This window comes from Pseudarthrobacter siccitolerans (assembly GCF_001046895.1).
Classification (GTDB): Bacteria; Actinomycetota; Actinomycetes; order Actinomycetales; family Micrococcaceae; genus Arthrobacter; species Arthrobacter siccitolerans.
Window position 1 is genome coordinate 1 of sequence record NZ_CAQI01000045.1, and the last position, 55,968, is coordinate 55,968.

Here is a 55,968-nt window from a genome sequence, read left to right on the forward strand (position 1 = left end):
TCGAATATTCCCGAAACAATTCAAGTAATTGAATTTCTTTTTCGTATTTCTTCGCTGCGATGTTTCAATCTTATTTCATTCATTTTCACTTTGCAAATCCGGTTGTTTTCCCGGAATTCACTCGGTGGAACGAATCCGCCCAGAAAAAATCGAAGCAATTTCTCCAGTCCGCGCTTTGAGCGGCCAAGAATTGCTTCTTATTTGTTGGGGTTTGGCCGCCACTCGGCGGTGGCGACTCAGAAAACAATACACGCCCCTCCGCGGGCGCGCAAATCGCCTGCGGAGGAGCGTGCAAAGTGTGCCGCTATGGGCTAGGGAACCAGTACTTCCACGGTTGCCAGGTTCTTCTTGCCCCTGCGCAGGAGCAGGTACTGGCCATGCAGGAGTTCGGACTCGGAGATCACGGCTTCAGGATCCAGCACCTTCTCGTTGTTCACGTACGCACCGCCCTCGCCAACGGTGCGGCGGGCAGCAGACTTGCTGTCCGAGAGCCCGGAAGCAACCAGCAGGTCAACGATTCCCAGCGCGTCCACCTGCACAGTGGTGGAAGGGAGTTCTGAAGTAGCCGCCTGGAGCGTCTGCTTATCCAGTGCGGACAGGTCGCCGTTCCCAAACAGCGCAGCCGAAGCGGCGATGACCTTTTCGGTAGCCTCCACCCCATGGACCAGGGCCGTGACTTCGAAGGCAAGCTTCCGCTGGCCCTCACGCGCAAACGGGCGCTCGGCCACCGCAGCCGCAATGTCCTCGATCTCGGCGCGGGTCAGGAACGTGAACACCTTGAGCCGGTCCACAACGTCAGCATCGGCGGTGTTGAGCCAGAACTGGTAGAAGGCGTAGGGGCTGCACATGCCGGCGTCGAGCCAGATGGCGTTACCCTCACTCTTTCCGAACTTGGTGCCGTCAGAGTTGGTGATCAACGGCGTTCCCAGGGCGTGGACGCTCTTGCCCTCCACCTTGCGGATCAGCTCCGTGCCGCTGGTCAGATTGCCCCACTGGTCCGAACCGCCGGTCTGCAGCATGCAGCCGTAGTCCCGGAAGAGCTGAAGGTAGTCCATGCCCTGCAGGATCTGGTAACTGAACTCGGTGTAGCTGATGCCTTCATCGGAGTTCAGCCGCGAGGCCACGGCGTCCTTGCGCAGCATGGTGCCAACACGGAAGTGCTTGCCCACCTCACGCAGGAAGTCGATGGCGCTCAGCGGCGCGGTCCAGTCCAGGTTGTTGACCATGCGGGCCGCGTTGGCACCTTCGAAGCTGAGGAACCGGCTCACCTGCGCCTGCAGGTAGCCCACCCACTCGGCCACCGTGTCCTTGGTGTTCAGCGTGCGCTCGGCAGTGGGGCGGGGGTCCCCGATCAGGCCGGTGGAACCGCCTACGAGCCCGAGGGGCTTGTGGCCGGCCAGCTGCAGCCGCCGCATCACGAGCAGCTGGACCAGGTTGCCCAGGTGGAGGCTCGGCGCGGTGGGATCGAAGCCGCAATAGTACGTGACCGGGGCACCGGCGAGGAGCTTTTCCAGCTCTGCCTCGTCAGTGGAGACGTGGACCAGGCCACGCCACTTCAGTTCCTGCCAGATGTTGGCAAAAGTGGGGTCGTTCTGCTGCGTTTCGAGGCTGTTGATTTCTGGCACGCCTTCTAAGTTAGCAGTATTACCGGGCACCGGCGCCTGGGCAGAGGCGCCGGTGCCCGTCCGTCGCGCGGAACAAAAAGCGACGGGACCGAACAGGGAAGGTCAGCGCTTGATTCCGGCCGGCACGGGCTCGGCAGCGATCAGCCGCAGCCGCTGGGTGGCCCGGGTCATGGCCACGTACAGGTCCCCCACTTTGCCATGCTCGTGGTTGAGCATCGTTGCGGGCTCCAGCACCACCACGCCGTCGAACTCCAGGCCCTTGGCTTCACGGGGGCTGATCACCACGATGTCCTGTTCGTAGCTGCCCGCACCGTTACCGATGCGGCGGCCGTATTCGGCGCGCAGGGCGGCAGTGGCTTCCGGCAAAAGGGGACCGTCGGCGATGACGGCCAGCAAGCCGCCGTCGAGCGCGTCCAGCTCCTCCGGCAGGACCTCCACCAGGCGGCTGACCACCTGGCCCGGCTCCACCTCATCAATGACGGGCGACCAGCGCCCTTCCCGCACGGCCTTGGGCGCGGACACCACAAGTCCCGCCGCGTTGGCCATGCGGACCGCAGCCTCGGCAATCTGGGAGGGAGTCCGGTAGTTGACCGTCAGCTCCTCCAGCTGCCAGCGGTCCCCGAACATCGGAGCGAGGGCACCCTGCCATGAGTTGGCGCCGGCCACGGAACTGGTCTGCGCAATGTCCCCCACGATGGTGAAGGACTTCAGGGGGCAGCGGCGGACCAGCAGGCGCCACTGCATCGGCGACAGTTCCTGCGCCTCGTCCACCACAATGTGGCCAAAAGCCCAGGTGCGGTCGCTGGTGGCGCGCTCGGCAGCCGTCAACCGTGCTTCCTGTTCCTGGTTCTGCTCGGCCAGCTCCTCGGCAGACATCAGCGGGTCCACCCCTGCCGCCTCCATGTTGACCAGCGTCTGCTTGGCGTTGGCCAGGTCGCGGGCACGGTCGTGCTCCTGCTGCGCCAGGCCACGGCCGGCTGCCGGGTCCAGCTCACCCAGGAGCTCGGCGGCTTCGTCCAGGAGCGGAACATCGGACTCAGTCCACGGCGCATCGGCCGGGCGCAGCAGCAGCGCCCGCTCAGCCGGACTCATGTCCGGAGTGCAGAACTCAAGCAGCGCCGGCTTGCTGAACAGCTCGGAGATCAGCTTTTCGGGCGTCATGGGCATCCAGCACAGGTTGAGGGCAATGCGCACATCACGGGCAGTGCGGACGTCCTCGGCCAGGTAGGAGCGGTCCGCGTTGTTGCCGATGTTTCCGGCTTCCACCAGATCCGTCATCTGTTCTGTCAGTTCGCGCAGCAGGATCTTGACGAACGTGACGCGGGCCTCGTTGTGCGGCTTGCCGGTGGAACGTGCGCGTTCGCGGGCACGGCGGACCTGGCGCGGGGTCAGCACCAGCTTGCGGCCGTCCACCTCCAGGATCCGGTTCTCCGCCGGGATGCGCTGGCGGTTGGCTACTGCGTTGGCCACCACGGTTGCCATGTCCAGGCGGCCCTTGATAGCGGCCACGTCGGCGTCAGGTTCCGGGACAGCGTTAATCCCGGGCATCAGGCGGCCCAGGCTGGCCATCACCACACCGGTCTCGCCGAGGGAGGGCAGCACCCTTTCGATGTACTTCATGAACGACGACGACGGGCCCACCAGGAGCACGCCGGCAGACTTCAGGCGGTCACGGTGGGTATACAGCAGGTAGGCGGCACGGTGCAGCGCCACAGCGGTCTTGCCGGTGCCGGGGCCGCCCTGGACCACGACGGCGCCGGAGATGGAGGACCGGATGATGCGGTCCTGTTCGGACTGGATGGTGCTGACGATGTCCGACATGCGGCCGGTGCGCTTGGAGTTCAGGGCCGCGAGCAGGGCACCTTCGCCCTGCAGGGACTCGTCGTCGGAGAGCATATCGGCGTCCAGGACGTCATCTTCGATGGCTTTGACTTCGCGGCCCTGCAGGATCAGGTGCCGGCGGCGGCGGACGCCCTGCCGGTCAAAGGCCGTGGCCTGGTAGAAGTGCCCGGCTTCGGGCGCGCGCCAGTCCACCATGAGCCGCTGCAGGTCCTCGGTGGTGAGGCCGATGCGGCCGATGTACTGGGCCTCCCCGGAGTCCAGGTCAAGGCGGCCGAACACCAACCGGTCATCGACCGCATCCAGCTGCGCCAGGCGGTCCTCGTACAAAGCCGCGAACGCGTCACGCTCGGAAACGTTCTGCATGGTGCCCACAGCCCCTGCCCGCCGGACCTGCGCAAGCTGCTTGCGCTTTTCCTCGCGGAGCTCCTCCAGCCGGGCATACAGCCCGGCAACATAGTCCCGTTCGTGGGCCAAATCGGCGTCGAGCATTTAACGTTCCCCTATCGCAAAAGACAGACCGTCCATTCTACAACCATTTCCATTAACGCAGGTGTTGCCTGGCCTGCCTGGGTTTCGCTGCCTTGTACTTGGAAACGGTGGGATCGCCGCTGATCCAGAACCGCCAGGAGTAATCGTCGGAGCCGCCGGCCCCGGAGACCCCCACCCGGGGACCGGCGCTCACGTGCTCAGCGGGATGGTCCGGGAGCACCAGGCCGAACGGCGGCGCCAGTGCGTCCCGGCCGCTGTATGCCGTGGTCAGGCCCAGTGCCTTGGCGAGCCGCGCCGGCCCGCTGGCGAGGTCGGCAGGATTTTTAGAGGTGGCACGGCGCTGCCGGGCGAGTTCCATGCCCTCCACAATCTCCCCGGCGCGCAACAGCAGGGCGGAGGCCACCCCCTCCGGGCCGCACACGATGTTGGTGCAGTGGTGCATCCCATAGGTGAAGTAGACGTACAGGTGCCCGGCCGGGCCGAACATCGGTGCATTCCGGGGAGTGGGGCCGCGGTAGGTGTGCGAACCGGGATCCGGATGCAGGGAATCCTCCGGGCCAAGGTAGGCTTCCACCTCGGTGAGGCGGACGGAGACCCTGCCCTCCCTCGACTCATGGGCCAGGACGGCCCCCAGCAGCCTTGGGGCCAGCTCGCGGGCATCGCCGGAAAGGAACTCCCGGAGCGCTTCCGGATCCGGCGAGGGGCTTGTGCTCATGGCCAGACTCTATCCAAAACCAGCATTGATGCGCGGCGCAACGCAGAAAAGCGGCGTCACGGCCATGTCCGATTTCCGCTAGCTGCCGCCCCGCCAGGCTGGCAGGATGGAGGAATGGATTTCTGGCAGCGCTACCGGGCAATAGATGCCCGGGACACCCGGTTCGACGGACAGTTCTTTACTGCCGTGCGGACCACGGGCATCTATTGCCGCCCGTCGTGTCCGGCCAGGACGCCCAAGGCCGCGAACGTCACCTTCTACGAGACCTCCGCCGCTGCGCACGACGCCGGCTACCGGGCCTGCAAGCGCTGCCTCCCCGAGGCGGTCCCCGGCACCCCGGCCTGGAACGTCCGCCAGGACATCGCCGGCCGGGCCATGCGCCTGATCAACGACGGTGTGGTCAACCGCGACGGCGTGGACGGCCTGGCCGCCAGGCTTGGCTATTCATCACGGCAGCTGAACCGCATCCTCAGCCAGGAGCTCGGCGCCGGTCCCCTCTCGCTGGCCCGGGCAGGACGGGCACAGACAGCACGCACCCTGCTGGTCTCTACGTCCATGAAGTTAGCCGACGTCGCCTTCGCTGCCGGCTTCAGCAGCGTCCGGCAGTTCAACGAAACCATGCTGGAGGTCTTCGACATGACCCCCACCGCCCTCCGCGCCGCCCGGCACCCCAAGGCCGCCGGCGGTTCCACCGCCCTGACCCTCAGCCTTCCCTACCGCCAGCCCTTCGACCCCGGCATCTTTTCGTTCCTGGCTGTGCGCGCCATTCCCGGAATCGAAGCAGGAACAGCGTCCTCCTATGCGCGGACCCTCCGGCTGCCGCAGGGTGACGCCCGCTTCCGGATTGAGTTCGACGACGGCGCCCCCGGGCGGCCGCTGACCCTCACCATCGGCGCGGTAGACCTTCGCGACCTGCCGGCACTGCTCAGCCGCGTCCGGCGGCTGCTCGACCTGGACGCCGATCCGGTAGCGATCGACAGTGCCCTGGCAGCGGACTGCCGGCTCTCCGCCTCAGTGGCAGCCGCGCCGGGCGTCAGGATGCCCGGCGCGCTGGACCCGGCCGAAATGCTCGTCCGGGCGATGATCGGGCAGCAGATCACCGTCGCGGCGGCGCGGACGGCACTCACCCAACTGGCCGCCGTCGGACGTTCCAGCCAAAGCCCCGGCGACGGCTTGGAGCGTATGTTTCCCACGCCGGCTGAAATCGCAGCTGACGGCCATGCCCTCCTGCGGGGCCCCAGGAAACGCGCGGATTCCCTCCGTGCGGCCGCCGCCGCCCTCGCGGAGGGCACCCTGGATTTCGGCTATGGCGACGACGTAGCCAGCCTGGGTGCGAAGTTGCTGCCGCTGGCCGGGGTGGGACCATGGACGGTCGGGTACCTCGCGATGCGGGTCCTCGGCGCCCCGGACATCTTCCTTGCCAACGACGCTGCGGTGCGGAACGGGGTCAAGGCGCTGTACCAAATGGATGCAGCAGCCGGCGGCCGTGGCACCGACAGCCCCGACTTCCGCGAAGTCAGTCCCTGGCGCTCGTACGCCACCATGCACTTGTGGCGGGCAGCAGCCCACGCCGCAGCCGAATCCCGCCGGGGCGGCACTACGAAGTTTGCAGGTGCAGCCACCGGAACAGCAGAGAAAGCGAAACCATGAAGGCCCAGTTGCTTCAGATGTCCACACCGGACGGCCCGTTCACCATCCTGGCCCGGGACGGGGCGGTCCTTTCCAGCGGGTGGACCGACAAGCCCGGCGACCTAACCGGACAGATTCATCCGTCCCTGCGCCCGGCCACCATTGAACTGGTCACCGGCCTTGGCGATATCTCCGCAGCTGTGGAGGCGTTCTACGCGGGGGACCCAGGGCCGGCAATGCACGTGCCCGTGCTGCAGAAGTCTGGTCCGTTCCGTGCCCATGCCTGGGACGTACTGCGCCTCGTGCAGCCGGGATCTCCGGTGACGTACACCGAGTACGCCGGGCTGGCCGGCAACCCTAAAGCCGTCCGGGCGGCCGCCAGTGCTTGCGCGTTTAATGCCGCAGCGTTGTTTGTTCCCTGCCACCGCGTCATCCGGACAGACGGTTCGCTGGGCGGTTTCCGGTGGGGACTGCCCATCAAGGAGAGCCTCCTGGCCCGCGAGGCTGCCTGACTGCTACTTGGTGGGGGTTCCCGCTGGCCATGGCAGGAGTTCGGGCAGGTCCACACCGTCAGCCGCTGCGGAGGCGCGCAGGCTCCCCAAGGTAGGTTCGCGGCCGGCCAGCCAGGCTGCGATGTCCGTGATCATGCCGCTGACCACGATGGACCGGTTTCCGCTGCCGATGCTCACCGGCGGGAGGCCGAGCGGCTGCAGCACCAGCTTGTCCTCGGCCGGGACGCGGGCTGCGAGGAAGTCGAACAGGTGCTCGCAGAAAGGCCGGCTCCACGTTTCCGGCCCCCTGCCCGTCTCCAGGTCCGCGTTGTGGATGACGAGTTCGCGCCACAGCGCGAGGCCGCCGTCAAGGACCACTCCCCCGCGGTACGAGATGGGTGCCCACCAGCCCGTCCCGTGAGCGGACGAGTCCTTGACGCCGGGCAGCACATCAAATGCCCGCAGGACCCGGTCCAACGCCGCAGCAAGGTCGGCACGGTGGGTAGCGGCGTCATGGCCGGCCGCCATATCGATCGCCTTGTTCCGGCCCGCCATGCCGCCGTCGTACAGCTCAATGGTTTCGCCGCGCGCGGCGTACTCAAGCTGCCGGGCCATCGCGTTGGAGATCCCGGCCAGGTGGGCCAGGACGTGGCCTCTCGTCCACCCGGGAAGCGCGGAAGGCGACTCGATGTCCGCGTCACTGAGTTTGGCAACATCGACGGCGACATTGTCGGCAGCCTGATGGAGTGCGGCGAGCAGGAGTTCAGGTTCGGGAGCTGTCATGGCGCTCATCCTAACCGGCAAGGGCGCCGTCCGGGCCCAGGCGGTGCCGCACGTGCTGGCCGTCGTTGCTGGCCTGCCAAAACTCGATTTCCGCGGGCCGCAGGGCGTAGAGCTGCCAGTTCGGGTTTTCACTGCCGTCGGCCCGCGGCCGCTCCGCCCAGTCCCGGGCCGAGGCCTCGGCAGACAGTTCCACCACGGGCCCTGCCACCCGGACCTGCCGGCCCAGCAAGGCCCAGTAGAAGTTCATGGCGGCGCTGGATTCCGCTGCGAGCTCCCGGCCCTTCCGGGACGTGCGGGACGTGGCGAAGTGCCAGCCGTCGTCGTCGATGTTCTTCAAGATCAGCATCCGGGAGGACGGCTGGTGCGCGACGGCGGCACCAGTGCCGATGGTGGCGAGGCTGAATGCGTGCGGCTGCTGCTCCCCCGCGGCCAGCGCCTCATCCAGCCATTGTTTGAACAGTTCTGTGGGGTTCCTGCGGCGCCTTATCCGGATCGAAGCCAGGAAGCTCGGCCGGGAAGTCGGGAAGGGTGCGAAGGAACTTGCGGAACGTTTCGCTCATGAAGCCAGCCTAGCGGCGGGTCCCCGCCCCATTAACCCGCAACGCTCTCTCAGTTAATGCGCGAATTTCGGCTACGCTCTCTCACTTTCTTAGGGAAAGTGAGAGAGCGATGGCCCAAAAGGCGCATCAAGTGAGAGAGCGTTGGGTTGTTACTTTGCGTACTCCCGCACGCCGTCGAGTTCGGCTTCCAGCGCGGCCAGCTGGCGTTCGACGGCGGCCGGTGCCGTTCCGCCCTGGGAGTTGCGGCTGTTCAGCGAACCCTCCGTGGACAGGACCGTGCGGACCTCCGGCGTGAGGTGCTCCGAGATGGCGGCGTACTCCTCGTCGGTCAGGTCCCACAGCTCCACGCCGCGGGATTCGGCCTGCTTGACCGCCGCTCCGGAGAGTTCGTGCGCCTCGCGGAACGGGACGCCCTGGCGGACCAGCCACTCAGCGATGTCGGTAGCAAGGGCGAAGCCCTGCGGTGCCAGCGATTCCATCCGCTCGGTGTTGAACGTCAGGGTAGCGATCATGCCGGAGACCGCCGGGAGCAGGAGCTCGAGGGTGTCGGCGGCGTCGAACACCGGCTCCTTGTCCTCCTGCAGGTCGCGGTTGTATGCCAGCGGCAGGCCCTTGAGCGTGGCCAGGAGCCCGGTCAGGTTGCCGATCAGGCGTCCTGCCTTGCCCCGGGCCAGCTCCGCCACGTCCGGGTTCTTCTTCTGCGGCATGATTGACGATCCCGTGGAGTAGGAATCGTGCAGCGTCACAAAGGAGAACTCCTTGGTGGCCCAGAGGATGACTTCCTCCGAGATCCGGGACAGGTCCACGCCGATCATGGAGCAAACCCAGGCGAACTCGGCGAAAACATCGCGGGATGCGGTGCCGTCAATAGAGTTGTGGGCCGCGGAGTAGAAACCGAGATCCGCAGCTACCGCCTCCGGGTCTAGTCCCAGCGAGGAGCCCGCCAGGGCCCCTGAGCCGTAGGGCGAGACGCCGGCGCGCTTGTCCCAGTCCTGAAGCCGCTGCACATCGCGCAGCAGTGCCCAGGCGTGGGCCAGCAAATGGTGGCTGAGCAGGACCGGCTGGGCGTGCTGCAGGTGGGTCCGGCCGGGCATGGCCACGCCGTGGTGGGCCTTGGCCTGCTCCACCAGCGCGTCCACCGTGGCCAGGACACCGCGGGCGATGATCCGGGCGTGGTCACGCAGGAACATCCGGCCCAGCGTGGCCACCTGGTCGTTGCGGGAACGGCCGGCACGGAGCTTGCCGCCCAACTGGGTCCCGGCACGCTCGATCAGGCCGCGCTCCAGCGAACCGTGCACGTCCTCATCGGACTCCGCGGGCACATAGGCGCCCGAGGCTACGTCCTCATCCAGCCGGGTGAGGGCCGCTAGCATGCCCTCCAGCTCGGCGTCGTCCAGCAGGCCGGCCTTGTGCAGCACCCGGGCATGGGCCTTGGACCCGGCGATGTCGTAACGCGCGAGGCGCCAGTCAAAGTGCGTGGACTTGCTCAGCGCCGCCAGGGCGTCGGCGGGGCCGCCGGCGAACCGGCCGCCCCACAGTGCGCCGGTGTTCGTAGTGCTGGTCACTGACCTGCGACCCGGATGTCGCGGCCGGAGGCAACCTTGGCGGACATGCCCCACAGCTCGATGAAGCCGCGGGCCATGGACTGGTCGAAGGTGTCGCCGGTGTCGTAGGTGGCCAGGGAGAAGTCGTACAGCGAGGTGTCGGAGCGGCGGCCGTTGACGATGGCCTGGCCGCCGTGGAGCACCATGCGGATGTCGCCGGAGACGTACTTCTGGGTGTCGTCGATGAAGGCGTCCAGGGAACGCTTGAGCGGCGAGAACCACTGGCCGTCGTAGACCAGCTCGGCCCAGCGCTGGCCAACGGTGGCCTTGAAGCGGGCCTGCTCGCGCTCGATGGTGATGTCCTCGAGGTGCTTGTGAGCGGTGATCAGCGCCATAGCGCCGGGTGCTTCATAGATCTCGCGGGACTTGATGCCCACCAGGCGGTCCTCGACGACGTCGATCCGGCCCACGCCCTGGGCGCCGGCGCGGCGGTTGAGTTCCTTGATGGCCTGCAGCGGGGTGACCTTCACGCCGTCGATCGCTACCGGGATGCCGGCCTCGAAGGAGATGGTGACCTCATCCGGTGCCGGCGGGAACTCCGGGGTGGCGGTGTAGTCGTAAATGTCCTTGGTGGGGGCGTTCCAGATGTCCTCGAGGTAGCCGGTTTCCACCGCGCGGCCCCAGACGTTCTGGTCGATGGAGTACGGGTTCTTCTTGGTGGTCTCGATGGGCAGGCCCTTTTCCTCGGCGAAGGCGATGGCCTTGTCGCGGGTGAGGGCGAGGTCGCGGACCGGTGCGATGCACTTCAGGTCCGGTCCGAGGGTCTGGATGCCCACTTCGAAGCGGACCTGGTCGTTGCCCTTGCCAGTGCAGCCGTGCGCAACGGTGGTGGCGCCGAATTCGCGGGCGGCCTTCACCAGGTGCTTGACGATGACCGGGCGGGAGATGGCGGACACCAGCGGGTAGTGGCCCTGGTAGAGGGCGTTCGCCTTCAGGGTGGGCATGGCGTATTCGTTGGCGAATTCGTCGGAGGCGTCGGCCACGTAGGCTTCGACGGCGCCGCAGCCCAGGGCACGCTGGCGGATGGTCTCCAGGGACTCGCCGCCCTGTCCAACGTCAACCGCCACGGCGATAACCTCGGCTCCGGTGGCTTCACCGATCCAGCCGATGGCTACTGAGGTGTCCAGGCCGCCGGAGTAGGCCAGCACGATGCGTTCAGTCACTTCAAATGCTCCTTGTGGTTGGGGATTGCAGATATTGTCTTCAAGCTTATTGCCCGGCCTCTTCGGCCAGTTGCAGGAACCTGGCGGCGAGGTCCTGGCCGCCGTTGGGGTCCCGGGAAACCAGCAGCACGGTGTCGTCCCCGGCGATCGTTCCCAGGATGGACGGCATGACCGAGTGGTCGATGGCCAGGGCCAGGAAATTGGCGGCTCCGGGCGGGGTGCGGAGCACGGCGATGTTGGCCGAGGCTTCCGCGGTGACCAGGAGTTCGCTGCAGAGCCGGGCCAGCCGGGCGTCCAGGATTTCCTGGCTCACCCCGCTTTTGGCGGCCCGCTCGCCCCCCTCGCCGGGGACGGCGTACACCAGCACGCCTTCCTTGCCGCGGACCCGGACGGCGCCGAGTTCCACGAGGTCGCGGGACAGGGTGGCCTGGGTGACCTGCACGCCGTCGTCCGCCAGGAGTGCCGCCAGCTCCGCCTGGGACCGCACCGATTGACCCGTCAGGATGGCCGTGATGCGGGCCTGGCGGGCTGTTTTGGTCGCCGGGCTGGAGCCCTGCGAGGCCGGTTGGGCTGACACTAGAACGTGCTCTCCCCGGTACCTTCAACGGGAGAGAGGCCCTCGACGAAGGCGAGGCCGGACCGGTGCATCAGCCAGGCCATCAGGGCCTTCTGGGCGTGGAGCCGGTTTTCGGCTTCATCCCAGACGATGGACTGCGGGCCGTCGATGACGCCGGCGGAAATTTCATAGCCGCGGTAGGCGGGCAGGCAGTGAAGCACGACGGCGTCTTCCGCGGCCTGTGCCATGGCCACCTCGTCGACGGAGTACTCGCGGAAGAGCTGCAGCCGCGCCTCCTTTTCGGCTTCCTGGCCCATGGATACCCACGTGTCTGTTGCGACGACGTCGGCACCCTTCAGCGCTGCGGCGGCGTCCGTGGTGATGAGCACCGAACCGCCGGTCTGGGCGGCGCGCTCCTCGGCTTCGGCCACCACGTCATCTGCCGGAAGGTATCCTTCGGGACCGGCGATGCGGACGTGCATGCCCGCCGTGACCCCGGCCAGCAGGTAGGAGTTGGCCATGTTGTTGGCGGCGTCGCCCAGGTAGCTCATGGTGAGGCCCTTGAGTTCACCCTTGTGCTCCTTGACGGCCAGCAGGTCCGCGAGCAGCTGGCAGGGGTGGTAGTCATCGCACAGGGCGTTGATGACCGGCACCCTGGAGTTTTCGGCCATCGCCACCAGCCCGGCATGCGGGCCGGTCCGCCACACGATGGTGGACACCATCCGCTCCAGGACCTTCGCGGTGTCCTCCACAGACTCCTTGTGGCCGATCTGGGCTTCGCCCGGGTTGATGATGAGGGCGTTGCCGCCCATGTCCGCAATGCCCGTGGCGAACGAGACCCGGGTCCGGGTGGAGGTCTTGTCGAAGATCACGGCAACGGTCTTGCGGCCGCTTCCCCCCGCGGCGAAGGGCTGGACGCTGTACGGATCCGCCTTCATGCGGACGGCGAGGTCCAGGACCTCCGCCTGCTCGGCGGGGCTGAGGTCCGTGTCCTTGAGGAAATGCCGGGTGGTGCCGGTGGCTGTTGTCACTGGGCGTCCTTAGCTGCTTGGAGGATGGCCGGGAAGGCGGCGAGGAAGGAGTCTGCCTGCGCTGTGGTGAGGACCAGCGGTGGCGCCAGGCGGATGGTGCGGGGCCCGGGGCTGTTGACGATGAAGCCGGCGTCAAGGCCTGCCTGCACCACGGCCGGGGCCACGTCCGCGTCCAGGTCGAAGCCGATGAGCAGGCCTTCGCCCCTTACTTCGGTGACGCCCGGGATGGCTGCCAGTGCGGAACGCAGGTGCTCCCCCACCGCCGCCACGTTGGCCAGGACATCCTGGCTCTCGATGGCGTGCAGGGTGGCCAGGGCAGCCGCCGTGGCCACGGGGTTGCCTCCGAAGGTGGTGCCGTGCTGGCCCGCGCTCAACAACGACGACGTCCCGTCACCAAACGTGACCAAAGCACCGATCGGGAAGCCGCCGCCCAGGCCCTTTGCCAGGGTGATGGCGTCCGGCATGATCCCGGCGTCCTCACTGGCCAGCCATTTGCCTGTACGGCCGATGCCGGTCTGCACCTCGTCGAGGATGAGCAGCGTTCCGGCGCGGGCCGTCAACTCGCGCGCAGCCTGCAGGTATCCGGGTGGCAGGGGACGGACCCCGGCCTCGCCCTGGATGGGCTCCAGGAAGACTGCGGCCACGGTCTCGTCCACGGCCGCTTTGAGTGCCTCGACGTCCCCGAAAGGGATGTGCACCACACCGCCGGGCAGCGGCTCGAACGGCGCGCGGTAGGCCTCTTTTGCCGTCAGCGCCAGGGCGCCCATGGTCCGGCCGTGGAAGGCGCCTTCGAGGGCGATGATCTTGGTCCGTTTAGTCTCCCCGCCGCCCGTGTTGCGGCGGGCCAGTTTGAAGGCGGCCTCGTTGGCTTCGGTGCCGGAGTTGGTGAAGAACACCTTGGAACCAGCGGGGGCATCGGTAATGCCCAGCAGCTTTTCGGCCAGCGCGATCTGGGTGGGGCTGGTGAAGAAGTTGGAGACGTGGCCCAGGGTGGCCAGCTGGCTGGAAATAACCGACGTGACGAAGGGGTTGGCGTGGCCCAGCGCGTTGACGGCGATGCCTCCGAGCAGGTCGAGGTACTCCTTGCCGTCGGCGTCCCAGACCAGGCAACCGGCGCCGCGGACCAGGACGCGCTGCGGCGTCCCGAACACGCCCATCAGCGAGGTGGAGTAGCGGGCCAGCCACTCGGATCCTGCATGGCCGGTGGTTTCCACGAGCTCTGCCACCGGGGTCCGGTGATCGAGGTTTTCCGTGGTGTTCATGCGTTCATCTCCTCGTCCGGGACTACCTGGGTGCCGATTCCGGCCGTCGTGAATGTTTCAAGAAGCATGGAGTGGGGCAGGCGCCCGTCCACGATATGGGCGCGTTCCACTCCCTCGTCAATGGCCTTGAGGCAGGCGGCCATCTTGGGGATCATGCCCGATTCGAGTTTGGGCAGCATGTCCCGTAGTTCCGAGGCCGTCAGTGAGGAAATCAGCGAGGACTTGTCCGGCCAGTTGGCGTACAGGCCTTCGACGTCGGTGAGGATGACCAGCTTTGAGGCGCCCAGCGCCGAGGCGACGGCCGCCGCCGCAGTGTCCGCGTTTACGTTGAGGACCTGGCCGGTGGGCTGGAAGCGGGCCGTACCGGCCACGCCGTCTCCGCCGTCCACGATCTCGGGCGCGACGGTGGAGATCACCGGGATGCGGCCGGCCTCGAGGATGTCCACGATGCCTGCCGGATCGACGCCGACGACCTCACCCACCAGCCCGAGGTCCACTTCTTCGCCGTCCACCACGGTCCCGGTCCGCACAGCGCGCAGCAGGCCGCCGTCTTCCCCGGACATGCCCACGGCGTAGGGGCCGTGGGAGTTGATCAGGCCCACCAGTTCGCGTCCCACCTGGCCGGTGAGGACCATCCGGACCACATCCATCGCTTCAGGGGTGGTGACGCGCAGGCCGCCCTTGAACTCGGATTCAATGCCCAGCCGGCCCAGCATGGAGTTGATCTGCGGGCCACCGCCGTGGACCACCACCGGGTGGATGCCCACGTGGTGGAGGAACACGATGTCTTCGGCGAAGGCGCGGCGGAGCTCGTCGTTGACCATGGCGTTGCCACCGTACTTGACCACCATGATGGAACCGGCGAACCGCTGGATCCAGGGCAGCGCTTCGATCAGGGTGGCTGCCTTGTCCTGGGCATCGGACATGCTGGTGGTTTCACGCGTCTGGGTGTTCATGCTGTCACTTTCCGCAACGGTTTTTCCGGGGGCGCGGCTCCTAGCTGGAGTAGGCGCTGTTCTCGTGCACGTAGTCATGGGTGAGGTCGTTCGTCCAGATAGTGGCCTCGGCGTCGCCTGCCTGCAGGTCGATTTCCACGAGCACTTCGCGGGGCTCCAGGTCCACCAGGGCACGGTCATCACCGATGCTGCCGTTGCGGCAGATCTGGATCCCGTTCATGGAGACGTTGAGCTGGTCCGGTTCGAAGGCGGCGTCCGTGGTGCCGACGGCGGAGAGCACCCGACCCCAGTTGGGGTCCTTGCCGAAGATGGCAGCCTTGAAAAGGTTCGACCGGGCCACGGACCGGCTGACGGTTTCGGCGTCGGCCTCACTGGCGGCATTGAAGGTACGGATGGCGATGTCGTGGCTTGCACCCTCGGCATCACCGATGAGCTTGCGGGCAAGCTCGGCGCACACCTGCGTGAGGCCGGCGCCGAAGGCCTCTGCGGAGGGAACGGCGCCGGAGGCACCGGAGGACAGGAGCACCACGGTGTCGTTGGTGGACATGCAGCCGTCGGAGTCCGCGCGGTCGAAGGTGACGCGCGTGGCATCGCGCAGGACGACGTCGAGCATTTCCTGCTCCACGACGGCGTCCGTAGTGAGGACCACCAGCATTGTGGCCAGGCCGGGAGCGAGCATGCCGGCGCCCTTGGCAATCCCGCCGATGCTGAATTCCTGGCCGTCTGCGTCGGTGCCGATGAACAGCGCGGACTTGGGCACCGAGTCGGTGGTCATGATGGCGTTGGCAGCATCAGGTCCGCCGTCGGTGCTGAGGGCCTTGGCGGCTGCCTCCACGCCGGGAAGGACTTTGTCCATGGGCAACTGCTCGCCGATCAGGCCGGTGGAGCAGACGAACACATCGGTGGCCGAGAGACCCAGCACTTCGGCCACCTTTTCGGCCGTGCTGTGGGTGTTCTGGAAGCCGGTGGGCCCGGTGCAGGCGTTGGCGCCGCCGGAGTTGAGGACCACGGCGTCCACCCGGCCGTCCGAGACCACCTGGCGGGACCAGTGGACCGGGGCGGCAGCCACGCGGTTGCTGGTGAAGACCGCGGCGGCAGCTTTGGCAGGACCGTCGTTGACCACCAGGGCAAGGTCCGGGTTGCCGGAGGCTTTCAGTCCGGCGGTTACGCCGGCTGCCCGGAATCCCTGAGGTGCGGTAATGGTCACGGGGCTACTCCCTGGAAGTTGAGGCCGGCGGTTTCTGCGAGGCCGAGTGCGATGTTCATGGACTGGACGGCGCCGCCGGCGGTCCCTTTGGTGAGGTTGTCAATGACGCAGGTGATTATGACCCGGCCGGTGTGCGCGTCGAAGGCAAGCTGCATGGCTGCGTGGTTGGACCCCTGGACGGCTTTGGTGGCAGGCCACTGACCTTCGGGCAGGACATGCACAAACGGTTCGTCGTCGTAGGCGTCGGTCCACGCCTGGCGCAGCTGTTCGGCGGTGGTGCCCGGTTTTACCCTGGCGGTGGCCGTGGTGAGGATCCCGCGGCTCATCGGCGCCAGGGTGGGCGTGAAGGAGACCGTGACCTGCTCCCCTGCCGCGTTGGACAGGCCCTGTTCGATTTCGGGCGTATGCCGGTGTCCGCCGCCCACACCGTAGGGGCTCATGGACCCCATGACTTCGGAGCCGATCAGGTTCACTTTTGCTGCCTTGCCCGCGCCGGAGGTGCCGGAGGCGGAAACGATCACGACGTCGTCGGGCTCCAGGAGGTGCGCGGCGAACCCTGGCATCAGTGCCAGCAGGGCCGACGTCGGGTAGCAGCCGGGGACCGCGATGCGGTTGGCCCCCTTGAGGGCTTCACGCTGTCCGGGCAGTTCCGGCAGGCCGTAGGGCCAGGTTCCGGCATGGGCTGAACCGTAGAACTTTTCCCACGCTGCCGGATCCTCCAGGCGGTGGTCGGCGCCGGCGTCGATCACCACTGTCCCTTCCGGCAGTTGGGCAGCTATCTCGGCGGAGGCGCCGTGCGGCAGGGCGAGGAAGACCACGTCGTGGCCGGAGAGGTTATCCACTGTGGTGTCCTCCAGGATGCGGCTGGACAATCCGTGCAGGTGGGGCTGCAGCTCGCCGAGGCGCGAACCGGCGTTGCTGTGCGCTGTGATCGCTCCGATGGTCACATCCGGGTGGCCCGCGAGGAGGCGGAGCACCTCTCCCCCGGCGTAGCCGCTGGCGCCTGAGACTGCAACAGAAATAGTCATGCTCCCACCTTACAGCAAAAGTATTCACTAGGCCCGATATTTATGCACGCGCGAGCCGCGGAGCAGGCGGGCTCCGCGAAAAGACTCTTTAGGATGGTTCCGGCAGCCGGGGCTGGAAAGGCCGGACCCGGGGAAGGAGAGCCATGACGCATGCAATCGTCGCACGCCAGGCAGGCGGCCCGGAAGTCCTTGAGTATGCGGATGTGGACCGGCCGATTCCGGGCCCGGGCCAACTGCTGGTCAAGGTGGCCGCAGCGGGAGTGAACTTCATCGACACCTACAAGCGCAGCGGTGTATACAAGGTTCCGTATCCCTTCACCCCGGGTTCCGAGGCGGCCGGAACGGTTGAGGAGGTGGGTGAGGGGGTTACAGCCTTTGTTTCCGGCGACCGTGTTGCCACCGCCGAAGGCCATGACTGCTACGCCGGTTATGCGCTGGTGGACGCTGACAAAGCGCTGCCCGTTCCCGACGGGCTCGATGATTTCACCGCTGCGGCCCTTCCGCTGCAGGGCCTGACGGCGCATTACCTGATCAACTCCACCTTCAAGGTAGAGGCCGGCCATAACGTCCTGCTGCACGCCGGCGCCGGTGGTGTGGGCCTCCTGCTGATCCAGCTCCTGAAGGCAAAGGGCGCCCGGGTCCTCACCACCGTATCCACCGACGAGAAGGAACAGCTTGCGCGTGAGGCCGGGGCGGACCACGTCCTGCGCTACGAAGGCTTTCCGCACCATGTGCGCGAGCTGACCAACGGAAAGGGTGTGGACGTGGTGTATGACGGCGTTGGCCGCGACACTTTTGACGGTTCCCTCAGCTCGCTGCGTGTCCGCGGCATGCTGGCCCTCTTTGGTGCGGCGTCCGGCCCTGTACCGCCGGTGGATCCGCAACGCCTCAACGCCGGCGGTTCGCTGTTCCTGACCAGGCCAACCATGGGCCACTACCTGCGGGACGAGGCGGAACGGCGCTGGCGTTCGGACGAGATCTTCGCCGCGGCAGCCGGCGGAAGTTTGAAGGTCCGGATCGGCGCACGCTACCCGCTGTCCCAGGCGGGCCAGGCGCACCGCGATCTTGAGGGCCGGAAGACCACCGGCAAGGTCCTCCTGGTTCCTTAGCCATGTTTTAGCGACTCAACGACAGAAGTCCCCGCAACCACGGTTGCTGGGACTTCTGTCGTTGAGGGTTGCCTGCGCTTAGCGCTGCACTGCGCCGAACCGCTCGGCGGCCAGGGCAACGGCGCTTTCACGGGCTGCCGATGCCTCGTCCGCGGTCAGGGTGCGGTCGTCGGCCCGGAACCGGAGGCCGAAGGCCAGCGATTTTTTGCCGTCCTCGATCCCCTTGCCGGCGTAGACGTCAAAGAGTGCAACGTCTTCCAGGAGTTCGCCGGCGCCTTCGCGGAGGGCCGCCAGTACCTCATCGGCCGGGATGTCCGCAGGAACTACAAGCGCCACGTCCTGGGTGGCCACCGGGAACGCTGAGATGTGGCGGGCCACAATGACGTCCGGGGCAGCGTCGAACAGCGCATCGGCGTTGAGTTCGAGCGCCACCGAACGCGCGGGCATGTCCGAGGCGGCCAGCAGCTTGGGGTGCAGCTCGCCGGCGTAACCCACCACTTCGCCGGTGCGCAACGAGAAGCGGGCCGTACGGCCGGGGTGGAACGCCTGGTGGCTGCCCTGGCTGACTACCAGCTCCACGCCCAGGACGTCGCCGGCGAGCCGGGCGATATCCAGGGCATCAGCCCAGTCCCACAGACGCGGGGCGTGCGCGGCGGCGGCCGGCGAATCATGCCCGGTGAGGACCACGGCGAGATGGAACGGCTGGGCGGGGACGCCGTCGTAGAGCGCATCCAGCACCTCATCGGAGGGCTTGGCGCCCAGCGGCGGGATCGATTCGGTACCCATCTTCCCGGCGGGCAGGAACACCAGGCCGGACTCGAAGAGCGCCAGATCGCGGAAGCCGCGCGAGTGGTTCCGCTTGGCCACTTCGATGAGCCCGGGCAGGATGGAGGTCCGCAGGAAGCCCTGCTCCTCGCTGATCGGGTTGGCCAGCTTGACCGCCGCCCGGCCCGCCCCCTGTTCGGCCACGCCGAAGGTTTCGTTCGCAGCCTTGGACACGAAGGGGTAGGACAGGACCTCGGTGAGGCCCGCGTCGGCCAGTGCCTGGATGAGGCGACGGCGCTGCTGCTGCACGCGGGTCAGGCCGCGGCCGGGAGGTGCCACGGGCAGCGTGGCGGGAATCTTGTCGTAGCCGACCAGGCGGGCGATCTCCTCGGAGAGGTCCTCCTTGGTCTCCAGGTCGTGCCGCCAGCTGGGGGCAGTGACGCTCCAGCCGCCGTCGTTCTTTGCCACGGCCGCGCCCAGGTCCTCGAGGGAGGTGACGATCTGCTCTTCGGTGAAGTCGATGCCGATCCGGGCGGCAGCAAATTCCGCGGGGAGATCGATGGTCACGGTGTCCGGGGCGGTTCCGACGTCGGTTCCGGCCTCGTCTGCCGTGCCGCCTGCCAGCTCCACGAGCAGGTCCACCACGCGCTGCGCGGCGATGCCGGCCACCTGCCAGTCAACGCCGCGCTCGAAGCGCTTGGACGCTTCGGACGGCAGCTTATGGCGGCGGCGGGAACGGGAGATGGACACCTCGTCGAAGTGTGCAGCTTCCACCAGGATGTTCGACGTCGTGCCCCCCACCTCGGTGGCCGCGCCACCCATCACGCCGGCGATGCCGATGGCGCCGGAGTCGTCGGTGATCAGCAGGTCCTCGGGGTCAAGGGTGCGTACCTTGTCATCGAGGGTGGTGATCTTCTCGCCGGCCGCGGCACGGCGCACCACGATGTCTCCGGAGAGCTTGTCCAGGTCGTAGCAGTGCGTGGGCTGGCCAAGTTCGAGCATCACGTAGTTGGAGATGTCCACGGGCAGCGAGATGGAGCGGATGCCGGCCAGCCGGAGCCGGGACACCATCCACTGCGGGGTGGGCCTGGTGGCGTCCACACCGCGGACGGTCCGGGCCACGAAGCGGTCGCAGCCCGGCTTGCCGTAGATGGGCGCGTCGTCGTTGAGCTTGACGCCGTAGCCGCCGGAGAGCTCCGCGGGAGCGGTTACGGCGGACGCGGGATCGGTGAAGGTGGTGCCGGTGGCGTGCGCGTACTCGCGGGCCACGCCGCGGATGGAGAAGGCGTAGCCGCGGTCCGGGGTGACGTTGATTTCGGCGGCTTCATCGTAGAGGCCCAGAAGCTCCATGGCGTCGGTGCCGATTTCGGGGTCCAGCCCGATGCGGGACAGCACCAGGATGCCGTCGTGGTCCTCGCCGATGCCCAGTTCGCGGACGGAGGCGATCATCCCGGCGGAAAGGTGGCCGTAGGTCTTGCGCGCGGAGATATGGAAGTCGCCCGGCAGCACGGCGCCCGGCAGCGTGACCACCACTTTGTCGCCCTCAACGAAGTTGTGGGCGCCGCAGATGATGCCCTGCACGCCGGAGGGGTCGATGCCCTTGCCGGTGAGCGTCTGCTCCTGCCCTTCTGGAACAACGCGGACCTGGCACCAGTTGATGGTTTTGCCGTTGGTCTGCGGTTCCTTGACCAGGCTCAGGACCTGGCCCACCACGATGGGACCCTTCAGGGTGTCCGTGGGGCGGTGGACGTCTTCTTCTTCAAAGCCCACTTTGACCAGTTCGGCCATCACGTCTTCGGCCGTTGCTCCGGCCGGTACCTCCGCGAATTCACGCAGCCAGGAAATTGGGATACGCACTGTTAGATCTCCATCCCGAAGTGCTCGCTGAAACGTACATCGCCTTCGATCATGTCGCGCATGTCGCCGACTTCGTTGCGGAACATCAGGGTCCGCTCGATGCCCATGCCGAAGGCAAAACCTGAATAGATGTCGGGGTCGATGCCCGCGGCGCGGAGCACGTTGGGGTTGACCATGCCGCAGCCGCCCCACTCGATCCAGCGCGGTCCGCCCTTGGCTCCGGGGTGGAAGATGTCCAGCTCGGCGGAGGGCTCGGTGAACGGGAAGTAGTTCGGACGCAGCCGGATCTGGGCTTCGTCACCGAACATCTGCCGCGCGAAGTGCTCAAGGGTGCCGCGCAGGTCCGCCATGCTGAGCTTTTTGTCGATGGCCAGGCCCTCGAACTGGTGGAACACGGGAGTGTGCGTGGCATCGAGTTCGTCGGTGCGGAACACCTTGCCCGGGCACAGCACATAGATGGGCAGCTCGCGTTCCAGCATGGAGCGGACCTGCACCGGGGACGTGTGCGTGCGCATCAGCAGGTGGGCCTCGGGCGGCTCCACAAAGAAGGTGTCCTGCATTTCACGGGCCGGGTGGTCGGGCTTGAAGTTCAGCGCATCGAAGTTGAACCACTCAGATTCGACTTCGGGCCCCTCGGCGATTTCCCAGCCCATGCCCACGAAGATGTCCGCGACGCGGTCCTGCAGGGTGGACAGGGGGTGGCGGGCACCGGCCCGACGACGGCGGGGCGCGGCAGTGACGTCAACGGTCTCTTCGAGGAGGATCCGGGCGTCGTTTTCGGCTTCCAGCTCTGCCGTGCGGTCCGCGAGCGCCTTATTAACCCGGCCGCGCGAGGCGCCCATAAGCTTTCCGGCGATGGCCTTCTGGTCCTTGGGCAGCTTTCCGATTTCACGGTTGGCCAGGCTGAGCGGCGACTTTTCACCCGTGTGGGCGAGCCTCACCGCCTTCAGCTCGTCAAGGGTGGCCGCGCCGGCGATGGCGGCGGTGGCCTGGTCTACAGCGGCAGTGATGGCGGCTTCATCCGTGGGGTTCGGGATGGCGGCGCCCGGCAAAGTTTCAGTCATCTACTGTTCTTAGCTACGAGTCGTGGCTGCCGGCGGGCATTTCCGGTTTCCCGGCAGCGCTTCCGCTGGCAGGTCATGGATGAATGCACTCAATTTCAGTTCATTCAATGACCAGGTCAGGGCACACCGGAAAATCCGGCTGCCACTGCCCTCCAGTCTAATTGAACCGTCCGGCTACCATGGCCTCATGACACCACGGAAGCCTTCGGAGCTTCGGCGGCCGCTGACAGCTCCACAGGTTGTGCGGGTGGTTGCGAACGCCGTCAACGGCAGCACCGTCCTGGGTCTCGCCGTGGCCGCCGCAGCGGGGACAGAGCTCCGCCGGGGCCCGCGGGGGCTCATCATCGCCGGCGGGTACCGGTGGCGCCTGCCGTTTGCCTGCGCCTTCACCCTGGGGAATGTGGTCTTGTGCCGCTGCACCGGTGAGGATCTGCTGTCCCGGCCGGGGCTGTTGGAGCACGAGGAAAAACACTGTTCCCAATACGCGTGGTGCCTTGGCGTCCCCTTCCTCCCGCTCTACTTTCTTGCCGCCGGGTGGTCCCTGCTTCGCACCGGGAATCCGGGGACGGGCAACATTTTCGAACGGCAGGCAGGCCTCGTGGCCGGTGGGTACCCCGCGCACAGTGCTCGGCGGCCCCGCCCCCGGCATCTTCGCCGGCCCCGTACGCCGGGACCTGCCGGAACGGAGACATGACCCATGCCGGGCGAAGCCAACCATAACGCCGACAAGACCGGCTCCGGGGAGGCGGGCAACGCCGTCGGGCTGGCCACGGATAAGCCCGACGGCGGTGCTGCCGCCGGCACTGTCAGCGTCACCGGAACCGGTACGGCCGAAGCTGCCCCTGACCTGATGGTGGTATCCATCGGGGTGGAATGCCGTGCCGATTCGGTGGCCGCGGCCTGGGCGCGGGCAGGCACCAGTTCCGACGCCGTTGCGTCAACGTTCCGCCGCCACGGTGTTGCGGACGAGGACATCAGGACCACCGGGCTCAACGTCCGGGCAGACCTCGTGTGGCGGGAAGGCGAAGGCCAGTCTGTCACCGGATATGTCGCCGCCAGCAGCCTCACTGTCAGGTTGCGGACTCCCGGGTCCGTCTCGGCAGCGGTTTCCGAGGCCGTGGAGGCCGGCGGGAACGACGTCCGGCTTAACGGCCTTGACCTGACGTTCGTGGACGACGCCGAGGTCCGGGCACGTGCGCGGGATGCCGCCTGGGAGGACGCGCTCCGTTCGGCCGGGCAGTTTGCCCGCCTCGCCTCCAGCCGGCTGGGCCGGGTCCTTTCCATCACGGACACGGTGGCGCCGCAACCTCCGGCGCCCCTCCCCCGGATGCAGCGCGCCGCCTCGGTGGAAGCGCTCGGCGTGGAAGCCGGCGAAACAGCAGTCAGCGTTGCCATCAGAGTGGTTTGGGAGCTTGAGTACTAGTTCGGTGGGCAGTCCGGGCAGCCGGCCGGGGTGCTTGACTTAAGTTCGAACATACATTCGAATAGAGCTCATGAGATGGGATGCCCAAGCACTGATGCCGCCGCCGGCACAAGCAGCCGCGGGTAGTGCCGCTCCTGCCCTTCTTCCCCTGGCCGGGCTGGTCCGGTCAATCACCACGCCGGACTTTGCCGGTATCACCTTCCATGAGGTCACCGCCAAATCGGTGCTCAACAAGGTTCCGGCAGGCTCGCGCATGCCGTTCGAATGGACCATCAACCCTTACCGGGGTTGCAGCCACGCGTGCGTGTACTGCTTTGCCAGGAAAACCCACACCTACCTCGATTTCGATGCCGGGCGTGACTTCGACAGCCAGGTGGTGGTGAAAGTCAACGCGGCGGAGGTCCTCCGGAAGGAACTGGCCCGGCCGTCCTGGGGCCGCCACCAGGTGGCACTGGGCACCAACACCGATCCGTACCAGCGTGCCGAGGGGCGGTACCAGCTGATGCCCGGGATCATTACCGCCCTGGCCGAATCCGGCACTCCGCTTTCCATCCTGACTAAAGGAACCTTGCTGGCCAGGGACATTCCGCTGCTGAAGAGCGCCGCCACCCAAGTGCCGGTGGGCCTGGGCATCTCACTCGCCATGACCAACGAAGCATTGCAGGAAGCCATCGAGCCGGGCACCCCGGGGCCCCGGGCGCGGCTCAAGCTGGTCTCCCGGCTGCGCGAGGCCGGTCTCCCCTGCGGAGTCATGGCCATGCCCATCCTGCCCTGGCTCACTGACAGTGACGAAGCCCTGGATTCCCTGTTTTCCTCCCTGGCCGCCGCGGGGGCCACCGGCGTGACAGCGGGCGCCCTGTACCTGAAGCCGGGCGGCACCAGGGAGTGGTTTATGAAGTGGCTCGCAGCCAATCATCCAGGGCTGGCGGGCCGCTATGGCCGGCTCTATGGCTCAGGCTCCTACGCTTCCAAGGAGTACCGGGCCTGGCTGGCCGGCCGGGTCCGTTATTTCAAGGCCCGGTATGGTTTCTCCGATTCGTCGGGCTTCAGCCACCGGGACCTCGACGATCCCCGCGGCGAAGAAGCGGAGTACCCGGCGGGCATCATCCCGGCCCGCGTGCCCACAGCCGCAGCCGGCCCTGCAGGGCCGGCAACCCAAGCGACACTGTTCTAGAGACCACGGACAGGAAACCTCAAGCTTCAGAACCGGCGTGTTCCAGGCATACGGGTTTCAATTTCGCGGCGTTTCAGCGCTTACCGGCTGCGGGCACATTGAGCGCCGCCAACAGCTCGTGGACTATCGGGAAGTCGGCCGGAATCCAGGGCAGGCCAAGAACTTCATCCTGGTCAGCCAGCGACACCCACCGAAGTTCATCGTGGTCCTCGAGGGGCCGCGGTTCGCCCTGCACGATTTCTGCAAACCAGACACGCATGCTGGCCCGGTCATTCAAACGCCATCCGCTGGGGGCATCTGCAGGAAGTTCAGCGCCGAGGCGCACCCCGATCCCCAGCTCCTCGCCCAGTTCCCGGCCGAGCGCCGCCTCAGGCTCTTCGCCCGGCTCCACCTTGCCGCCCGGGAACTCCCACAGGCCGGCCAGCTTCTCAGGAGCACTGCGGCGGGCCACGAGCAGCATGGAAGGTTCCGCAAGGCGGTCCACTACGGCTCCGCCCACTACCTGTATCAGTCCAGTCACCCGCCCCATTCTATGGGGGACAATGGGAAGGCCCGGGCACTCCGTCCGCTGTCCAGGGAATACCCGCACCGTCCCGGGGGTTCCCGCAGTGGCCTCCAGGCCTTATCCAGCCCCACTGCCGTGGCTGCAGTTCAACAATGTATCTCCAGCACCTCGAAAAGCAGGCACATGAGCAGCGTCATACAATCAGCCACGGCAACCAGCACCACTACCCCGAATATCGCCATGGCCATCATTGCCCTGGCCATGGGAGGCGTGGGGATCGGGGTCACCGAGTTCACCATGATGGGCCTGCTGAAGGAAGTGGAGCAGGGCCTGGACATCAGCACCCCCGAAGCGGGGCACCTCATCTCCGCCTATGCGCTGGGAGTGGTGGTGGGCGCACCGCTGCTGGCCGCCGTCGGCGCCAAACTTCCGCGCAAGAACCTTGCCCTGGGCCTGATGCTGTTCTTTACCGTGGCCAACCTGGCGTCCTTCCTGGCCCCCGATTACGGAACCATGCTGGTTTCCCGGTTCGCAGCCGGGCTGCCGCACGGCGCATTCTTTGGGGTTGCCGCCGTCATCGCCGCCTCGCTGGTACCGCCAACCCGGCGCGGGTGGGCGATCTCCATGGTGATGGCGGGCCTGAGCATCTCCAACGTGATTGGCGTGCCGGCAGCAACATGGGTGGGACAAACCTACGGCTGGCGCCTGCTCTTTATCCTGGTGGGACTGCTGGGACTGCTCACCCTGGTGTTGATCTGGCGGTTTGTTCCCTTCCATAATGCCCACCCGGACGCCAGCATCCGGCGCGAACTCGGGGCGCTCAAGCGGCTCCAGGTCTGGCTGGCCATCCTGATCGGCATTGTGGGCTTTGGCGGCTTTTTTGCCACCTATACGTACATCTCCCACACCATGACCCACGTGGCCGGCCTGCCGTCGTCGCTTATTCCGCTGGTGGTGGCCTTGTACGGGCTGGGCATGGTGGCAGGCAACGTGGTGGGCGGCAGGATTGCTGACAAGTCCGTGATGGGCACGCTGTACAGCGTGCTGCCTGCTATTGCTGCAGCCCTGGTGGTGTATGCCATCGCCGTGCACTGGCCTTGGTCAGCCCTGGTGATGGTGTTTGTGGTGGGCGCTGCCGGATCCATGCTTATCCCGGCGCTGCAGACCCGCCTCCTGGACGCCTCCCCCGACGCACCCTCGCTGGCCTCGTCACTGAACCACGCCGCCCTGAATGTGGCCAATGCGCTCGGGGCGTTCCTGGGCGGACTGGTGATCGCATGGGGCTGGGGCTATGTTGCCCCTGCGCTGGTAGGCGCGTGCCTGGCCGTTCTGGGCCTTGGCGTTGCCGTAGCCAGCGGTCTGCTGGAGCGCAAAAAGCCGCTGGCGGCCTGATATACGGCGGGCCAGCGGCTGTACTTGTCCGGACGGGTGGCGGGTAGCCGGGGCGGCAGGCATGCACCGGAGGCAAGCCCAAGATCTACTGACAACCCGGGCACCCTATGTTAGCTTGAAGCTCATCGGGACGGTTTATCCCGGTCACTATAAGGAGGAGACATGGGTTTTCTTGCTTGGATTATTCTCGGCCTCATCGTGGGGGCCATCGTTAAAGCCGTAATGCCCGGCAGGGTAGGCGGCGGTTGGGTCACCAGCCTGGTTCTGGGCGTGGTAGGCGCAATAGTAGGCGGCTGGATCGGCAGCCTGCTCTTCAATAGAGGCGATCTGGCCTTCTTCGATCTCGGCACGTGGATTCTCGCCATCGTAGGCGGCCTGGTGGTCGCCGGCATCTACGGTGCCATCACCGGACGCGGCAGGGCAACGCGCGCGCCCTGAGTCCGGCCGACATACTTCCAAATTTCACCCAAGCGGGGGCTCCGGTTGATCCGGGGCCCCCGCTGCAGTTGTTGGAGTCTCGCTGCGGCTGGAGAGGGATTCCGGCTATCCCGGGAGGGCTGCCGGGAGGTGCTGGGAACGGGCGCTGGCATAGAGGCAGACGGTGGCGGCGGTGCCGAGGTTGAGGCTTTCCGCTGCCCCGTAGACGGGCACGGCAACCCGGTGGTCGGCCAGGTCGAGTTCAGCCCGCGACAGCCCCTGCGCCTCGTTGCCGAACAGCCAGGCGGTAGGTTTTTCCAGGTCGTATTCCGAGGGGGTGCTCTCCCCCGTCAGCCGGCGCCGGGCATTCTCGTCCTGCAGTGCATCGAGGTTGAGGGAACCGTAACCGTCCGCGGCGAGGATGCCGATCCCCCGGGCCCGGCAGGCCGCTGCAAGCTCTGTGACATCTGCCCCCAGCACCACCGGAAGGTGGAACAGGGAACCTGCGGTGGAACGGACAGCCTTCGGGTTATAGATATCAACGCTGGAGCCGGTGAGGATGACTGCGTCTGCACCGGCCGAGTCCGCCGCGCGCAGGACTGTGCCGGCATTTCCCGGATCCCGGACCTGGCAGAGTACGGCAATGAGGCGGGGCCCGGCGTCGAGTACTTCCTCCAGCGGGACGTCCACGAACCGGCAGACGGCAATGATGCCCTGGGGGTTCACCGTGTCTGCCATGGCTGCCAGGACGTCGTCGGTAGCCAGCCGCGCGTTGGCGCCCTCGGCGAGTTCCTCGAACTCAGGAAACCGGTCCAGGCAGCCTTCACTGGCGAAGACCTCCGTGACAACACCGGGGGCACCCGCCGCGAGGCGCTGCTGGTGCAGCTTCAACGCCTCGCGAACCGCCTGCGGGCCTTCAGCCAGGAACTGTCCGCGCTTTAAACGGGCCGGGCGCCCGGCAAGTTTTGCCACATCCCTCACCCGATCTGCTCGGGGGTTGGAGAGTGGTAAATCCTGCGGGCGCCCGGTGTCGTTCATACAGGAAACTTTAGTGGCTAGGGCCACCAGTTCCTGAACTGTCCCGTTGCGGGGTGAGCGTTGCTACGCAACAACCTTCTTGGCGGAGGTGTCGGCCGGCAGCGAGTCCTTGGCAACCTGGACCAGTGCGGCGAAGGCGTTGGCGTCGGAGACAGCCAGCTCGGCCAGCATGCGGCGGTCAACCTCAACCTCAGCGGCCTTCAGGCCCTGGATGAGACGGTTGTAGGTGAGGCCGTTGGCGCGGGAAGCAGCGTTGATGCGCTGGATCCACAGGCGGCGGAAGTCGCCCTTCTTCTTCTTGCGGTCGCCGTAGCTGTACACAAACGAGTGCAGCAGCTGCTCTTTGGCCTTGCGGTACAGGCGTGAACGCTGTCCACGGTAGCCCTTTGCGCGTTCAAGGATAACCCGGCGCTTCTTGTGGGCGTTGACCGCCCTCTTCACACGTGCCACGTGCGTACTCCTTCGAAATTCTGATCCCAAGCATCTACTGCCGGATGTCCGGCGGCCTGAGAAGGCTTTTTGGCAGGTGACTTACACCAGGTGGTGCCAGTCAAAGAACTTGGAAATTAGATGCCGAGCATCTTCCGGATGACCTTGGCATCGCCCTTGAAGACGATCTTGTCGCCGGCAAGGCGACGGGTCAGCCGGGAGGACTTGTGCTCAAGGTAGTGGCGGCGGTTGGCCTGCTGGCGGCGCAGCTTGCCGCTGCCAGTCAGCTTGAAGCGCTTCTTAGCACCACTGTGGGTCTTCATCTTCGGCATGGGAACCGATCTCCTTACGTGTCCGCAGGCTTGGCCTGCAGTTCTATCGCGCAGCTGCCCCTGGGGGCGGCGTGCTGGTTGCTGACTGCCGAAGGGCGGCCTCCGGCAGCTGTGAACTAAGTGGTCTTCTTACCAGCCGGCTTCGGCACCGCCTTGGGGGCAGGGCGCGCAGCGGGCTTGGGTGCAGCGGGCCTGGCCACCGGCTTCGGCGGAGCAGGAACTGCTGCGGGCTTCGGCGCCGCGGCTGCCGGCTTGGCAGCTTCAGGCTTCGCCGCTTCGGGCTTGGCCGCAGCCGGCTGGGGTGCCGGTGCAGCAGCCTTCGGAGCTTCCTGCTTCGGTGCAGCAGCCTTCGGAGCTTCCTGCTTCGGAGCTGCAGCCTTGGGGGCTTCCTGCTTCGGAGCCTCCTGCTTGGGAGCCTCAGCCTTGGGAGCTTCGGCTGCCTTGGCCGGTGCTTCCTCAGCGGCAGGTTCGACGGCGGGAGCCGCCTCCTGTGCGGGAGTAACAGCGGCTGCTTCCGGTTCCGTCGAGACGGTGAAACCCTCGGGCAGCAGGTCCGCGAGGGACTGCGTCAGGGGTGCCTGGTCGTCACCGGAAACGTCAATGCGGCCAGCTGCCTTGGCCTCGTTCTGTGCCTTCGCTTCAGCCCGCTGCGTAGCGCGGCGTGCTTCGGCCTTGGCCTCAGCCTTGTTTTTCAGCGGCCCAACCACCATGACCATGTTTCGGCCGTCGATCCGGGGGCTGGATTCAACCACGCCCACTTCGGCGACGTCGTCGGCGAAGCGCTGGAGCAGGCGGATGCCCATCTCCGGACGCTGCTGCTCGCGGCCGCGGAACTGGATCATTGCCTTGACCTTGTCCCCGGCGCCGAGGAAGCGCAGTGCGTGCCCGCGCTTGGTCTCGTAGTCGTGGGTGTCGATCTTCAGGCGGAATCGGATCTCCTTCAGAACAGTGTTCGTCTGGTTCTTCCGTGCTTCACGTGCCTTGACCGCGGCCTCGTACTTGTACTTGCCGAAGTCCATCAGCTTGCACACCGGAGGCTTCGCCTGAGGTGCAACTTCAACGAGATCAAGGTCGGACTCGGCGGCCAGACGCAGGGCATCCTCAATACGGACGATTCCTACCTGTTCACCTGCAGGGCCGACCAGCCGCACCTCGGGGACGCGGATACGCTCATTGATTCTTGGCTCGCTAATGTTAAAGCTCCTGTGTTGTTGTGGGATCCGCCGGCAAATAGAGAAGGCCCCCAATTGCCGGAGCAATCGAAGGCCTCGAAGACTGGCTACGCGTGCCAGAGGGCACTGCATGTCCGGCGCCGGCGAAAGCCGGAAACCAGAACCAACCAGGTACCCGGCAACCTTGCGTTCCATGGAACTTCCGGAACAGCGGCTGACGCGGGTGGGAGAGAACTCCGCTTGCAAACTGCATGCCATTCTACAGAGAAAAGTCCCCACAACGCAGGCGCTGCTGGGAACCTTGATCGTTTCTTGAACAATCTCTGAAATAACGACATCCAGTCGGTCTGTGTCAAGCTTACCAGTATGAGCACCCCAGACAGTAATTCATACGTTTTCGAGCCTGCCGATGCCGGCGTCGATGTCTCCCAGCAGATCCGCGATATTTCCGAAGTGCCGGCCATCGAGGTCATCACCACCGCGGCCGTCCACCTGATGAGCGCCGCTGCCGTCAAACTTGGCCTGGCTGCGGAAGAGAACGCGCAGGAGCTCAAGGACCTGGACGAGGCGCGGAAACTGATCACCGCGCTGGCCGGACTGGTGACCGCTGCGGCCCCTGAAATCGGCTCCCAGCACGCAGGACCGTTGCGCGACGGCCTGCGGTCGTTGCAGCTGGCCTTCCGCGAAGAGTCGTTGATCCCTGACGCGCCGGGCAAGGGCCCGGGCGAAAAGTACACCGGCGCCGTTAACTAAGGCACAAACTTACCCGGCAGTTCCCGACGGCGGGCCGACCCTCCAAAGGTCGGCCCGCCGTCGCGCGTTAACCCTGGAGTTTTTGTCCAGATATGCAGGGTTAAACGCATCTCAAGTCTGCATATCTGGACAAAAACTCCTCTCCTACGCTGAGATTTTGCTTCTGCGGCGCCGCTGGAGGACCAACCCCACCAGGCAGAGCGCCACGCCCGCGGTCCCCACCGAGACAAAGCCTCCGGAAGGCCCGATCTGGTCGATGAACACACCCGCCAGCGGGGCGCCGAGGGCCACCCCGGCCGTGAGCGCGGAGCCATACCAGCCCATGGCTTCGCCGCGCCGCTCCTCCTCCACGAGTTCCGCCACCTTTTCGGATGCGGACGAGAGGACCGGGGCGCAGAGGAGCCCGGGCAGGATCGAAACGAGGGCGAGCGTCCAGGTGTCGTGGGCGAACCCCATGGGAATGGTCAGGGCGGCCATGCCAAGGAGCAGGACAATCGGCGAGATGGGCCGGTGCATGGCACCGTAAATGAGTCCGCCCACCACGGAGGCCGCGCACCAGAACAGGAAGACGATACCGATTTCGGCCTGGTGCCCGCCGGTTTCGAGCGCTGCGACAATGCCCACGTCGGTGCCGCTGAGAACCATTCCCGCTCCGGCGGCCACGGCGAAGAGCGCGGCCACGGTGGCAGTGAACCACGTGAAGTTGCCCGCCACTTTCTTCCTGAGCCCGGCGCTGCGGGCCGTGTGGGCAGCAGCCGGTGCCAGGTCCGCCGCGGCCTCCTGCAGGTGGGCGGGAGCGGTGGAAACGACGGCGGCCTCGGCCGCGCGCTGCTGGTCCGCCTCGCAGTCACCAGCGGTTGTGGCGCTGCGGGTGGGCGGGTTGAACCACATCAGGAACAAGCCGGCCAGGGAGGTGGATACGCCCACAATCGTCAGGCCCGCCACGCTGAAGCCGCTGGTGGCCACGATGGCTCCCGCGGCGGGGCCGATCATAAACACCACTTCGGTGGTGATGGCGTCGAGGGCGAAGGCAGTGCGGCGCTGGTCGCCGTCGGCCAGCACGCCCAGGGACTGGCGCACCACGCTGAAGATGGGGAGTGTGAGCAGCCCGCCCACAAAGACCAGCGGCAGGAGCCATTCGTAGGACACGTGCGGGACGATTGACCAGATGACGGTTTCCGACACCACGGAAGGGATCAAGGCTTTGCGCAACCCCACGGTGTCCACGCGGCGGCCGCGCCAAGGGGCGCCCAGGGCGATGCCGATGGTCATCACGGCGGCGGCTGTGCCGGCCGCGGCGTAGCCCTGGCCGAGGGTGAGGACGATGTGCAGGGTCAGCAGCACGCCGGCTGCCGAGTGCGGAATGCGGGCGATCATGCCCACCACAAGCAGCCGCCGGATGGGCCGCACGGCAAGCAACTCCCGGTAGAGAGCGAAATTCACGAAAGAATCCTTCGGTCTGCCGCAGCCGGCCGGGGATCCCCCTCCTCGCCGCAGCTAATGGTCAGCGCGCCGCAGTTTTACCTCGATGGAGTCGACCCGCTCCCCAAACAATACATTCCGGGACCACTCAGCCTGGAGTCCGGCCACCAGTTCCTGCACGGCGGCGGCATCCAGTCCGTAATCCAGGTACAGGACCACCTGCAGCTCGGGACCGGCCCCTCCGCCGGGGAGGACGGCCCCGTCAGCGGTGCGGGCTGCCACTCCCCTGCCCGGCAGGAGCTCCAGGCTCCGCACGGCGGGGAAGCCGGCTGCAGCCTGCCGCATCTGCCCGGCGAGGGCTTCATCGGTGTAGGAAGGGATCCAGTCCTGCTGCTGGGCCAAGGCCCACAGGGCCGGGCGCCGGACCACAAACGTGACCGTTGAGCCCGGGTCCAGGACCAGCAGTTCGGCCCCTTCGGCCACCGCCGAAAGGGCTGCGCGGGCGGCGTAGACCGCTACCGGCCGCGCCTCCGGGTGCCACGCGCTGAGTGCGTCTGCCGAGGTGAACGCCGGCATGGCGGTCCGGCCGTCGGCTGCCTTGAGGGTCACCAGGGCCATGTCCGCCTGTTTGTCGGCGTGCAGGCCGTCCTGGCCTTCGGCTTCTTCGGCAAGCTGGGCAACGATCGGGATAAAGACCCGGGCGGTGGCGAGGGAGGCAACCACGGCTGCCTCGTCCCCGTGTCCTGCCTGCAGGGCCGCGACGGCGCTGAGGTAACCGGCGTCGGACAGTCCGTCGTCGTTGTCGAAATTGTGGATTTTGGCATGCTCCCCTGCCAGGCTGCGCCCCGCCCAGGGCTGGCCGGCAGAGTCGGTGGCACCGCCGGCGCCGGCCAGCGCTGCTGCGATGTGGCCGGGAAGGTGGCGTTGCGGAGGGGTGCCGGAACCGGACTCGGTGCTGGACATGGCGCTGCCTTGGTCCTGGCGCGGCTGGCTAGCGGCGGCCGGCGACGTCGAGGGCCTCGGGCAGCGTGAACGCGCCTGCGTACAAGGCCTTGCCCACGATGGCGCCCTCGACGCCCAGCGGCACCAGGGAGCGCAGGACCTTGAGGTCGTCCAGGCTCGAAATACCTCCGGAAGCCACCACGGGCTTGCCGGTTTTTTCGACCATCTGGCGGAGCAGCTCCACGTTGGGTCCCTGCAGGGTTCCGTCCTTGGTCACGTCGGTGACCACGTAGCGCGAGCATCCGGCCTCTTCAAGCCTGCCCAGGACATCCCAGAGGTCCCCGCCTTCCTTGGTCCAGCCGCGTCCTGCCAACGTGGTTCCGCGGACATCGAGGCCGACGGCGATCTTGTCGCCGAAGCGTTCGATGGCCCGGCGGGTCCACTCCGGATTTTCCAGGGCTGCCGTACCGAGGTTGACGCGTGCCACGCCCAGGTCAAGTGCCGCTTCGAGAGTTGCGTCGTCGCGGAGGCCGCCGGAGAGTTCCACCTTGATGTCCAGCCTGCCCACCACTTCGCGCAGCAGCTCCGCATTGGAGCCGCGTCCGAAGGCGGCGTCCAGGTCCACCAGATGGACCCACTCGGCCCCCTGCTGCTGCCAGTTCAGTGCCGCTTCCAGCGGGGTTCCGTAGCTTGTTTCGCTCCCGGCTTCGCCCTGGACCAGCCGGACGGCCTGGCCGTTGACGACGTCGACGGCGGGCAGCAGTTCAAGAACCGGCAGGTCGGTAGCGCTGTTCATCAGAATCCTCGAAAGTTGGGGGAAAGGGCGGGTGTGCGGCTAGTTTGCCGGCAGCGTCAGCAGATAGGCGGCGAGCAGTGCCATGCCCGCCAGGACGTAGAAGGAAACCTGGGTCCAGAGCGGTTTGTGCTGCTGCCGGAACGAGATGCCGCCGCCGATGAGCAGGCCGGCGAGTCCCATCAGCAGGACAGACCACACTAGGCGCCGCCGCCGGAAGGAGTTTCGGCGTCGGGAGTTTCGACGCCAGGAGTTTCGACGCCAGGCACCGGGTGGCCTGCCTCCGGGGTGGCTGCGCCGGCATTGCCTGCCTCAGCCGGCCGGCGGAGGGCTTCCACCCAGTTGCGGAGAAGCTGCGCGCCGGCGTCGCCGGACTTTTCCGGGTGGAACTGGGTTGCGCAGAGCGGACCGTTCTCCACAGCGGCGATAAACGGAGCGCCGTGCTCGGACCAGGTGACCAGCGGCGCGGCCATCCGCGGCTGGACAACATCGAAGTTCCATTCCTGCACGCCGTAGGAGTGCACGAAGTAGAACCGCTCGTTTTCGATGCCGGCAAAAAGCTTTGAGCCCTCCGGCACCTTGACAGTGTTCCAGCCCATGTGCGGAACCACCTCCGCGGGAAGGAGTTCCACCTTTCCGGGCCATTCGCCGATGCCTTCAGCTTCGGTGCCGTGTTCCACGCCGGCTTCGAACAGCACCTGGAGGCCTACGCAGATCCCCAGGACCGGACGTCCTCCGGCGACGCGGCGGCCGATGAGGCGGATGCCGTCCACAGCCTTGAGCTCACGCATAACGGTTTCAAACGCGCCGACCCCGGGGACCACCAGGCCGTCAGCGTTCAGGACGTCCTCGGGCTTGGCGCTGAGGATTACCTCGGCGCCTGCGCGCTCCAGGGCACGGACTGCCGAGCGGACGTTCCCGGAGCCGTAGTCCAGCACCGTCACAGTGGGTTTCCCCTCGGGGGACGGCAGCTTCTGTGAAGCTGAGGGGTCGATGATGGCGCCGTCGCGCAGGACCTGGCCGCTCACAGCGCACCCTTGGTGGAGGGAATACCTTCGACGCGGGGGTCGGACTCAACGGCAGCGCGGAGGGCACGGGCGAATGCCTTGAACTGGGCTTCGACGATGTGGTGCGGATCCCTGCCCGCGATTACGTTCATGTGGAGGCAGATCCCCGCGTGCAGGGTGATCGCTTCAAAGACGTGGCGGGTCAGCGAGCCGGTGAAGTGCCCGCCGATCAGGTGGTATTCCTGGCCTGCGGGTTCCCCGCCGTGCACCAGGTACGGGCGGCCGGAAACGTCGACGACGGCGTGGGCCAGAGCTTCATCCAGGGGCACGGTGGCTTCACCGAAGCGGCGGATTCCCGCTTTGTTGCCAAGGGCGGTGCGCAGCACTTCCCCAAACGTGATGGCAACGTCCTCGACGGTGTGGTGGACGTCGATGTGGGTGTCCCCGGTGGCCTTGACCGTCAGGTCGATGAGCGAGTGCTTGCAGAGCGCGGTGAGCATGTGGTCGTAGAACGGCACCGAGGTATCGATGTCCGAGACGCCGGTACCGTCGAGGTTGATCTCCACGAGCACGGAAGACTCGCTGGTGGCACGCTCCATGCGGGCCGTCCTGGCCGCAGTGGATCCGGTGGAACTCATGGTCAAGTGTCCTTTGGGAAGAAGGAGTGGTTCAAGGCGTCCAGCGCCGGTACTTCCAGTCTAGGCGGGAAGCTTCGACTGGCTGGCAAGGATGCTTTCCAGGGCCCTGAGGAAGGCTGTGGTTTCCGCCTCAGTGCCCGCGGTGACGCGAAGGTGCCCCGGGATTCCAACGTCTCGGATCAACACACCGGCGTCCAGCAGTTCCTGCCAGACCTGGTGCGGGTTCTCGAGCCCGCCGAAGAACACGTAGTTGGAATCCGAGGCGGCGGGCTTCAGCCCCATCCTGGTCAGCTCCGCCACAATCCGGTCGCGCTGTTGCTTGATGTCCTCAACGTCCGCCATCAAGGCTTCGCGGTGCTGAAGTGCTGCCAGCGCGGTGGCCTGCGTGATGGCGGAAAGGTGGTACGGGAGCCGGACCAACCGCAGCGCATCGGTGACTTCGGGCGCCGCGGCCATGTAACCGAGACGGGCCCCCGCCAGGGCGAAAGCCTTGCTCATGGTGCGCGAAACAATGAGCCGTTCACGGCCAGGCAGGAGCGTGAGCGCGCTGGGCGTTCCGTCATGGGCGAACTCGTGGTACGCCTCGTCCACGATGACGATCGTCTGGCTGGCCTCGCCGGCCTCGTACACGGCCTCCACAACATCGAGCCCCAGGCCGGTTCCGGTGGGGTTGTTCGGAGAGCAGAGGAAAACAATATTGGGCTGCAGTTCCTTGACCTGCAGGGCGGCCGATTCGGCGCTGAGGCCGTAGCCCTCCGCCCGGTAGCCCACGATGTATTCAGTGTCCGTGCCGCTGGCCAGAAGCGGGTACATGGAGTACGTGGGCGGGAAGCCCAGTGCAGTGCGGCCGGGTCCGCCGAAAGCCTGGAGGATCTGCTGGAGTACCTCGTTGGACCCGTTGGCCGCCCAGAGGTTCGACTCATCTAGGCCATGCCCCAGGTACTCCGCCAGAGCCTTGCGCAGTTCGGTGAATTCCCGGTCCGGGTAGCGGTTCAGGCCTGCGGCAGCTTCCGTTACTGCGGCGCTGATGGCCGCGCGGACGTCCGCGGGCACGCCATGGGTGTTCTCGTTGACGTTGAGGAGGATGGGGACATCCAGCTGGGGTGCGCCGTAGGGGGTCAGCCCACGAAGGTTGCTGCGGAGGGGAAGCCGGTTCAGGCGCTCTAGCTGGTCATTCACCTGAACAGTTTAGTGCCCGTGCAGGGGACCGGAAAATGTGACGGTGCCCTGTTCGCGCTCAGCGTGCAGCTAGCGTGTGGGCACGTACAGCTGCTGGCCGGGGTGGACAGCGCCGGCACTGAGGTTGTTGAGCTGCACGATGTCCGCCACGACATCGCGCGCATCCCGCCCGGGGTCAACGGTTCCGGCGATGGCCCACAGCGACTGGCCCGGCTGCACGGTAACGGTGACCGTGGGGGTGACCGAAAGGTCCGCCGCCGATTCCGAGGCCTTTGCGGGCGAGTTGAAGAAGCCGGCCAACGAGAGCAGCAAGGCCGCCAGCAGGACCAGGGGGATGCCGATCAGGACCACCTTCCCCCGGCGGGTCAGCCGCAGCGGCGGCAGGGGCGCAGGGCGCTCCGGCTGCCGGGCGGCCGGCTGCGACATAAGTTGATGCACCGAAAGAAGCTGCGGACGTGAACCCTGTGAAGCAGATGTAGCTGACATGAACTGAGCCCTCCTGGACCTGACCGTGCTGCCCGACGTTCTCCCCACCGCCGCCGATACACCCGGAACTGGTCCGGACTTTCGAACGCCTTTACGCTGAGTAGAACAAATGTTCGAACTTTGCTTTCTCTGTTTTAGCACTTATCAACGAATATTGTCGAGACTCGCTAGAACAAATGTTTGAAAATGCCAAGTGGCTGGCCTAGCTTTGAAGACAAGAACAACCACCTCTGAAGTTGATCAGCAGGGTCTGACAATTACGGCGGCTACTCCGGGTCCGGGCCGAAAAGCCGGGTCAAACTGAAAGGCATTGGCGAATATGGCAGCAGCAGCCGCCGGGGGCAGGGCAACCTCCCAACCGAAGAAGACCGCCAAGGGCCTGACGCCGCGGCAGAAGAAGATCCTCGAAACCATCCAGCGCTCGGTCAATGACAACGGCTATCCGCCATCCATGCGGGAAATCGGCGACACCGTGGGCCTCGCGAGCCTCTCCAGCGTCACCCACCAGCTCTCGCAGCTGGAAAAGCTCGGCTACCTCCGCCGCGACCCGAAAAGGCCCCGCGCTATGGAAGTGTTGATGCCCCTGACGCTGGATGGAGGTGCACCCAAGGCGGCAACGGAGCCGTCTGCCCTTCTGCCGGGCAGCAGCGCCACGGTGACCGAACTTCCCACCGCCATGGACACCGCCATGGTTCCCCTCGTGGGCCGGATCGCCGCGGGCGGTCCCATCCTGGCCGATCAGGTGGTGGAGGATGTCCTGGCGCTCCCGCGGCAACTGGTGGGCCAGGGCGAACTGTTTATGCTCAAGGTGGCCGGCGATTCCATGGTGGACGCCGCGATCTGCGACGGCGACTGGGTAGTGGTGCGCCGCCAGGCGGATGCCGCCAACGGCGATATTGTCGCGGCGCTGCTGGACGATGAAGCCACCGTCAAGACCTTCCGCCAGCGCGACGGCCACACGTGGCTGCTTCCGCAGAACACGCAGTACGAACCCATTCTGGGCGACCACGCCACCATTATGGGCAAGGTTGTCTCAGTACTCCGCTCGCTGTAGGCAGCGGCCTGCGCCTTGCCGGCAGCGCAATGCCGGCAAGGCGCAGGCGTTTCCGTCAGGCGTTCTCCTGCGCCAGGCGCTCGAGCGCCGCGATCGCCGTCGTACGGTCCGTGGTGGACCAGAAGGGCGGCAGCGCGCCGCGAAGGAAACCGGCATACCGTTCGGTGGCAAGCCTGGAATCCAGCACCGCCACCACGCCTTTGTCCCCGGTGGAGCGGATCAGGCGTCCGGCTCCCTGGGCCAGCCGGATGGCGGCATGGGTGGCGGATACGGACATAAATCCGTTGCCGCCGGCCTGCGCCACGGCACGGGACCGTGCCGTCATCAAGGGATCGTCCGGCCGGGGGAAGGGAATCCGGTCGATGACCACCAGCCGGCAGGATCCGCCGGGAACATCCACGCCTTGCCATAACGACATGGTGCCGAACAGGCAGGTGTCGGGTTCGTCCGCGAACTGCTTCACCAGCGCCGTCATGGTGGAGTCGCCCTGGCAGAGGATGGTCATTCCCAGCTTTGGCCGCAGGGCGTCGGCTGCTTCCTCCGCTGCCCGCCGGGACGAAAACAGGCATAGTGCGCCGCCGTTGGACGCCCGGATCAGGGCTTCCAGCTCGGCCAGTGACTCGGGAGACGCTCCGCGGCCGGGCTTGGGCAGGTGACCGGCTACGTAGAGGATGCCCTGCTTGGGATAGTCAAAGGGTGACCCCACATCAACACCGGTCCAGCTGGGTGCGCCCTCGCCCACCAGGCCCAAGCCGCCCGCTGCGGGCTCAAAGGCCGAACCGATGGCCAGCGTTGCCGAGGTCAGCACCACGGTGTGTCCGGCGAACAGGCCTTCACGCAGCCGCCCGGCCACGGACAGCGGGGCAATGTTGATCAAGGCGGGAGCCGACTCATCCGGCTGGGAATATCCCTGCTGCGGGTCAAAGGAGCTCGCGCGGGAGAACCACACCACTTCCCTGTTCTCGCGCGCGGCCAGGAGCCGTTCGCACAGTTCCAGGATGACCATCAGCCGGGAGCGCGCAAGCTGCCTCCCGCCGTCGGCCGTGGCGCCGCTGTCCCCTTTCGAATCGGACAGGGCGGCCCGGCAGGCCTCACGCAGCTGGTCCACGCAGTCCAGCTGCTCATCATTCAGTCCGTTCGGCAGCAGCCCGTTGGGTACTCCCGCCAGCGCAACTTCCAGGTTTGCAGCAGCGGCGTTCAGCGCGTCCACCGTGATGGCCGTGTGCTTGCGGGCACCGGCAGCGGCGGCATGGACCATGGCCACCGAGAGCTGGCCGGACACAGCGCCGGTCACCCGGTCCTGGAGCTCGTGGGCCTCGTCCACCACCACAACGTCGTACTCCGGGAGCACGGCCAGGCCTTCAAAAGCGCTGACGGCGAGCATGGCGTGGTTGGTGACCACGACGTCGGCTTCGGCGGCGTCCTGCCGGGCCAGCTCGCTGAAGCATTCTGCCGCCATGGGGCACTTCTGCGCGCCCAGGCACTCCATGGACGTGACCGAGACCTGCCGCCAGGCACGGTCCGTGACGCCGGGCAGGAGCTCGTCCCGGTCCCCGGTGGTGGTCTTTTCGGCCCACTCCCGCAGGCGGACCACTTCCTTGCCCAGCTGGGAGGCGGGACCGCCCACGGCCGCCGCAAAGTGCGGGACGCTGGTGTCCTCCCCGAGGGAAAACAGCTGGCCCTCGGAGGGTTCCTCCGAGGGAAAACCGCCTTCGAGTTTGTGCACACAGACGTAATTGGACCGTCCCTTGACCAGCGCCACCTTGACGGGCCGGTCCAGGGCGGGAGTAATGGTTTTCAGGAGCCGGGGAAGGTCCCTGCCCACGATCTGGGTCTGCAGGGCAAGCGTCGCCGTGGACACCAGGGCCGGCTTGTTGCTCTCCAGGGCATGCGCGATCAGGGGTATGAGGTACGCCAGCGACTTTCCGGTACCTGTTCCCGCCTGGACCAGCAGGTGGTCTCCGGTTTCAATGGCCCGGGCCACCTGCCTTGCCATCTCATGCTGGCCGCTTCGGCTTTGCCCGCCCATGCCCGCAACGGCCCGGTCGAGCAGCTCGATGACGAACTGCTCGCCGGGCGTCGCTGTGGCTTCGTCAGCCACGACGTCAGTCATGGGTGACGAAAGATTCCAGTTCAGCCGCGAGGCCTTCCCGGACTTTGACTACTGCCCGGGTGCCGGCTTCATCATGGTCGACGCTGATGATCTCGGCATCCGATTCGTGCAGCTTGCTGACCAGGTCGCCGCGGTCGTACGGGATGAGCAGCTCGAGCTTGACCGAAGGCCGCGGGATGGCCTCGCTGATAGCCTGCAGCAGCTCGGGGATGCCTTCGCCCGTGCGCGCCGAAACCACAACGTGCCGCGGTTCGCGCTGTTTCAGCCGTTCCACCACAAAAGGATCGGCGGCGTCGGCCTTGTTGAGCACGATGATCTCAGGCACCTTGCGGGCGTCCACCTCGCTGAAGACCTTGCGCACTGCGGCAATCTGGCCCTCGGGGTCCGGGTGCGAAACATCCACGACGTGGAGGATCAGGTCAGCGTCCGCCACCTCCTCCAGCGTGGAGCGGAAGGCTTCCACCAGCTGCGTGGGGAGCGAGCGGACAAAGCCGACAGTATCGGCCAGCGTGTAGCCGAGGCCGTCGGCGGTCTCGGCCTTCCGGACCGTGGGATCCAGGGTGGCGAACAACGCGTTCTCCACCAGCACCCCGGCGTCCGTCAGGCGGTTCAGCAGCGAGGACTTGCCGGCGTTGGTGTAGCCGGCAATGGCTACCGAGGGCACCTCATTACGACGGCGGTTGGCGCGTTTGGTCTCCCGGGCCGGCTTCATCGCGGCGATCTCCCGCCGCAGCTTGGCCATGCGCGTGCGGATCCTCCGGCGGTCCAGTTCGATCTTGGTTTCACCAGGGCCACGCGAACCCATACCGGCCGCGGCACTGCCCACCTGGCCACCGGCCTGGCGGGACATCGACTCGCCCCAGCCGCGCAGGCGCGGCAGCAAGTACTCGAGCTGTGCCAGCTCCACCTGGGCCTTGCCTTCCCGGCTCTTCGCGTGCTGCGCGAAGATATCCAGGATCAGGGCCGTGCGGTCAATCACCTTGACCTTGACGATGTCCTCAAGGCCGCGCCGCTGGGACGGCGCCAGTTCGCCGTCCACCACCACGGTATCGGCGCCGGTGGACATCACGATGTCCTTCAGCTCCAGGGCCTTGCCGGAGCCAAGGAACGTTCCCGGGTCCGGCTTGTCGCGGCGCTGCACCAGGCCGTCAAGGACCTCGGAACCGGCGGTTTCGGCGAGGGCGGCAAGCTCGCGCAGCGAGTTTTCCGCGTCGGCGAGGGTTCCTTCGGACCACAGGCCTGCCAGGACCACCCGTTCCAGGCGAAGCTGCCGGTATTCGACTTCGGTGACGTCTTCGAGTTCTGTCGACAACCCGGCCGTACGGCGCAGGGCCCGGCGTTCCTCGAGATCCTGCTGGTCGCCGTCGTAGGTTGTATGTTCTTCATCCAGGCGGGAGATGGCCTGGGCTTTGCCCAGTACCGCTTTACCGTCGCCCCGTTGCGTAGCGCCTGGCGTGCTGACGGTCTTAGCCGGTACGTCCTTGGAGAGAATCCGGTCGATCACAGCCTGGATTTCCTCAGGACTCATGTCCTGGGCGGCGGGATCGGATCCGGTGTTGGGCTGGCTGGTCATGGTCTCCTTTGAAGGTTCGGCATTTCCAGAATAGTGCCGATTGCTGGTGTTTGGGGAAGTATTCGCGCTGGGCTGACGGCCTGGGGTCATGCGGTTCTCCTGGTGGGTCTCGCCGGGCGGCAAACGCTCCGGCGGGCGGCGGCCGCCCTGAAAAAGGCGGCGAAGAGGAAAGGGCCGGAGCATCGGCGAAAGGGACAGCAGGAGGCTGACTTTCGAGTAGTGTCCGGCGGCCGGAGCGAACGCGCAAGGCGCGGTCCGGTGCACAAGGGCGGAAGGCGGAAATGCCTGCATCGCTGTGGGACAGTTTCTTCGGGACGGGCGTGGCCCGTGCCGGCTACTCGAAGATCAGAAACATGGCTTCTACCCTAACAGACGCTCTCCTGCGCAGTTTCCCATTACGCTGCAAGGGGAACTACTCTGGCCAGTTATGGAGTCCGCACACTATTTCAGCTCATCCCCCGCCGGCCCGTTTACCCGCAAGCCGCTCACGGTTGAACTGGCAGGGGAAACGCGCAGGCTGCAGACTTCAACCGGGATCTTCAGCCCGGACGGCATCGACAAGGGAACGGCGGTGCTCCTCGCCGAGGTCCCTGCCCCGTCGCCCGCGGGCAACCTGCTGGACATCGGCTGCGGCTGGGGTCCGATCGCTCTGACCATGGCCCTGCAGGCGCCGCATGCGCAGGTTTATGCGGTGGACGTCAACGAACGCTGCATCGCCTTGACCAACGAGAATGCGGCGGCACTGGGGCTGTCCAACGTGGTTGCCAGCACACCCGATGCCGTGGATCCTGATGTGCGTTTCGACACTATCTGGTCCAATCCGCCCATCCGGATCGGCAAGGACGAGCTGCATTCCCTGCTGAAGCTGTGGCTGCCCCGCCTGGCACCGGGTGGAACTGCCTGGCTTGTGGTGCAGAAGAATCTTGGCTCGGACTCGCTGCAGCGGTGGCTCGCGGCGGAACTGGATGATTCCTTTGCCGTGAGCCGGGAATCAACCTCCAAGTCGTTCCGGATCCTGAAGGTCAGGAAAGCGTCCCTGTCGCCACAATAACGGCGGGCCCGCTGAGCTCGACGTGTTCATGCCCGCCGGGGCCTGCGAAAAACTTGACGCCCACCACTCCGCCGGGGACGTGCACGCGCCAGGTGTCGGGGGCTTCCGCTCCCGCCCAGTGCCGGATGGCCACGGCGGCGGCGCACGCGCCAGTACCGCAGGACTGCGTCTCCCCCACACCGCGTTCGTGGACGCGCATGGTGACGGATCCGACGCCGTTGTGCACCAGCGGTTCGGACGGAACCACAAACTCCACGTTGGTGCCGTTGGCGGGGACGGGGTCCACTGCCGGGGGCGTATACAGCCGGGTCCCTGCCAGTTCCGAGAGTTCTGCGAGGGCAACCACGGTGTGGGGGTTGCCCATGCTGACGGACAGTGCGGGGCGGGGAACTTCCAGCCCGTCGGCCGTCACCAGCGAATCCATGGCTTTGGCGGTAGCCTCGCCGGGGAAGATGAACTCCCACGGGCCCATGTCGACGGCGTAATCCTCGCCTGTCCGCACCACTGTTTTGGCGCCGGCGCGGGTGCCGATGGTGAGTGCGCCGCCGTCGGGCAGGTCAACCAGGCCCTCCGTGCGCAGGAAGTGCACAAAGACGCGGACGCCATTGCCGCACATCTCGGACAGTGACCCGTCGCCGTTGCGGTAGTCCATGAACCATTCAGCATCAGGGATGGCAGCAAGCAGTTCCCGGCCCTCCGGAAGGAATCGGGACGGGACCGCCCGGATCAGGCCGTCGCCGCCGATGCCGCGGTGCCGGTCGCACAGGGCGGCCACCTGCTCAGCGGCTATGGTGTGTTCGCCCTCGGGATCGGCCACGAGGACAAAATCGTTGCCGGTGCCGTGGCCCTTGGAGAAGCGGAGCCCGCCCAGCGTGCGGAAGGCGTGCGCGGTTGACTCGGCAAGGGTTGCATCCATGGTGTCAAGGGTACCGGCCGGGAAGGGCAGGCCCGAAACCGGGAGTTTTTGTCCAGATACGCTGGCTTCCGGCGGCTGGAACCCTGCATATGTGGACAAAAACTCCTGTGCGGAGCGGTCGTTAGCTGCGGAGCGGTCGTTAGCTGCAGAGGGCGGCCGCGCGGGACGTCAGTTCGGGGTCCTGCCAGTCCAGCCAGGTGATGCGCGGGTCGGCACGGAACCAGGTGAGCTGGCGGCGGGCGAACTGCCGGGTGGCCACGATGGTTTCTTCGGCGGCCTCGGCGACTGTTGTGCCGCCGTCGAGCACGCGCAGGAACTGTGCGTAGCCGAGGGCACGGGGTGCCGTTTTGCCCTGCCGGAGGCCTTGGGCTTCGAGCCGCTCAACTTCGGCGAGCAGGCCATCGTCCACCATGCGGTGCACCCGAAGGGCCAGCCGCACGCGCAGCTGCTCGCGGTCGACGCTCAGCCCGATCTGCACCGCAGGCTGGACGTACTCGCGCTGCGGCATAAAGGAACTGAACGGGCGGCCTGTGAGCTGATGGACCTCCAGTGCGCGGATGATGCGCCGGTTGTCGGCGAGGCGGCCGGCGGACACCGGATCGACGGCCTGGAGCCGGGCGAGCAGCGCCTCCGCACCGTGGGCTGCCAGGTCATCCTCGAGCTGCTGCCGGACTGCCGGGTCCGTTCCAGGGAATTCCAGGACGTCCAGCGCGGCCCGTACGTACAGTCCGGAACCGCCGGCAAGGATGGCACGTTTGCCGCGTGAATGTATATCCGCGATGGCGGCCCTCGCCTGCTCCTGGAACTGGGAGACGCTGGCCTCCTGGGTCACATCCAGGATGTCCAGGAGATGGTGCGGTACTCCCCTGCGTTCGGCCAGGCTGATTTTCGCCGTGCCGATGTCCATGCCCCGGTAGAACTGCATGGCATCGGCGTTGATCACTTCGCCATCGAGTTCCAGCGCCAGGTTGACGGCAAGGTCGGACTTGCCTGAGCCGGTGGGACCGACGACGGCGATAACGGGCTGGGTGCCCACCGTCAGCTGGTGCGCACGGGCAGGGAGGGCATTCCGAGGGACACCCCGGTCCGGCCGCTGCCGTTGCCGCTGCCCGGGGCGGGAACGCCGCAGGAATCGGCTTGCGACCTGTCCCAGGCGTCTCCGGCGCGGGACCGGCGAAGGCTGTAGTCCTCAAGGGTTGGATCGGCTACGAGGTGGAAGGCGGCAGCCTCCGTGATGGTGACCGTGACGAGGTCGCCCGGACGCGGTGCCGGCGCGCCGTCAGGTACGGAGAAGTGCACCAGCCGCTGGTCCCGGGACCGGCCGGAGAGCCGGTGGGTTTCCCCGGCCTTGCGGCCGGACTGGGCGGTGACCATAACCTCCACCCTGCGACCGAGCTGCTTCCGGTTTTCCTCTGCGGCGATGCGGTCCTGCAGCGCAGTAAGCCGTTCGAACCGCTCCTGCACCACGGCCTTGGGCATCTGGTCCGGCAAGTCGGCGGCGGGGGTCCCCGGGCGCTTTGAGTACTGGAAGGTGAAAGCTGTGGCGAAACGGGACTTTTCCACCACGTCCAGGGTGGCCTGGAAGTCTTCTTCAGTCTCACCCGGGAAGCCAACGATGATGTCCGTGGAGATCGCGGCGTGAGGAATCTTCTCCCGGACCTTGTCCAAAATCCCGAGGAACTTCGTGGACCGATAGGAACGCTTCATGTCGCGCAGGACTTTGTCCGAGCCCGACTGCAGCGGCATGTGCAGCTGCGGCATCACGTTGGGCGTCTCAGCCATGGCGTCGATGACGTCGTCCGTGAAGGCGGCCGGGTGGGGGCTCGTGAAGCGCACACGCTCGAGCCCTTCAATGTCGCCGCAGGCACGCAGGAGTTTCGAGAAGGCCTGCCGGTCGCCGAACTCCACGCCGTAGGAGTTCACGTTCTGGCCCAGGAGGGTGACTTCGATGGCACCGTCGTCAACGAGGGCCTGGATCTCCGCGAGGATGTCGCCGGGACGGCGGTCCTTCTCCTTGCCGCGCAGGGACGGAACGATGCAGAACGTGCAGGTGTTGTTGCAGCCGACCGATATGGAAACCCAGCCCGAGTACACGGAGTCGCGCTTGGTGGGCAGGGTGGACGGGAACACGTCCAGGGACTCCAGGATTTCCAGCTGCGCCTCGTGGTTGTGCCGGGCCCGTTCCAGCAGGGCAGGCAGGGCTCCGACGTTGTGCGTGCCGAACACGGCGTCCACCCACGGAGCCTTTTTCAGGATTGTTTCGCGGTCCTTCTGCGCCAGGCAGCCGCCCACCGCGATCTGCATCCCCGGGTTGGCGGCCTTCACCGGGGCGAGGATGCCGAGGTTGCCGTAGAGCTTGTTGTCGGCGTTCTCCCGCACGGCGCACGTGTTGAAGACCACCACGTCAGCCTGGCCGCCGTCTGCCGGCACGTAGCCGGCATTTTCCAGCATTCCTGCCATGCGCTCGGAATCGTGCACGTTCATTTGGCAGCCGAAAGTACGGACCTCGTAGGTGCGGGACTTCGGGGCCAGGTTGTCCGGAGCGGCGACAGCCTGGGCAGCGTCAAGGTCCGGTGAAGCGCCGCCTGATGAGGCGTCGGGGCCGGAAAGTGGGGAGGGAATGGTCAAACTCACCTGTTAAGGGTACCGGTTCACCGGCTCGTCATGATCTGGAGCCGCCCGGGCGTCCAGGACCTCGGCGACAATGCGGAAGGCCTGCGACGGCTGGTAGCCCTTCCGTGCGAGCATCGACGCAAGCCGGCGCGTGGCCTTATCCCGCTCTGCCCGGTCTGCCAGGTCAACGCCGGACCGCAGCTTCCGCTCCACCAAGCTCCTCGCGGCCGCCTCCTCATCGGCGTCCGAGATCTGCTCCAGGGCTGCCTCGGCGGCCTCCTGCTGGACACCTTTTTCCGCGAGTTCCCGCCGGAGCGCGCCCTTGGCCAGCTTCCGGGACTGCGAACGGCTCCGGACCCAGGTGTCAGCGAAATCGGCGTCGTTGACAAGGCGGGCTTCCTCGAACTTGTCCAGTACCGCCTCGGCAACATGCTCCGGAATGTTCCTCTCGGCAAGCTTGCGGGCCAGTTGAAGCCTGCTTTTCGCCGATGCGGCCAGCTGCCGGTACACAATGTTCCGGGCCACCGAAAAGGGATCCGGCTCGGCGTCCTCCGCGGCGGGTGAGTCCGGATCCGGCCCGTCCTGGAAGGCATCAGCAGAAAAGACAGCGCGCCGCCCGCCGGTCCTGGACCGGCGGGGACGCGCTTCATCAGTACCGTTCAAGAGTTAGAACCCGTCAACGGCCTTCAGCTTCGGGGAGTCCTTGGACTCGGCCTCTGCGGGCTTCACACCGACGCCCAGCTTTTCCTTGATCAGGCGCTCCAGCTCAGCGGCCAGCTCCGGGTTGTCGCGGAGGAACCGGCGGGAGTTTTCCATACCCTGGCCCAGCTGGTCACCGTCGTACGTGAACCAGGAGCCGGACTTCTTGATGATGCCATGCTCAACACCCATGTCGATGATGCCGCCCTCGCGGGAGATGCCCTGGCCATAGATGATGTCGAACTCGGCCACCTTGAAGGGCGGGGCCATCTTGTTCTTGACGATCTTGGCCTTGGTACGGTTACCGACCGAATCCGCGCCCTCCTTGAGGGTCTGGATGCGGCGGACGTCGATACGGATGGAGGCGTAGAACTTCAGGGCCTTACCACCGGTGGTGGTTTCGGGGGAACCGAAGAAAACGCCGATCTTTTCACGAAGCTGGTTGATGAAGATCGCCGTGGTTTTGGTCTGGCTCAGGCGGCCGGTGATCTTACGCAGGGCCTGGCTCATCAAACGGGCCTGGAGGCCCACGTGGCTGTCGCCCATGTCGCCTTCGATTTCGGCCCGGGGCACCAGGGCCGCGACGGAGTCGATGACGATGACATCCAGGGAACCCGAACCGACCAGCATGTCCATGATTTCCAGGGCCTGCTCACCGGTGTCCGGCTGGGAGACCAGGAGCGCGTCCGTGTCCACGCCGAGCTTGGCGGCGTACTCAGGGTCCAGGGCGTGCTCGGCGTCGATGAAGGCGGCAATGCCGCCCTGGCGCTGGGCGTTGGCCACGGCGTGCAGTGCCACGGTGGTTTTACCGGAAGATTCCGGACCGTAGATCTCCACCACGCGGCCGCGGGGAAGGCCGCCAATTCCCAGTGCCACGTCCAAGGCAATGGAGCCGGTAGGGATGACCTCGATGGGAGCCCGGACTTCGTCACCGAGCCGCATGACTGAGCCTTTACCGAACTGCTTGTCGATCTGGGCCAGCGCTGCTTCGAGCGCTTTTGCACGATCCGGGGCTGCCGCCATGGTTCACACCTCTAATGCTTTCTCGCTTTGGAGTGGCCTCAGCGGCCGTTTATTGGTCATCTCTGACGCTAATGGGACCCACTGACATTCCGGCCGGAGGACGGCGGCTATGTGGATAACCCGCTAGGAAAAGCATAGCTTTACCCGAACAGGTATTCGAACAACAGCCCGGCGTGTCAGACGGATCCGGTCTATTCGGCCCGGGGCTTGATGTCCCGGCCAAGCCGGCGCTCGGCGGGAACGTCCTGGACGTCGCAGACCGCCAGCCATACCTTGCGGGGCTCCACTCCTGCGGCCAGCGCCTGGTCCGCAGTCCGGCCGCCCACTCCCGCAAGAACAAGGGTGCTGCTGAGGACCCGCGAGTAGCCGGCGCCAAATTCGTCGTCCATAAGTCGCCAATAGTCGCTGATTCGCACCCGTTGAGTCTCTCATGATCCCGGACCCTAGAATTGTTGCCATGAGCAACTCCCCTGCCGCCCCGACCCCCGATGGCCGCGACGACGATGACCTGGTGGATGCCGCCCTGCAAAACGTCGAGCACCAGATCAGCGTCTTCTGGCGGCGCGCACGGGCCATCTCCAACCAGCTCTCCCGCCAGGTCCATCCGGACATGGAGCCGGCTGCCTACGGTCTGCTGACGGTGATCCGGCGGGAGGGCCCCATCCGGCTCACGGACCTGGCCATGAACATCGGGGTGGGCAAGCCGTCCGTCAGCCGCCAGATTGCGTTCCTGGAAAGCATCGGGCTGGTGTCGAAGGAAGCCGACCCTCTGGACGGACGTGCCCAGGCCATCCGGCTCACTCCCAAGGGCGAGGAAAAGATGCACCAGGTCCAGGACGCGCGCCGCGAGGTCTTCCGGGAGCGGCTCGGCGAATGGCCGGTGGAGGACTTGCAGGAACTTGCCCGGTTTATCGCCAAGCTCAACGCAACCTATGAGCGCGACGGTTTCGCGCAGGACATTTAGGCCCAAACCCTCGAGATCCAAACCGCAAATACACCGGACAAGCACGGGGCGTGCCGGCCATGCGCCGGCTCCAGGAAGCTGCGCCCGGAAACACGGAAAGCCCCCGGCGGGCTGCCGGGGGCTTCGCGTGCAGGATTCCGCCGTATGGCGGATCAATCCTTACCGGGCGCCGGAAAGGAGGCCGGTTGAAAGTTCGTCGTTGAGTTCGTTGTTCAGGTCGCGCTCAAGGTCGCGTCCGTAACGCTGGGAGAATTCCTGCGGTACGGTGTCCGGGACGGCTACGCCTTCGGCTACTGCCACGCGGTCACTGACCTCGCGGAGCATGCTGGACAACGGGACGTCCAGGGCCGAGCAGATCGAGGACAGCAGCTCGGAAGATGCTTCCTTCTGGCCGCGCTCCACTTCACTGAGGTAACCCAGGGACACGCGGGCGCTGTGCGAAACCTCACGAAGGGTTCGCCCCTGACGCTGGCGAACATCGCGCAGGACATCACCGATTTCGTGACGAAGTACTACCATCTTGCGCTCCTTCTGTTCGCTCTTAGCCTGATCGGCGAGGCCCACATCCTTCCAGCGGACAACGCCGTTTACGGATACGGGCTGCTTTACCATCTGTATCGCCTTGCTCCTCGTTAAGTCCGGTTTGCCGTGAAGCGAACCGTTGGTGTTTTTATCCTAGGCGCCTCCGCTATCCGGAAGCGACACAATGTAATAACTAATCGGTACCGGCTTTTGTTCCCGCCAACTTTACAGTCGGGTAACTTCAGGAAGCCAGGGCTTCGATCAACCGTTCCAGCGCAGCCCCGCAGGCCTGCCCCCGGATCTCGGCCCGGTTACCCGAAAACACGTACTCGTAACCGTTTGTTCCCGCTGCCGTGGCGATGCCGATGTAGACAGTTCCCACCGGCTTTCCGTCGTGCGCTTCGGGCCCGGCAACGCCGGTGGTGGAGATGCCGATATCGGCTCCCAGTGCCGTGCGCGCACCGTCAGCCATGGCTGCGGCCACACCGATGTCAACGGATCCGACCCTTGACAGCAGTTCCGCGGAGACGTTCAGCACGTCCGCCTTGACGGAGTTCTGGTAGGCCACCACGCCGCCCTGCAGCATTCCGGAAGCGCCGGGCGTGTCGGCGAGGACCGCGGACACCATGCCCGCAGTGAGCGATTCCGCCGTTGCAACGGTGCGTTTTAGCTCCATGGCCTGCCGGACTGCCTGCTCAGCCAGATGGTGAAGCGAGAGATGCTGCTGGTTGGTCATACCGGATCCTGTCCGCTGGTGGTTCCCTGGACTTTGCCCTTGGCCCGCAGGCGCACAGCCTCGACCACATACTCGACGCCGGTCCAGACGGTGATGGCTACGGCCACCATCATGACGGCGAACGCCACCCAGGTGAGCCACGGTGCAATGGCGCCCAGCGGGAGCAGGTACAGGAAGATGGCCGCCGTCTGGACCACGGTTTTGAGCTTGCCGCCCCGGGAGGCGGGGATGACGCCGTAACGGATGACGAAGAAGCGCAGGGCAGTGACGCCCCATTCACGCACCAGGATCACCAGGGTGGCCCACCAGGGCAGCTCGCCGAGCACGGACAGCATCACCAGGGCAGACCCAATGAGCAGCTTGTCCGCGATGGGGTCGGCGATCTTGCCGAAGTCGGTCACGAGGTTCCGGCTCCTGGCGATGTCGCCGTCGAGCTTGTCAGTGTAAATCGCGACGGCGAACGCGGCCGCCGCTGCCCAGCGCCAGGGCCCGGACTGGCTGTCGAGGCCGGGCGCGTCGGCGATCAGGAACCAGACGAAGAACGGCACCAGCGCGATGCGGAGCATGGTCAGGACGTTGGGAAGGTTCCAGACCCCGGCACGGCTGGAGCCGGCGGCGGTTGCATCGGTGCTAGTCACCTTTCTAGGCTACCGTCTCCGCCCTAGCGGCCCGTGAGGGACCAGGCGTCCTCGGACCCGTCCTCGTCGTCGTACCCGCCGGGCGGGGAGTCGGAGCCGTCGTAATATTCCACGTTCTGCTTCCGCTGGTCCAGGTCCGCGGCCACCAGGTCTTCGGCATACCCGCCCTGGGCGATGTTCGCGTTGGCGTTGTCGCTGAGCGCAGCAGTCTGAGCATCGGGTGCGGCCGGCGCCTCTTGGCCCTTCATGGCGGCCAGGACGGGGGCGAGATCGTCCGGTTTCACCAGCACGTCGCGGGCCTTTGAGCCTTCCGAGGGGCCCACCACGCCGCGGGATTCGAGCAGGTCCATCAGGCGGCCGGCCTTGGCGAAACCCACGCGCAGCTTGCGCTGCAGCATGGACGTGGAGCCGAACTGCGTGGTGACCACCAGTTCGGTGGCCTGCAGCAGCACCTCGAGGTCGTCCCCGATGTCGTCGTCGATCTGCTTCTTGGGCGCCTCCGCCGCGACGTCGTCCCGATAGCTGGCCTGGAGCTGTCCCTTGACGTGCTCCACCACCTTGTGGATTTCGGACTCCGTGACCCACGCGCCCTGGACACGCATGGCCTTGGACGCACCCATGGGCAGGAAGAGGGCGTCGCCCTGGCCGATGAGCTTTTCGGCACCGGGCTGGTCCAGGACCACGCGGGAGTCCGTGACGGAGGAGGTGGCGAACGCCATGCGGGAGGGTACGTTGGCCTTGATGAGGCCGGTGACCACGTCCACCGACGGCCGCTGGGTGGCCAGCACCAGGTGGATACCGGCGGCGCGTGCCAGCTGGGTGATGCGGACGATCGAGTCTTCGACGTCGCGCGGAGCCACCATCATGAGGTCCGCCAGCTCGTCCACGATCACCAGCAGGTAGGGGTAGGGACGAATGACCCGTTTGGAATCCACCGGTGGCTGGACCTTGCCGGCGCGGACGGCCTTGTTGAAGTCGTCGATGTGCTTGAAGCCGTAGTTCGCGAGGTCGTCATACCGGGCGTCCATTTCGCGGACCACCCACTGGAGGGCTTCGGCGGCCTTCTTCGGGTTCGTGATGATGGGGGTGATGAGGTGCGGGACGCCTTCGTAGGCGGTGAGTTCCACCCGCTTCGGGTCCACCATGACCATCCGCACCTCGTCCGGGGTGGCGCGCATGAGGATGGACGTGATCATGGAGTTCACGAAGGAGGACTTACCGGCACCCGTGGCACCGGCGACGAGCAGGTGGGGCATCTTCGCCAGGTTGGCCACCACGTAGCCGCCCTCGACGTCCTTGCCCACGCCCATCACCATCGGGTGGTCCGTGCGGCGGGCGTTCTGGCTGCGGAGCACGTCGCCCAGGGATACGGTTTCGCGGTCCGTGTTGGGGATCTCAATGCCGATGGCGGATTTTCCCGGAATGGGGCTGAGGATGCGCACATCACTGGAGGCCACAGCGTAGGAAATGTTCTTGGACAGGGCGGTGACCCGCTCCACCTTTGTTCCCGGCGCCAGTTCGATCTCATACCGGGTGACAGTGGGGCCGCGGCTGAAGCCCGTGACGGTGGCATCGACATTGAACTGCTGCAGGGTGTCCGTCAGGGCAGCGACGACGGCGTCATTGGCTTCCGTGCGCTCCTTCGGGATGGAGCCGGGCGTGAGATAGTCCGACGCGGGGAGCGTGTACGTGACGTCGCCGGCCAGGGACAACTGCTCGGTGCGCTGCGGGATGGGAACGGGCGGGGGTGCGGGAGCCACGGGGTTGGAGGGCACGGTGGGTGCGGCGGCCGGCTTGCTGCCGGCAGCCGCCATTCCGGGCGTGACCATGGGGATTGCCTCGGTGGCGTTGTCCTGGCCCGCCGCTGCGGCGCTGCCCAGGCCCTGCGCGGCCTTGATCTTTTCGACGGCGATCTCCGCCTGGGTGGGACGGCGGACACCGGGGGCCGGACGCGGCGGCTCCGGCTCGTCGTCGTCGATGACGGCATGCTCGAAGGCTTCGTCGCCCACATAGCCTTCCAGGCCGGCGTCGGACTCCTCATCCTTGCCGAAGAAGCGGCGCTTCTTCTTTTTCGGCGCCGCAGGCGCCGTCCGCTCCAGGTAGCTTCGGTCGTGGCGGTTCCCGTCCTCCTCCTGCAGGTCGATGCCCATCAGGTGCTCATAGGCGCCGCGCAGCCGCCGAGGGATGGCGCCGAACGGCGTGGCAGTGATGATGAGCAGCGATACAAAGGCCAGCAGCCCGTAGAGCACCAGGGGCACGGCCGGATGGATCGCGGCCAGCGGGGAGGCGCCCAGGAAGCCCAGCATCCCGCCGGCCTGGCGCAGACCGTCAAAGCCCTGGGCAACGGTGGGCTGACCGCCGATGATGTGGGCCAGCCCGCAGCCCGCAAACGTCATGATGAGGAAGCCGATCCCCACCCGGTTGTTGCCGCGCCCGTCCGAGGGCTGGCGGAAGAGCCGGAATGCACAGACAAAGAGCATCAGGGGAAGCAACAGTGAGATCCAGCCGAACGTCCCGTTCACCACGCTGTAGACGGCGTCGGGGAACCAGCCCGTCAGGCCCCACCAGGCGAAGGTGGCAATGAAGATGCCCAGGGCGAGGTTGAACAGGGCGGCGCCATCGCGGCGGTCCTCGGCCGGGAGGTCGCTGACGTCATGGCCGATGCGCCGCACTCCCCCGCCCACCAGGTGTCCGATGCCCAGCCACGCGCCGCCTACCACCCGCAGCAGCCACGGCTGGTGCTCTTCGACGGCGGGAAGCTGGCGTGTCCTGGCCGTGCTGGTGCGCCCGGACCTGGCCGGAGATTTTGCTGCCGTGGAGCCGGAACTGCGGCCGCCGGCTTTGCTGCCGGAGCTGGCCTTGCTGGATCCATTGGGCGCGGAAGTAGTACGAGTGGCCATAGTAGCCACGGTACCGGAACCACGCCGGTTTCCCGGGGATTTGGAGCCCGGCTATCCCCCTGGATCAAAGCAGGGGGCAGGACTCGTTAAGCGGTTGCGGCCCGTACTCCTGATGCGGAGTACGGGCCGGAGCCAGTGCGGGGCTCTACGCTTCGAGGACCACGGGGATGATCATTGGCTTGCGGCGGAGCTTGCGGTTGACCCAGGTGCCCACTACCCGGCGGACCACCTGCTGAAGCTGGTGGCTGGTGTGGTCCGCGTGGTTCAGGACGGCTTCTTCCAGCGCTGCATTGATCTTGGGGATGATGTCATCAAACACGGAATCGTCCTCGGCCACGCCGCGGGCGTGGATTTCCGGCCCGGAGACTACCTTGCCGGTGGTGCGGTTGATCACGGTGATGATGGAGATGAAGCCCTCGTCGCCGAGGATGCGGCGGTCCTTGAGGTCGGCGTCGGTGATTTCCCCCACGCTTGACCCGTCCACGTAGACGAAGCCCACTTCCACCTGTCCCACGACATCGGCGCGGTGGTCCTTCAGGTCGATCACGGTGCCGTTGTCCGCGAGGATCACGCTGGCTTCCGGGACCCCGGATTCGATGGCGATCTTGCCATTGGCGATCAGGTGCCGGGTCTCGCCGTGCACGGGCATCGCGTTGAGCGGCTCGAGGATGTTGTAGCAGTACAGGAGTTCGCCGGCCGCGGCGTGGCCGGAGACGTGGACCTTGGCGTTGCCCTTGTGGATGACATCTGCGCCGAGTTTCAGCAGCCCGTTGATGATGCGGAAGACGGCGTTTTCGTTTCCCGGGATGAGGCTGGACGCCAGGATGACGGTGTCGCCGTCACCCACCACCACGCGGTGGTCGCCGTTGGCCATCCGGGACAGCGCCGCCATCGGCTCACCCTGCGAGCCGGTGGACATCAGGACCACGCGGTTGTCCGGCAGATTGTCGATGTTCTTGATGTCCACGATCAGGCCCGGCGGAACATCCAGGTACCCCAGCTTTTCCGCGATGGCCATGTTCCGGACCATGGAGCGGCCAACAAAAGCCACCTTGCGGTTGTGCTTCGCGGCAGCGTCCAGGACCTGCTGGACCCGGTGGACGTGCGAGGAGAACGAGGCCACGATGATGCGCTTGGAGGCCTGGCCGAAGAGCCGCTCCAGTGTGGGGCCGATTTCCTTTTCCGCCGTGGTGAAGCCCGGGACGTCCGCGTTGGTGGAGTCCGACATAAAGAGGTCAACGCCCTCCTCGCCGAGCTTGGCGAAATGCCGGAGGTCGGTGATGCGGCCATCGAGCGGAAGCTGGTCCATCTTGAAGTCGCCAGTGTGCAGGACGGTGCCGCCTGCGGTGCGGATGAAGACGGCCAGGGCGTCAGGAATCGAGTGGTTGACGGCTACGAATTCGCACTCGAAGGGGCCGAACTTCTCTACCTGGCCCTCTTCCACGGTGAGCGTGTAGGGCCGGATGCGGTGTTCCTGCAGCTTCGCTTCAATCAGGGCAAGGGTCAGCTGGGAACCCACCAGCGGGATGTCGTTGCGGAGGCGCAGCAGGTATGGGACAGCACCGATGTGGTCCTCGTGGCCGTGGGTGAGGACGACGGCCACGATGTCATCCAGCCGGTTCTCGATGTACGAGAAATCAGGAAGGATCAGGTCAACGCCGGGCTGGGTTTCCTCCGGGAAGAGGACGCCGCAGTCGACGATCAGCAGCTTGCCGTCGATCTCGAACACGGCCATGTTCCGGCCGATCTCCCCCAGTCCGCCAAGCGGAACGATCCGCAGCGTGCCGTTGGGCAGGCGCGGCGGGGTGACAAGGCCGGTCAGGGCGATTTGGGTCATATTGCACTACTTTCCAGGCGGAAGGGTGCCGGTCGTCGTCCTCAGGAGTAGACCAGCCCCGCTTCCGCCAAATCCCCGCGGATGGTTTCGATCTCGGCTTCGTCCGGCTCCACGAGGGGCAAACGGACAATCGAGTTGGGCAGGACTCCCTGCCATTTAAGAATCTGCTTGGCCGCGACGGCCCCCTGGACCCGGGTCATGGTTGCGCGGACCACCGGCTGGAGTTCAAAGTTGATCTTCCGTGCGGTGCTGAGGTCGTTCGCATTCACGGCGTCAATGAGTTCGCGGAAGCGGCGGGTGGCCACGTGGGTGGTGACGCCCACCAGGCCGACGGCGCCCAGCGCCATCCACGGCAGGGTCAGTCCGTCGTCGCCCGAGTAGAAGAGCAGGTCCGTCTCGCTCATAACGCGGGTGGCGGCCACGAAGTCGGCCTTGGCGTCCTTCACCGCAACGATGTTGGGGTGCTGCGCCAGCCGGATCATGGTCTCGGG

At 66.3% G+C, this 55,968-nt stretch carries 54 protein-coding genes and 1 pseudogene (1 of these 55 only partly in view); 13 read left to right on the plus strand and 42 right to left on the minus strand.

The window, feature by feature from the left end:
• The coding region (locus ARTSIC4J27_RS23245; protein WP_235436665.1) for a hypothetical protein at window positions 1–315 on the plus strand (315 nt) is incomplete at its 5' end.
• Here the strand turns inward: ARTSIC4J27_RS23245 and tyrS are convergent.
• From tyrS to ARTSIC4J27_RS12985, 3 genes are all read right to left on the minus strand, one after another.
• A complete protein-coding gene (gene tyrS / locus ARTSIC4J27_RS12975) occupies window positions 312–1,625 on the minus strand; it encodes a tyrosine--tRNA ligase (RefSeq protein WP_050055624.1) in 1,314 nt (437 codons plus the stop codon). The genes ARTSIC4J27_RS23245 and tyrS overlap by 4 nt on opposite strands.
• Before the next feature lie 102 nt (window positions 1,626–1,727).
• Complete coding sequence (locus ARTSIC4J27_RS12980) at window positions 1,728–3,956, minus strand: HelD family protein (protein WP_050055625.1); 2,229 nt, start codon at window positions 3,954–3,956, stop codon at window positions 1,728–1,730.
• Window positions 3,957–4,008: 52 nt separating this feature from the next.
• Window positions 4,009–4,671: a DNA-3-methyladenine glycosylase gene (locus tag ARTSIC4J27_RS12985; RefSeq protein WP_050055626.1), complete on the minus strand. Its 663-nt coding sequence runs from the start codon at window positions 4,669–4,671 to the stop codon at window positions 4,009–4,011.
• A gap of 114 nt (window positions 4,672–4,785) precedes the next feature.
• Between ARTSIC4J27_RS12985 and ARTSIC4J27_RS12990 the strand changes: the two genes are divergently transcribed.
• Together ARTSIC4J27_RS12990 and ARTSIC4J27_RS12995 are read left to right on the plus strand one after the other, a co-directional pair.
• Window positions 4,786–6,321, plus strand: a complete 1,536-nt coding sequence (locus ARTSIC4J27_RS12990; RefSeq protein ID WP_050055627.1) for a DNA-3-methyladenine glycosylase 2 family protein — start codon at window positions 4,786–4,788, stop codon at window positions 6,319–6,321.
• A complete protein-coding gene (locus ARTSIC4J27_RS12995) occupies window positions 6,318–6,812 on the plus strand; it encodes a methylated-DNA--[protein]-cysteine S-methyltransferase (RefSeq protein ID WP_050055628.1) in 495 nt (164 codons plus the stop codon). Before ARTSIC4J27_RS12990 ends, ARTSIC4J27_RS12995 begins: the two co-directional genes overlap by 4 nt.
• Before the next feature lie 3 nt (window positions 6,813–6,815).
• Here the strand turns inward: ARTSIC4J27_RS12995 and ARTSIC4J27_RS13000 are convergent, their stop codons facing one another.
• From ARTSIC4J27_RS13000 to argC, 10 genes and pseudogenes are all read right to left on the minus strand, one after another.
• On the minus strand, window positions 6,816–7,574 hold the full coding sequence (locus ARTSIC4J27_RS13000; RefSeq protein ID WP_050055629.1) for a maleylpyruvate isomerase family mycothiol-dependent enzyme: 759 nt from the start codon (window positions 7,572–7,574) through the stop codon (window positions 6,816–6,818).
• A 10-nt stretch (window positions 7,575–7,584) separates the two neighbouring features.
• Window positions 7,585–8,134: pseudogene (locus ARTSIC4J27_RS13005) on the minus strand (pyridoxine/pyridoxamine 5'-phosphate oxidase).
• A 149-nt stretch (window positions 8,135–8,283) separates the two neighbouring features.
• Window positions 8,284–9,699, minus strand: a complete 1,416-nt coding sequence (gene argH, locus ARTSIC4J27_RS13010) for an argininosuccinate lyase (RefSeq protein WP_152683872.1) — start codon at window positions 9,697–9,699, stop codon at window positions 8,284–8,286.
• Window positions 9,696–10,901 (minus strand): argininosuccinate synthase, encoded by a 1,206-nt coding sequence (locus ARTSIC4J27_RS13015; RefSeq protein WP_050055631.1) that lies wholly within the window; start codon window positions 10,899–10,901, stop codon window positions 9,696–9,698. The genes argH and ARTSIC4J27_RS13015 overlap by 4 nt, the downstream gene beginning before the upstream one ends.
• Before the next feature lie 46 nt (window positions 10,902–10,947).
• Entirely contained in the window at window positions 10,948–11,478 is a 531-nt protein-coding gene (locus ARTSIC4J27_RS13020; RefSeq protein ID WP_050055632.1) for an arginine repressor, read from the minus strand.
• Complete coding sequence (argF, locus tag ARTSIC4J27_RS13025; protein WP_050055633.1) at window positions 11,478–12,488, minus strand: ornithine carbamoyltransferase; 1,011 nt, start codon at window positions 12,486–12,488, stop codon at window positions 11,478–11,480. Before argF ends, ARTSIC4J27_RS13020 begins: the two co-directional genes overlap by 1 nt.
• Window positions 12,485–13,750 (minus strand): acetylornithine transaminase, encoded by a 1,266-nt coding sequence (locus tag ARTSIC4J27_RS13030; protein WP_050055634.1) that lies wholly within the window; start codon window positions 13,748–13,750, stop codon window positions 12,485–12,487. The genes argF and ARTSIC4J27_RS13030 overlap by 4 nt, the downstream gene beginning before the upstream one ends.
• Entirely contained in the window at window positions 13,747–14,706 is a 960-nt protein-coding gene (argB, locus tag ARTSIC4J27_RS13035; protein ID WP_050055635.1) for an acetylglutamate kinase, read from the minus strand. Before argB ends, ARTSIC4J27_RS13030 begins: the two co-directional genes overlap by 4 nt.
• A 40-nt stretch (window positions 14,707–14,746) precedes the next feature.
• On the minus strand, window positions 14,747–15,913 hold the full coding sequence (gene argJ, locus ARTSIC4J27_RS13040; RefSeq protein ID WP_050055636.1) for a bifunctional glutamate N-acetyltransferase/amino-acid acetyltransferase ArgJ: 1,167 nt from the start codon (window positions 15,911–15,913) through the stop codon (window positions 14,747–14,749).
• Window positions 15,910–16,941, minus strand: coding sequence for an N-acetyl-gamma-glutamyl-phosphate reductase (gene argC, locus ARTSIC4J27_RS13045; protein WP_050055637.1), 1,032 nt, complete (start codon window positions 16,939–16,941; stop codon window positions 15,910–15,912). Before argC ends, argJ begins: the two co-directional genes overlap by 4 nt.
• Before the next feature lie 143 nt (window positions 16,942–17,084).
• On the opposite strand from argC, the gene ARTSIC4J27_RS13050 reads away from it, so the two are divergent.
• Entirely contained in the window at window positions 17,085–18,050 is a 966-nt protein-coding gene (locus ARTSIC4J27_RS13050; RefSeq protein WP_050055638.1) for a quinone oxidoreductase family protein, read from the plus strand.
• A 78-nt stretch (window positions 18,051–18,128) separates the two neighbouring features.
• Here ARTSIC4J27_RS13050 and pheT read toward each other — a convergent pair whose 3' ends face one another.
• Window positions 18,129–20,672 carry a phenylalanine--tRNA ligase subunit beta gene (gene pheT / locus ARTSIC4J27_RS13055; protein ID WP_050055639.1) on the minus strand — a complete coding sequence of 848 codons (2,544 nt, stop codon included), beginning with the start codon at window positions 20,670–20,672 and terminating at the stop codon, window positions 18,129–18,131.
• A gap of 2 nt (window positions 20,673–20,674) precedes the next feature.
• Window positions 20,675–21,736: a phenylalanine--tRNA ligase subunit alpha gene (gene pheS, locus ARTSIC4J27_RS13060; RefSeq protein ID WP_050055640.1), complete on the minus strand. Its 1,062-nt coding sequence runs from the start codon at window positions 21,734–21,736 to the stop codon at window positions 20,675–20,677.
• 187 nt (window positions 21,737–21,923) lie between these two features.
• Between pheS and ARTSIC4J27_RS13065 the strand changes: the two genes are divergently transcribed.
• The 3 genes from ARTSIC4J27_RS13065 (at window position 21,924) to ARTSIC4J27_RS13075 (ending at window position 24,333) form a co-directional block, all read left to right on the plus strand.
• On the plus strand, window positions 21,924–22,430 hold the full coding sequence (locus ARTSIC4J27_RS13065) for a hypothetical protein (RefSeq protein ID WP_152683873.1): 507 nt from the start codon (window positions 21,924–21,926) through the stop codon (window positions 22,428–22,430).
• A 3-nt stretch (window positions 22,431–22,433) separates the two neighbouring features.
• Window positions 22,434–23,159: an SIMPL domain-containing protein gene (locus ARTSIC4J27_RS13070; RefSeq protein WP_083435450.1), complete on the plus strand. Its 726-nt coding sequence runs from the start codon at window positions 22,434–22,436 to the stop codon at window positions 23,157–23,159.
• A 70-nt stretch (window positions 23,160–23,229) separates the two neighbouring features.
• Window positions 23,230–24,333 (plus strand): Rv2578c family radical SAM protein, encoded by a 1,104-nt coding sequence (locus tag ARTSIC4J27_RS13075; RefSeq protein WP_050055641.1) that lies wholly within the window; start codon window positions 23,230–23,232, stop codon window positions 24,331–24,333.
• A 73-nt stretch (window positions 24,334–24,406) separates the two neighbouring features.
• Here ARTSIC4J27_RS13075 and ARTSIC4J27_RS13080 read toward each other — a convergent pair whose 3' ends face one another.
• The gene (locus tag ARTSIC4J27_RS13080) at window positions 24,407–24,853 is read right to left on the minus strand and encodes a (deoxy)nucleoside triphosphate pyrophosphohydrolase (protein ID WP_050055678.1); all 447 of its coding nucleotides are present in this window, start codon (window positions 24,851–24,853) and stop codon (window positions 24,407–24,409) included.
• Window positions 24,854–25,021: 168 nt separating this feature from the next.
• On the opposite strand from ARTSIC4J27_RS13080, the gene ARTSIC4J27_RS13085 reads away from it, so the two are divergent.
• Together ARTSIC4J27_RS13085 and ARTSIC4J27_RS13090 are read left to right on the plus strand one after the other, a co-directional pair.
• Window positions 25,022–26,230 carry an MFS transporter gene (locus ARTSIC4J27_RS13085; protein WP_050055642.1) on the plus strand — a complete coding sequence of 403 codons (1,209 nt, stop codon included), beginning with the start codon at window positions 25,022–25,024 and terminating at the stop codon, window positions 26,228–26,230.
• Between the two features lie 162 nt (window positions 26,231–26,392).
• Entirely contained in the window at window positions 26,393–26,668 is a 276-nt protein-coding gene (locus ARTSIC4J27_RS13090) for a GlsB/YeaQ/YmgE family stress response membrane protein (protein ID WP_050055643.1), read from the plus strand.
• Window positions 26,669–26,773: 105 nt separating this feature from the next.
• On the opposite strand, the gene ARTSIC4J27_RS13095 is transcribed toward ARTSIC4J27_RS13090, so the two are convergent.
• From ARTSIC4J27_RS13095 to infC, 4 genes are all read right to left on the minus strand, one after another.
• A complete protein-coding gene (locus tag ARTSIC4J27_RS13095) occupies window positions 26,774–27,685 on the minus strand; it encodes a TrmH family RNA methyltransferase (protein ID WP_050055644.1) in 912 nt (303 codons plus the stop codon).
• 63 nt (window positions 27,686–27,748) lie between these two features.
• The gene (gene rplT, locus ARTSIC4J27_RS13100; protein WP_050055645.1) at window positions 27,749–28,135 is read right to left on the minus strand and encodes a 50S ribosomal protein L20; all 387 of its coding nucleotides are present in this window, start codon (window positions 28,133–28,135) and stop codon (window positions 27,749–27,751) included.
• 116 nt (window positions 28,136–28,251) lie between these two features.
• Window positions 28,252–28,446, minus strand: a complete 195-nt coding sequence (gene rpmI, locus ARTSIC4J27_RS13105) for a 50S ribosomal protein L35 (protein ID WP_009358635.1) — start codon at window positions 28,444–28,446, stop codon at window positions 28,252–28,254.
• A gap of 116 nt (window positions 28,447–28,562) precedes the next feature.
• The gene (gene infC, locus ARTSIC4J27_RS13110) at window positions 28,563–29,597 is read right to left on the minus strand and encodes a translation initiation factor IF-3 (protein WP_050055646.1); all 1,035 of its coding nucleotides are present in this window, start codon (window positions 29,595–29,597) and stop codon (window positions 28,563–28,565) included.
• 387 nt (window positions 29,598–29,984) lie between these two features.
• Here infC and ARTSIC4J27_RS13115 point away from each other — a divergent pair, with 387 nt between their 5' ends.
• A complete protein-coding gene (locus ARTSIC4J27_RS13115; RefSeq protein WP_050055647.1) occupies window positions 29,985–30,371 on the plus strand; it encodes a DUF1844 domain-containing protein in 387 nt (128 codons plus the stop codon).
• 144 nt (window positions 30,372–30,515) lie between these two features.
• Here the strand turns inward: ARTSIC4J27_RS13115 and ARTSIC4J27_RS13120 are convergent, their stop codons facing one another.
• The 8 genes from ARTSIC4J27_RS13120 to ARTSIC4J27_RS13150 all read right to left on the minus strand — a co-directional run bounded on the left by ARTSIC4J27_RS13120 (window position 30,516) and on the right by ARTSIC4J27_RS13150 (window position 36,778).
• Window positions 30,516–31,814, minus strand: a complete 1,299-nt coding sequence (locus tag ARTSIC4J27_RS13120; protein WP_050055648.1) for an MFS transporter — start codon at window positions 31,812–31,814, stop codon at window positions 30,516–30,518.
• A gap of 54 nt (window positions 31,815–31,868) precedes the next feature.
• Window positions 31,869–32,756 carry an SseB family protein gene (locus ARTSIC4J27_RS13125; protein ID WP_050055649.1) on the minus strand — a complete coding sequence of 296 codons (888 nt, stop codon included), beginning with the start codon at window positions 32,754–32,756 and terminating at the stop codon, window positions 31,869–31,871.
• 28 nt (window positions 32,757–32,784) lie between these two features.
• The gene (gene priA / locus ARTSIC4J27_RS13130) at window positions 32,785–33,531 is read right to left on the minus strand and encodes a bifunctional 1-(5-phosphoribosyl)-5-((5-phosphoribosylamino)methylideneamino)imidazole-4-carboxamide isomerase/phosphoribosylanthranilate isomerase PriA (protein ID WP_050055650.1); all 747 of its coding nucleotides are present in this window, start codon (window positions 33,529–33,531) and stop codon (window positions 32,785–32,787) included.
• Between the two features lie 39 nt (window positions 33,532–33,570).
• Window positions 33,571–33,711: a hypothetical protein gene (locus ARTSIC4J27_RS22940; RefSeq protein ID WP_167344677.1), complete on the minus strand. Its 141-nt coding sequence runs from the start codon at window positions 33,709–33,711 to the stop codon at window positions 33,571–33,573.
• Between the two features lie 17 nt (window positions 33,712–33,728).
• Complete coding sequence (gene hisH / locus ARTSIC4J27_RS13135; protein WP_235436666.1) at window positions 33,729–34,556, minus strand: imidazole glycerol phosphate synthase subunit HisH; 828 nt, start codon at window positions 34,554–34,556, stop codon at window positions 33,729–33,731.
• Window positions 34,553–35,173: an imidazoleglycerol-phosphate dehydratase HisB gene (gene hisB, locus ARTSIC4J27_RS13140; protein WP_050055651.1), complete on the minus strand. Its 621-nt coding sequence runs from the start codon at window positions 35,171–35,173 to the stop codon at window positions 34,553–34,555. Before hisB ends, hisH begins: the two co-directional genes overlap by 4 nt.
• Window positions 35,174–35,233: 60 nt before the next feature.
• Window positions 35,234–36,352 (minus strand): histidinol-phosphate transaminase, encoded by a 1,119-nt coding sequence (locus tag ARTSIC4J27_RS13145; protein WP_050055652.1) that lies wholly within the window; start codon window positions 36,350–36,352, stop codon window positions 35,234–35,236.
• Between the two features lie 69 nt (window positions 36,353–36,421).
• Window positions 36,422–36,778 (minus strand): LysM peptidoglycan-binding domain-containing protein, encoded by a 357-nt coding sequence (locus ARTSIC4J27_RS13150; RefSeq protein WP_050055653.1) that lies wholly within the window; start codon window positions 36,776–36,778, stop codon window positions 36,422–36,424.
• A 379-nt stretch (window positions 36,779–37,157) separates the two neighbouring features.
• Here ARTSIC4J27_RS13150 and lexA point away from each other — a divergent pair, with 379 nt between their 5' ends.
• On the plus strand, window positions 37,158–37,892 hold the full coding sequence (gene lexA, locus ARTSIC4J27_RS13155) for a transcriptional repressor LexA (protein ID WP_050055654.1): 735 nt from the start codon (window positions 37,158–37,160) through the stop codon (window positions 37,890–37,892).
• A 55-nt stretch (window positions 37,893–37,947) separates the two neighbouring features.
• On the opposite strand, the gene ARTSIC4J27_RS13160 is transcribed toward lexA, so the two are convergent.
• Together ARTSIC4J27_RS13160 and hflX are read right to left on the minus strand one after the other, a co-directional pair.
• Window positions 37,948–40,005 (minus strand): ATP-dependent DNA helicase, encoded by a 2,058-nt coding sequence (locus tag ARTSIC4J27_RS13160; RefSeq protein ID WP_050055655.1) that lies wholly within the window; start codon window positions 40,003–40,005, stop codon window positions 37,948–37,950.
• Window positions 39,998–41,578 (minus strand): GTPase HflX, encoded by a 1,581-nt coding sequence (hflX, locus tag ARTSIC4J27_RS13165; RefSeq protein WP_050055656.1) that lies wholly within the window; start codon window positions 41,576–41,578, stop codon window positions 39,998–40,000. Before hflX ends, ARTSIC4J27_RS13160 begins: the two co-directional genes overlap by 8 nt.
• A gap of 427 nt (window positions 41,579–42,005) precedes the next feature.
• Here hflX and ARTSIC4J27_RS13170 point away from each other — a divergent pair, with 427 nt between their 5' ends.
• Entirely contained in the window at window positions 42,006–42,629 is a 624-nt protein-coding gene (locus ARTSIC4J27_RS13170; protein ID WP_050055657.1) for a class I SAM-dependent methyltransferase, read from the plus strand.
• Here the strand turns inward: ARTSIC4J27_RS13170 and dapF are convergent.
• The 6 genes from dapF to ARTSIC4J27_RS13200 form a co-directional block, all read right to left on the minus strand.
• On the minus strand, window positions 42,601–43,545 hold the full coding sequence (dapF, locus tag ARTSIC4J27_RS13175; protein ID WP_050055679.1) for a diaminopimelate epimerase: 945 nt from the start codon (window positions 43,543–43,545) through the stop codon (window positions 42,601–42,603). The two genes, ARTSIC4J27_RS13170 and dapF, sit on opposite strands and share 29 nt — an antisense overlap.
• Before the next feature lie 139 nt (window positions 43,546–43,684).
• Complete coding sequence (gene miaA, locus ARTSIC4J27_RS13180) at window positions 43,685–44,581, minus strand: tRNA (adenosine(37)-N6)-dimethylallyltransferase MiaA (RefSeq protein ID WP_050055658.1); 897 nt, start codon at window positions 44,579–44,581, stop codon at window positions 43,685–43,687.
• A 2-nt stretch (window positions 44,582–44,583) separates the two neighbouring features.
• On the minus strand, window positions 44,584–46,179 hold the full coding sequence (miaB, locus tag ARTSIC4J27_RS13185; RefSeq protein WP_407681133.1) for a tRNA (N6-isopentenyl adenosine(37)-C2)-methylthiotransferase MiaB: 1,596 nt from the start codon (window positions 46,177–46,179) through the stop codon (window positions 44,584–44,586).
• Between the two features lie 3 nt (window positions 46,180–46,182).
• The gene (locus tag ARTSIC4J27_RS13190) at window positions 46,183–46,683 is read right to left on the minus strand and encodes a regulatory protein RecX (protein WP_050055681.1); all 501 of its coding nucleotides are present in this window, start codon (window positions 46,681–46,683) and stop codon (window positions 46,183–46,185) included.
• Window positions 46,684–46,824: 141 nt separating this feature from the next.
• A complete protein-coding gene (recA, locus tag ARTSIC4J27_RS13195; protein WP_013600556.1) occupies window positions 46,825–47,880 on the minus strand; it encodes a recombinase RecA in 1,056 nt (351 codons plus the stop codon).
• A 191-nt stretch (window positions 47,881–48,071) separates the two neighbouring features.
• Window positions 48,072–48,296, minus strand: a complete 225-nt coding sequence (locus ARTSIC4J27_RS13200) for a DUF3046 domain-containing protein (protein ID WP_050055659.1) — start codon at window positions 48,294–48,296, stop codon at window positions 48,072–48,074.
• A 41-nt stretch (window positions 48,297–48,337) separates the two neighbouring features.
• Between ARTSIC4J27_RS13200 and ARTSIC4J27_RS13205 the strand changes: the two genes are divergently transcribed.
• Window positions 48,338–48,844 (plus strand): MarR family winged helix-turn-helix transcriptional regulator, encoded by a 507-nt coding sequence (locus tag ARTSIC4J27_RS13205; RefSeq protein WP_050055660.1) that lies wholly within the window; start codon window positions 48,338–48,340, stop codon window positions 48,842–48,844.
• 159 nt (window positions 48,845–49,003) lie between these two features.
• Here ARTSIC4J27_RS13205 and ARTSIC4J27_RS13210 read toward each other — a convergent pair whose 3' ends face one another.
• From ARTSIC4J27_RS13210 to dapA, 6 genes are all read right to left on the minus strand, one after another.
• Entirely contained in the window at window positions 49,004–49,456 is a 453-nt protein-coding gene (locus ARTSIC4J27_RS13210; RefSeq protein ID WP_050055661.1) for a helix-turn-helix domain-containing protein, read from the minus strand.
• Window positions 49,457–49,607: 151 nt separating this feature from the next.
• Window positions 49,608–50,102 (minus strand): CinA family protein, encoded by a 495-nt coding sequence (locus ARTSIC4J27_RS13215; protein WP_050055662.1) that lies wholly within the window; start codon window positions 50,100–50,102, stop codon window positions 49,608–49,610.
• Window positions 50,099–50,740, minus strand: a complete 642-nt coding sequence (gene pgsA, locus ARTSIC4J27_RS13220; RefSeq protein WP_050055663.1) for a CDP-diacylglycerol--glycerol-3-phosphate 3-phosphatidyltransferase — start codon at window positions 50,738–50,740, stop codon at window positions 50,099–50,101. The genes ARTSIC4J27_RS13215 and pgsA overlap by 4 nt, the downstream gene beginning before the upstream one ends.
• A 23-nt stretch (window positions 50,741–50,763) precedes the next feature.
• Entirely contained in the window at window positions 50,764–53,640 is a 2,877-nt protein-coding gene (locus tag ARTSIC4J27_RS13225; RefSeq protein ID WP_050055664.1) for an FtsK/SpoIIIE family DNA translocase, read from the minus strand.
• Between the two features lie 145 nt (window positions 53,641–53,785).
• Entirely contained in the window at window positions 53,786–55,477 is a 1,692-nt protein-coding gene (locus ARTSIC4J27_RS13230) for a ribonuclease J (protein WP_050055665.1), read from the minus strand.
• Between the two features lie 41 nt (window positions 55,478–55,518).
• On the minus strand, window positions 55,519–55,968 hold the 3' end of the coding sequence (gene dapA / locus ARTSIC4J27_RS13235) for a 4-hydroxy-tetrahydrodipicolinate synthase (RefSeq protein ID WP_050055666.1). The gene runs 459 nt beyond the window's last position; 450 of the gene's 909 nt are visible here — the last part of the coding sequence; the start codon falls outside the window, past its right edge; the stop codon is at window positions 55,519–55,521.

Bases quoted from the DNA above. Each gene is read 5' to 3' on its own strand.
- ARTSIC4J27_RS12980 (WP_050055625.1), bottom strand. From the start codon at position 3,956: ATGCTCGACGCCGATTTGGCCCACGAACGGGACTATGTTGCCGGGCTG.
- ARTSIC4J27_RS12985 (WP_050055626.1), bottom strand. From the start codon at position 4,671: ATGAGCACAAGCCCCTCGCCGGATCCGGAAGCGCTCCGGGAGTTCCTT.
- ARTSIC4J27_RS12990 (WP_050055627.1), top strand. From the start codon at position 4,786: ATGGATTTCTGGCAGCGCTACCGGGCAATAGATGCCCGGGACACCCGG.
- ARTSIC4J27_RS12995 (WP_050055628.1), top strand. From the start codon at position 6,318: ATGAAGGCCCAGTTGCTTCAGATGTCCACACCGGACGGCCCGTTCACC.
- ARTSIC4J27_RS13000 (WP_050055629.1), bottom strand. From the start codon at position 7,574: ATGACAGCTCCCGAACCTGAACTCCTGCTCGCCGCACTCCATCAGGCT.
- ARTSIC4J27_RS13030 (WP_050055634.1), bottom strand. From the start codon at position 13,750: ATGAACACCACGGAAAACCTCGATCACCGGACCCCGGTGGCAGAGCTC.
- argB (WP_050055635.1), bottom strand. From the start codon at position 14,706: ATGAACACCCAGACGCGTGAAACCACCAGCATGTCCGATGCCCAGGAC.
- argC (WP_050055637.1), bottom strand. From the start codon at position 16,941: ATGACTATTTCTGTTGCAGTCTCAGGCGCCAGCGGCTACGCCGGGGGA.
- ARTSIC4J27_RS13050 (WP_050055638.1), top strand. From the start codon at position 17,085: ATGACGCATGCAATCGTCGCACGCCAGGCAGGCGGCCCGGAAGTCCTT.
- pheS (WP_050055640.1), bottom strand. From the start codon at position 21,736: ATGACTGAAACTTTGCCGGGCGCCGCCATCCCGAACCCCACGGATGAA.
- ARTSIC4J27_RS13065 (WP_152683873.1), top strand. From the start codon at position 21,924: ATGACACCACGGAAGCCTTCGGAGCTTCGGCGGCCGCTGACAGCTCCA.
- ARTSIC4J27_RS13070 (WP_083435450.1), top strand. From the start codon at position 22,434: ATGCCGGGCGAAGCCAACCATAACGCCGACAAGACCGGCTCCGGGGAG.
- ARTSIC4J27_RS13075 (WP_050055641.1), top strand. From the start codon at position 23,230: ATGAGATGGGATGCCCAAGCACTGATGCCGCCGCCGGCACAAGCAGCC.
- ARTSIC4J27_RS13085 (WP_050055642.1), top strand. From the start codon at position 25,022: ATGAGCAGCGTCATACAATCAGCCACGGCAACCAGCACCACTACCCCG.
- ARTSIC4J27_RS13090 (WP_050055643.1), top strand. From the start codon at position 26,393: ATGGGTTTTCTTGCTTGGATTATTCTCGGCCTCATCGTGGGGGCCATC.
- ARTSIC4J27_RS13095 (WP_050055644.1), bottom strand. From the start codon at position 27,685: ATGAACGACACCGGGCGCCCGCAGGATTTACCACTCTCCAACCCCCGA.
- rpmI (WP_009358635.1), bottom strand. From the start codon at position 28,446: ATGCCGAAGATGAAGACCCACAGTGGTGCTAAGAAGCGCTTCAAGCTG.
- ARTSIC4J27_RS13115 (WP_050055647.1), top strand. From the start codon at position 29,985: ATGAGCACCCCAGACAGTAATTCATACGTTTTCGAGCCTGCCGATGCC.
- ARTSIC4J27_RS13125 (WP_050055649.1), bottom strand. From the start codon at position 32,756: ATGTCCAGCACCGAGTCCGGTTCCGGCACCCCTCCGCAACGCCACCTT.
- priA (WP_050055650.1), bottom strand. From the start codon at position 33,531: ATGAACAGCGCTACCGACCTGCCGGTTCTTGAACTGCTGCCCGCCGTC.
- ARTSIC4J27_RS22940 (WP_167344677.1), bottom strand. From the start codon at position 33,711: ATGGGACTCGCCGGCCTGCTCATCGGCGGCGGCATCTCGTTCCGGCAG.
- hisB (WP_050055651.1), bottom strand. From the start codon at position 35,173: ATGAGTTCCACCGGATCCACTGCGGCCAGGACGGCCCGCATGGAGCGT.
- ARTSIC4J27_RS13150 (WP_050055653.1), bottom strand. From the start codon at position 36,778: ATGTCGCAGCCGGCCGCCCGGCAGCCGGAGCGCCCTGCGCCCCTGCCG.
- lexA (WP_050055654.1), top strand. From the start codon at position 37,158: ATGGCAGCAGCAGCCGCCGGGGGCAGGGCAACCTCCCAACCGAAGAAG.
- ARTSIC4J27_RS13160 (WP_050055655.1), bottom strand. From the start codon at position 40,005: ATGACTGACGTCGTGGCTGACGAAGCCACAGCGACGCCCGGCGAGCAG.
- hflX (WP_050055656.1), bottom strand. From the start codon at position 41,578: ATGACCAGCCAGCCCAACACCGGATCCGATCCCGCCGCCCAGGACATG.
- ARTSIC4J27_RS13170 (WP_050055657.1), top strand. From the start codon at position 42,006: ATGGAGTCCGCACACTATTTCAGCTCATCCCCCGCCGGCCCGTTTACC.
- dapF (WP_050055679.1), bottom strand. From the start codon at position 43,545: ATGGATGCAACCCTTGCCGAGTCAACCGCGCACGCCTTCCGCACGCTG.
- recA (WP_013600556.1), bottom strand. From the start codon at position 47,880: ATGGCGGCAGCCCCGGATCGTGCAAAAGCGCTCGAAGCAGCGCTGGCC.
- ARTSIC4J27_RS13205 (WP_050055660.1), top strand. From the start codon at position 48,338: ATGAGCAACTCCCCTGCCGCCCCGACCCCCGATGGCCGCGACGACGAT.
- ARTSIC4J27_RS13210 (WP_050055661.1), bottom strand. From the start codon at position 49,456: ATGGTAAAGCAGCCCGTATCCGTAAACGGCGTTGTCCGCTGGAAGGAT.
- ARTSIC4J27_RS13215 (WP_050055662.1), bottom strand. From the start codon at position 50,102: ATGACCAACCAGCAGCATCTCTCGCTTCACCATCTGGCTGAGCAGGCA.
- ARTSIC4J27_RS13225 (WP_050055664.1), bottom strand. From the start codon at position 53,640: ATGGCCACTCGTACTACTTCCGCGCCCAATGGATCCAGCAAGGCCAGC.
- ARTSIC4J27_RS13230 (WP_050055665.1), bottom strand. From the start codon at position 55,477: ATGACCCAAATCGCCCTGACCGGCCTTGTCACCCCGCCGCGCCTGCCC.